Genomic DNA, 54,283 nt, shown 5'->3' with positions numbered 1-54,283 from the left:
GTCTATTCCAGACGATCCTGTCCTGGATCGTGCCCGCACTGATGTTCTATCTGATCTGGGTATTCCTGGGCCGCCGCATCATGGAGCGACAAGGCCTCGGGGGCATGATGTCGATCGGCAAGTCGCGCGCCAAGGTCTATGTCGAGACCGATACCAAGGTCACCTTCGCCGACGTCGCCGGGGTCGAGGAGGCGAAGTTCGAGCTACAGGAGGTGGTTTCCTTCCTGAAAGATCCGAAGAGCTACGGCCGATTAGGTGCCCATGTGCCGAAGGGTATCCTGCTGGTCGGGCCGCCCGGCACCGGCAAAACGCTGCTCGCGCGGGCGGTCGCCGGCGAGGCCGGGGTGCCGTTCTTCTCGATCTCGGGCTCCGAAGTCGTTGAAATGTTCGTCGGCGTTGGTGCCGCACGCGTGCGCGACCTGTTCGAGCAGGCGCGCCAGGCCGCGCCGTGCATCATCTTCATCGACGAGCTCGATGCGCTCGGTCGCAGCCGCATGCCCGGCGCTTTCGGCGGTTATGCCGAAAAGGAGCAGACGCTGAACCAGCTGCTTGCCGAGCTCGATGGTTTCGACCCGAGCACCGGCGTCATCCTGCTTGCGGCGACCAACCGGCCGGAAGTGCTCGATCCGGCGCTGCTGCGCGCTGGCCGCTTCGACCGCCAGGTGCTGGTCGATCGCCCGGACAAGAGCGGCCGCGTCGCGATCCTGAAGGTGCACGCGCGAAAGATCAGGATCGGCAAGGACGTCGATCTCGACAAGATCGCGGGCCTTACCGCCGGCTTCACCGGCGCCGACATCGCCAATCTCATCAACGAGGCGGCGATTGCCGCAACCCGGCGCAGGGCCGAAGAAGTCTCCTTCGACGACTTCACGTCGGCGATCGAGCGGATCGTGGCCGGCATCGAGAAGAAGAGCAGGGTGCTGAGCCGGAACGAACGTCGGCGTGTCGCCTACCATGAAATGGGCCATGCGCTGGTCGCCGCCAACCTGCCGGGTGTCGACCCGGTGCAGAAGGTGTCGATCATTCCGCGCGGCATCGGCGCGCTCGGTTACACCATGCAGCGTCCGACCGAGGACAGGTTCCTGCTCACGGTCGGCGAACTCAAGAACCGCATTGCGGTGTTGATGGGCGGCCGCGCCGCCGAACGCCTGATCTTCGATGGCGATGTGTCGACCGGGGCCGCCGACGATCTGCAGCGCGCCACCGAGATCGCGATCGAGATGGTGACGAAATACGGCATGGATTCAACGGTCGGCCAGAGAACGTATGCGCCGAAGCCCCAGACCTTCATTCCGGCGGCGCAGGATATGGTCGTCAGCGCCGCGGAAGCAACCGGACGCGAGATCGATCTCGCGGTCCGCAATCTGGTCGAGGCGGCTGATGCTGCGGCACGTCAGATCCTGCAGGAGCGCCGGGCCGAGCTCGAAGCCGGCGTCGAGCTGTTGATCGCCAACGAGAGCCTGACCGCGGAGCAGTTTGCGCCCTTGCGGGGCAAGAGCTCAGGCGTGAGCAGCGAAGCGGCCTGACACAGCTTTCGAGAGATTTGCCGAAGGTCCCGAAGTCCCGCGCTGCGGGCCTTCTTCATTTGGGGGTCAGCGCGATCGCGCCGGGCATCCGGGTGAGCCTGGACGTGATGCGAGCACAACCTCGGCCCTGGTGGCCTCGACCCATCAGAACACAAAACAAGAGAGGCGGCCGCGAGACCGCCTCTCTGGTTAGCTGCCACCTGCCGATTGTTTATCGGCAAAGACGGCGCAGACCATCTGGCCCGATGAACGTCGTACCTGGCACGCACCGGTAGCCGTAGTATCCGTCATTGTAGGCGTACCGGTCATAGCCGAAGGGCGCGGCGGCGATGGCGCCGGCGGTTCCGATGGCACCGCCGACGATACTGGCGGCTACGTCACCGGGCCAGAATCCGTTGCCGTGATGATACACATGGCCCCTGTGTTGTTTCACGCTGGGCGATCTCGCAACGGGATCCTGCGCGAGAGCCGGGGCGGCGACAGCGGTTGTCAGGACTGCGGCTGCGGTCAAGAGTTTCAGGTTCATTCGCTTTCTCCGTTGTCGTCTTGCGGAGGGCTAACGACGGCCGCATGCGGGCGTTTCGGGAACGGTGCGGGTTTCACCTCAAAGAGTTTTGAGTGCGAGTTCCATTTGCCCCTGCTTCCACCGGCTCAGCTCAGCTCAACTCGGATGTGAATCAGAGGCGCTCCATTTCTCCAGCTCGTCGATGAGCGTGGATAGATATTGCGTCGGCGTGCCTTTGCTCGCCATCAGGTCGCGGCGGAGTTTCAGGCGGCCAAGAAGCAACGCTTTGCGTTCTGGCGTCATCGCTCCGGCGCGGCAAAGCTCCGAAACCACCACGCGCATGCCTTCGACCATGTCGTCCCACTGACGAAGAAGGCGCAGCAGGTTTTCCGCGGTGTCCTTGAGGAGCTGGCGCTCTTCATCGGTCATTGCTGACGGGATCTCCCCAGCATCATTCTGGAGTGGAGGAACTTAGGCCGAGCCCGCCGATTGAACGCCTGACAGCTCGCGGGAGTTCATCATGCTCGATTATCCGAAGCCGCCCTATCCAGAACAGCGACAGCAAATGCCGGGACTGACGTCGAAGATGAATCCACGCCCGGACCATGGCGAAAAGACCTACAAGGGCTCCGGCCGGCTTTCCGGCATGAAAGCGGTGATCACGGGCGGCGACAGCGGGATCGGGCGCGCCGTGGCGATTGCCTATGCTCGCGAGGGTGCAGACGTGCTGATCTCCTATCTTGAAGAGACGGACGACGCTCAGGAAGTGAAGGCGCTGGTCGAGGCCGAACAACGGAAGGCGGTGCTCGTGCCCGGCGATCTGCGCAATCCCGAGCATTGCCGCCTGGTCATCAGGCGCGCTGTCGACGAACTCGGCGGCATCGATATCCTGGTCAATAATGCCGCGCACCAGGCAACGTTCAGGGATATTGCCGAGATCAGCGACGAAGAATGGGAGATGACCTTTGAGGTAAACATCCACGCGATGTTCTACCTTACAAAAGCAGCCGTGCCGCATATGAAGCCGGGCAGCGCGATCATCAACACCGCTTCGGTCAACTCGGATATGCCGAACCCGATACTGCTCGCTTATGCGACGACCAAAGGCGCAATCCAGAACTTTAGCGGCGGTCTTGCCCAGATGCTTGCGGAGAAGGGCATTCGCGTCAATGCCGTCGCCCCCGGTCCGATCTGGACGCCGCTCATTCCCTCCACCATGCCCGAGGACTCGGTGAAGAACTTCGGCAAGCAGGTTCCGATGAAGCGGGCAGGCCAGCCGGCCGAGCTGGCGACGGCTTACGTCATGCTGGCTGACCCGCTCTCAAGCTACACGTCGGGAACAACCGTCGCGGTTACCGGCGGCAAGCCCTTTATTTGAGGCTTCGCGCCGTTCTTCGCCTTGATCGGTGTTGCTTCGGCATATCTGCATTTGCGCGGTTCCAATCCACAGAACCGATAACAATCTCGTTACGCGCTGGACGCGCAAGGCGAATCGAGCGGAGAATATCTGCGCGCTCGAGATGATCGGGCGAGGCAACGCACCTCGCACCTGTTCTCTCAGTAAGGCTCGGTAGCATCACTGGAACTACAATGGTCCGACCGGTTTGTGAAACCGGACCCATGTTCAACATTGCTCGGTGCCGACAATGGATCCAATTAAAGCCCTGATCAGGACCGTGCTGATCATCGTGCCGCTCGGGCTATGCACCCAGAGTGCGATGGGCCGTGACGACGGGCGTTATGCTAACTCGCCGCTCAAATCGTGGTTCGACAGCCTGCGCAGTCAGCTCGGTCCATGCTGCTCGGATGCGGACGGCGTTGCCGTTGCCGATCCCGATTGGGAATCCCAGAATGGGCGGTACCGCGTGCGTCTTGAGGGCCAGTGGATCATCGTGCCCGACGAGGCCGTGATCAAGGAGCCGAATCGCGCCGGCCGAACCATGGTGTGGCCGATCAAGGGATCGCTCGGAATATCAATTCGCTGCTTCATGCCCGGCAGCATGACTTGATACTCTCGATTACTTTGTTCGCAGCGGGTTGACCATGGACCGGCGGCGGGCGAGAGCATCGCCGCGTGGTCAGTGTTACGACTTGCGGCCGCGCTTCTTCGCCGTTCTCTTCTTGGTCGTTCTTTTTGTCGCTCTCTTTTTTGACGTCTTCTTCGGCGGGACTTTCTTTCCCTTCTTGCGCGCCTTTGACAGGCCGATCGCGATGGCCTGCTTGCGACTCTTTACCTTGCCACCCCTTCCTCCCCGACCGCTCTTGGCCGTGCCCTTCTTGTAGCGGCGCATCTCGTTTCCGACTTCGTTACCGGCGCTGGGTGAGTATCTTCGCTTCTTTGCTTTGCGTGCCATAAGTCTTCCCCGGAAAATCAGTAGAACCCGCGGGAACGCACAAGGGTTCCACGCGGTTCCGCACGCACGAGACACGGTAGGTCGATTTGCGCGGGCTCGCGTGGTTCCGCTGACGCGTTCAGCCTATGCGACGCGCGGGCGGCGGGCGGCCCTTCGACCTCTCGCCGGCGGCGTGTGCGCGTTTACGGCCCGTTTGAGCCGCGGCGACCTGCCGATCGAATAGACGTTATCGTTAATAGGAGTCGGCGAGCGCGATCTCTGCTTCGAGCGCTTCAATGCGCTGGGCCGCCTCCGTAGAGCTTAAGCTTCGGCAATATTGCCCGGGCTGGTAGGCCTCCTCGCTCAGGCTCTTCAGCCGCATCGCCTGGGCACGGGTCATCTGCTCGGCCAAGCGGACCTGCACGTTGAATTTACCGTTTGCTCTTATTTCGGGCTCCCTCCGGAAAACGTGACTTGACTATATGTTCTTATTTTGTTCTAAACAGCCATGGACAACAGAATTAATGAAACTCGACGCAAGATCAGTGCCTTAAGGTCGGAGATGCCGCACCTGGAGGCGGACATTCGCGGCTTGGTCAATCGCGGTCTCGACTGCACCGAAAACTCGTTGCGGCTGCTCGGCGCGCGCAAGGAATTGGCGCGCCTCATCGGCGAATGGCAGGCGGCCGGCGGACGCGATCTGTCGCTGCAATCGCAGCAGTCCGGGTCCCGCGCGGCGAAACGGGAAGTCAGGCTGACGCGACCGACGCGTCGCTGAACGTTCGGGTTAGACGAGAGAAGACTACCATGGGACCGAGAGTTCGGATGCTGCGGCTGCATGGCCGCTCGCTCCGCGGTTCGGTTCCGTCCGCATCGAGCGCATTAAGATTGCGTCATGGCGGTTGCGGCTTGGCATTTTCTCACCACGTATTTTTCATGAAGCAATCCGAGATATTCCGCGAAAACGCTGAGAACTGCCTGCATCTTGCCGAGCGCTCAAAGGGGCAGCCGGCCTTCAGGCGCTATCGCCGAATGGCGGAGGCGTGGACGGCGCTCGCGGACGAGCAGGACTGGCTCGACGGAGAAGTTCCGCCGGTGGAGAAGGCCACCGTCCCGGAGGGCCGGCGGGTGTCGTGAGAAGAGCCTTGTGAGCAAGCTCACCGAAGGCGCGCGAGAGTTCGCCGATACTCCGTTGGAGGCTTTCGCTTTCGTTTGATCACGGAGGTCTGCATGAGAGCGCGTCTGGCTCTTCTTTCCCTCATCATTGCGTTCGGTTTTGCCGCCGCGTTTGCGACGTTGACGACGGTGCGGCAGATCAATCTGGCGAACTCCTCGATGTCCTCGCACGCGGCGAAGATCTAGCGGCGAGTCTTCGGCTGCGTCGAAGGCTCGCCCCATCGGAGACATTTGCGCGTGACTACGCAGCTGCCGCGGTTTGCGGCTGTAGATCCCGATCGCATCGATCATTCGTCCGATCGATGTTGGTGCGCCGTCGCAAGCGCACTGACGGGCCTGCCCGGACCCGGATGAACGTGGACTTCTTTTGCCGCAAGCACCTCGCCGCATTCCGAGCACACCATCACCGGATCGAACAGTTTGCCGCACTTCTTGTGCTCATGGAGCAGGGGCCGGCCGCGCTCGTCGGCCATGTGAATGTCGCCCCAGCGTACCATGGCCATGATGATCGGATAGAGATCGAGGCCCTTTTGCGTGAGGATGTATTCGTAGCGTTTCGGCGAGTCCTGATAGGGAACGCGGCGAAGAATGCCGAAGCGGACCAGCTTCTTCAGCCGCTCGGACAGAAGATGTCGCGTGATCTGCAGCGAGGATTGAAAAGCCTCGAAGCGGCGCGTCCGCAGGAAACATTCGCGCAGGATCAACAGGGTCCAGCGGTCGCCGATCACCGCAATCGTGCGGGCCAGCGAGCAGGCTTCATCTTCCAGCGCGCCCCATTTCATGATCCGATCTCCAGCGCACACGATCGTTCTAAAAAAGAACTAAGACGAAGATTCGTGTGCTTAATGAACAAAAGGAATATCATGTGAGCGCCGAATTTGACAGTTCAATTTTAGAACTATAGGCTACGTGCAAATCGCCGCCAGTCGATCGCATCCATTAGCGCGTCGCGACCAGTGCGGCATCGGGAGATCGATCCGGGAGGCTCGCATGTCGAAGAGAAACGCCACCGCCGCGGTGATCGGAGCCGGCGATTACATCGGTGCCGAGATCGCCAAGAAGTTCGCTGCAGAAGGTTTCTCGGTCTTCGCCGGCCGCCGCAACGGCGCCAAGCTCGAGCCGCTGGTGAGGGAGATCGAATCCGCCGGCGGCGAGATCCATGCCCGCTCGCTCGACGCGCGCAACGAAGAGGAGATCATCTCCTTCCTCGACGACGCCGAAGCGCGCGCGCCACTGGAAGTGTGCATCTTCAATGTCGGCGCCAACGTCAACTTCCCGATCCTGGAGACCACCGAACGGGTGTTCCGCAAGGTTTGGGAGATGGCCTGCTATTCCGGCTTTCTGGCCGGGCGCGAGGCGGCGAGGCTGATGCTGCCGCGCGGCCAGGGAAACATCTTCTTCACCGGCGCAACCGCGAGCCTGCGCGGCGGCATCGGCTATGCCGCCTTTGCCAGCGCCAAGTTCGGCTTGCGCGCCGTCGCGCAATCCATGGCGCGCGAGCTCGGGCCAATGAACATCCACGTCGCCCATCTCATCATCGACTCCGGCGTCGATACCGAATGGGTGAGGCAACGGCGGCTCGAAGCGCTCGGGCCGAGCGCGCTCGACAATCCCGACCTCCTGATGCCGCCGGCTTCAGTTGCGAACGCCTACTGGCAACTTTACCAGCAGCCGAAGAGCGCCTGGACATTCGAGATGGAAATCCGGCCCTTCGGAGAGAAATGGTGACCGCGCCCGCAAGCTGCGCTTAAACTGGCTACATCGACAACGCGACCTGGGAGGCTTTCGTGAAAACCGCGATCACCGAATTGTTCGGCATTGAACACCCGATCATCCAGGGTGGCATGCATTACGTCGGCTTTGCCGAACTCGCCGCAGCCGTTTCCAACGCCGGCGGGCTGGGGATCATCACCGGCCTGACCCAGAAGACGCCGGAATTGCTCGCCAAGGAGATCGCGCGCTGCCGCGACATGACCGACAAGCCGTTCGGCGTGAACCTGACCTTTCTGCCGACGTTCGCGGCGCCGCCTTATCCGGAATACATCGCCGCCATCGTGGAAGGTGGCGTCAAGGCCGTCGAAACCGCCGGCCGCAGCCCGGAGCAGTACATGCCGGCGCTCAAGGCTGCTGGTATCAAGGTCATTCACAAGTGCACCTCGGTCAGGCACTCGCTGAAGGCCGAGCGGATCGGCTGCGATGCCGTCAGCGTCGACGGCTTCGAGTGCGGCGGCCATCCCGGCGAGGACGACATTCCGAACATGATCCTGTTGCCGCGCGCCGCCGAGGAACTGAAGATTCCGTTCGTCGCTTCGGGCGGCATGGCCGATGGCCGGAGTCTTGTTGCGGCGCTGGCGCTCGGCGCCGCGGGCATGAACATGGGCACGCGCTTCATCGCGACGAAGGAGGCGCCGGTGCACCAGAACGTCAAGGAGGCGCTGGTGGCGGCAAGCGAGCTCGACACGCGGCTGATCATGCGCACCCTGCGAAACACCGAGCGCGTGCTGATGAACTCGAGCGTCGAGCGGCTGCTCAAGGTCGAGCACGAAAAGGGCGACAAGCTCAAGATCGACGACATCTTTGCCGAAGTTGCGGGCGTCTATCCCAAGGTCATGACCGAAGGTCTGATGGATGCCGGCGCCTGGAGCTGCGGCATGGTGGCCGGCCTCATTCACGATATTCCGACGGTTAAGGAGCTGATCGACCGCATCATGGCCCAGGCGGAGGACATCATCCGCAACCGCCTCATGGGTTTCCTCGAGGGCACCAGCACGCGCAAGGTCGCCTGAGCGGGGTGTTGGTTAACGGCTTGGCGGTCCGGTAACCCTGCCGGAAGGAGTCGCTGGAATTGTCGGGCAGGCCTCCTAGATAAGGGGAAGCAGTCCCTTTAGTGGTATTTCAGGAGGCCTGCGATGGTCCTGAAAAGCGCTTCCGCCGCCATTGTCTTCGCCGTGCTCGCTTGGGGCGGCGTGGCGGCTGCGGCCGACTACCGTCCCGACGAGTACCTCGGCCTTGACCTCTCGAAGGCCCTGTTGTCGCCCAAGCGGCTCGGGCCGCCAGCCCAATTCGCACCCGTTCCGGTCGAGGCCAGGGCTGATTCCAGGGTCACGACCGACGCCCAGCCACGCGTCGAACCGAAGGATGCGCCCAGGAAGATGGTCAACGAGCGGGTGAGGGGTGCCGATGGACTGAAGATGGCTCGACCGGAAAGTCGGCGCGGGAGCGCCCGGACCAAGCTTGCACATCGGCACAGCAATCCGCTGGACGCCCGGGCGATGGATACGCGCGTCCAGGTCTGGCCGTGCAGGTCGGGCGGCATCTGCAGCTGGAAACGATAAGCCCGCCGGCATGAGGCGGCGCCTAACGCGCTACGGCGCCCTCAGTCCGATTCCCGCCGCGCACCTGGCTGTCGTGGCCATGCACGCGTGCTATCCCACGTGACGAAGACCGATGCGGCTACCGCGATCTTGAATGGCCGTCACCGCAGGAAGCCATCCCCGCCGTCCTTTCTTATCTCATCACCCAAGAACCAGTTCGCACGGTCCTGCCAGTGCGCATCGGCGGATCGAAGCGCCAAGAGGAGTTACCCATGGAGAATCTGCAGACCCAGGGCATCAGCCTGCCGCGGCTCGGGCTTGGTACATTTCGCCTGCAGGGCGATGCCTGCCGCGCCGCCGTCGAAAGCGCGCTTTCTCTCGGCTATCGCCACATCGACACTGCGGAGATGTATGGCAACGAGGAATCGATCGGTGCGGCTGTCGCCGCGTCCCGTCTGCCACGCAAGGATCTCCACGTCACGACCAAGGTTTGGCATGAGAACCTTGCACCCGATGCCATCCGCCGCGCCTTCGATGCCAGCCTGAAGAAAATCGGGCTCGATCATGTCGATCTTTATCTCGTGCACTGGCCGTCGCCGAACATGACCCTGCCGGCGATCTTCGAGACCTTGATGAAGCTGAAGGAGGAGGGACGCACCCGCGCCATCGGGGTCGCCAACTTCACCACCGCGCTGCTCAAGACGGTGGTCGAGGACATCCGGGCGCCGATCGCCTGCAACCAGATCGAGTATCACGTGATGCTCGATCAATCGAAGGTCATCGAATATCTCGCGGCAAAATCGATTCCGCTCGTGGCCTATTGCCCGCTGGCCCAGGGGCGCGTGGCGTCCGACGAGACGCTGATCGCGATTGGTCGCAGGCACAATGCCAGCCCGGCGCAGGTGGCGTTGAAATGGCTGCTGGATCAGCCGGGTGTCGCCGCCATTCCGAAGGCCTCCCTGCGGGAGAGCCAGCAGGCCAACCTGGATGCGGTGAAGCTTGCACTCGATGACGAAGACAGAAAGAAAATCGCGGCCTTGCCCAAGCACATGCGTTGCGTGAATCCCGGCTTTGCGCCGACCTGGGATTGATCGCGGCACACGCTTGCAGCAAACGCGAAGCGTTTGCGAGAAGGCTTGCCGAATTGGCTGGGCGCAAAGGAGGATTAACCCGCGCTTTCAGGTGCTGGCGCCGCTGCATCGATGCTGGATCGGTGCCGGCTGGCCGGAGCTCACGAATTTGCCGTTCTTGATCGAGTATTCGCCATTCTTGTTGTGATTGTAGATCGCCCGCATGGAGCCGTCGGGCTGCTTGACCAGTCCGAACTCGCGCGTCTGGTGAAATGACGGAAAGAACACGAGCAGATTGAGAACGCCCTCGGAGGTGGTTGAAGCGCCGACCACCTCGTTCTCGTCGGCAGTGTCGCCGAAGTCGCGCCGGTACATCACCCGACCGTCCTGCCTGATCTCGTAGCTGAGCACCGCACCTTTTTCACGGTCGGGCGGCAGTGAGCAATCGCGCGACCATGAGCCGATAAGACCCCAGCCGAGTACCGTCTTCACCAATGTCTTGGTGTGGGCAGGGGGCACCAGCCCCAAGCAAAGCAGCATGGCCATCGTCAGTGTGTGCAATGGCCGTTTCATTCTTCTTCATCCTTAACAGTCCTTGCAGCACTATGGCATTTCGCACTGCACAGCCATCTTAGAAGCGGCCTCAACGGGCCATTTGATCCGCATCAATGCGGAGGTGTGACGGCTAGCGACGATGGTAATGTTGGGAGGCTGAAGTGATGGACAGAACTGAATCTAGGCTCGACGAGGTTGCTGCCTTTGCGGCGGGAGCTATGCCGGGGAGCGACTTTGCGCTGCCCTATTCGGAGAGCGAATTCCTTAACCAGCTCGGCGAGCGGGTACGCGCATCGCGCATGCGTTGCGACATGTCGCGCCGGGAGCTCGCCCGCAAGTCGGGGATTTCCGAACGCTACATCGCGCAGATCGAGGCCGGCAAAGGTAACGTATCGATCGTTCTTCTGCTGCGGCTTGCTTTTGCCATCCGCGGCGGCCAGCCACACGCCGCCTGAAATCCAGTCATTGAAGGAAATCGCCTTGGGGCGGGTGCTTGCCGCCAAGGTCCCCGTGCGCCTTCCGAAATTCCGGTTCCAGAATTGGCGCGTGGCGCGAGCCTCAGGTGGTCGCGCGCGGGGCCTCTACGTTCGCAATTCGCGTCGGCACGCCGAACTCCCTGCGGCAGACTTCGGCGAGCGCGGCAACGCCTTCCCGGATCTCCTGGTGTGAGGGGCTGGCAAAGCACAGCCGCAACCGGCTGTGGGAATAACTACGGTTTGTCGACCATTCCGGGCCCGGATTAATCGAGACGCCGGCCGCGAGCGCGGCCTGATAGAGTTTTTGCGTGTCGACATTGTCGGGTAATTTCACCCAAAGGAAAATGCCGCCCTTGGGCTCGTCGAACTCTGCAGCTGTTCCGAATTGCTCGTTGAGCGCTTCCATCAGGGTATCTAGCTTCGTGCGCAGCGCGCGCGTCAGCGCCGGAACGTGGGTGGCGAAATGTGCGTCGCAGTATTCGGCGAGCACCATCTGCTCGAGCGCGCCCGAGCCGGCATCGGTCTTCAGCGCGAGCATCCGCGACATCACCTCCCAGGGCGCGACGATGAAGCCGACGCGAAGGGCAGGGGCGATCGACTTGGAGAACGAGCCGATGTGAATGACGCCGCCGGTCCTGCTCATGGCGTAGATCGCAGGCGGCCGCTTTGCGTCCCACACGAGATCGGCGTAGCAATCGTCCTCGAAGATCGGCACCTCGTGTTGCGCCGAGAGGCGGAGCATCTCCTCGCGGCGGCTCTCCGGCATGATGGTCCCGGTCGGGTTCTGCACCGTCGGAATCGTGTAGATGTATTTCGGCCGGATGCCGCGGCTCTTGAGGTCGGACAACGCTGCTGCCAGCGCGTCCATGCGCATGCCATCGCGATCGAGGGGAATGCCGATCGCGTTCACGCCGAGCCGGGTCAGGCGGTTCAGGGAGCCCTGATAGGTCTCCTGCTCGATCAGCACGGTATCGCCGCGTGAAAGCAGCGTGTGATTGACGAGATCGAGCGCCTGCAAGGAGCCCGAGACGAGCAGGAGATCGTCGGCCGAGCTTTCAATGCCGGCGTCGCGCTTCAGCTTCTTCGTCAGGAATTCGCGCAGCGGGCGGTAGCCCTGCGGACCATGGGCGAGATTGTACGTCGCCAGCGCCTTGCCCTCGCGCCGCAGCACGGCGGTCACCGCGTCGATCAGGCCGTCGACCGGCACCTCGTCGGGATCGTTGTTGCCGCCGACGAAGCTGTATTTTGCAAGCCCGGTCCAGCGCGCGGCCGCGGCGGGCAGGTCTGGCGGCAAGAGCTTCGTGAAATCGAACGCTGCGGAAGTCATTGGGCCGTGTCCCTCAATTTTGTTATGGTTGCGCAGCTCGGTGCTTGGCGCCGCCGTGCTAGTTCTTGCCGATTGACCTCGTCGGCCGGCCCTGGCTGATGAAGGCATAATGGGCATTGGCGACGCCGCCCACCATCAGCGCCTCGACCACCGGCTCGGCGATCTCTCCAGTAGCGCCCCAGTCGACGATGAAGTTCGCGCCGGTGCCGCCACGCACGTCGTCCGTGGGAATGAAGATCTCGATGGTCGCGAACGGCTTCAGCGCCACTGGCGCTTTCAGATAGCTGTCCACCATCTTGCCTGCGGTGTCGAAATAGGCGATCCGCTTCACGACCAGCGGCCTGGTTTCCGAGGCATTGTGCACGCTGAGCGTCACCGAGAAGTCGACGCGCAGCTTGCCATGACTCATCGACACGCTGGAATAGGCCGGCACGTAGAACCCGCCTGTAACGGTCAGATTCTCGCTCGGCATGGCGGTCAGGGAATTGGCGAATTTCTGCTCGATCGGGCCCGTGCCCTGCGCGAGCGCCGGCTGGGCGAGTGTTGTGGACAACAGGCTTGCAGCCAAGATGGCGATTCGGATGTGACACATTGCTCGTTTGCCTCCTAGCGCCCCGCCGTTACGGTGCAACCAGGGGATTGGTCGGACATGCATGAGCTCATTGGCAATATCACCCTCTCTATCCTGTTTGCCTGGCTGCTCGGGCTGTTGGCCCATTTCTCGCGGCAGCCGCTGATCCTCGCCTACCTTATCGCCGGCTTTTGTATAGGTCCATTCGGCACCGGCTGGGTCAAGTCGCAGGAATCGATCAACGTCATCTCCGAGCTCGGCCTGATCTTCATGCTGTTCATGATCGGGCTCGAGATCGACCTGAAGAAAATCGTGCGCGCCGGTCCGGTGATCCTGTTTGCGGCGGGCGGCCAGCTCCTCGGCGGCTCCGTGCTTGGCATTCTGTTCTTCGTCGCCCTCGGGCTGTCGCTCGGCGGCGGCGCCTTTGACGCGCTCTATCTCTGCGTCGCCTGCGCGCTGTCGAGCACCGTCATCATCGTCAAGGTGCTCTACGAGAAGCGCGAACTGGACACGCTGCCCGGTCGCGTCACGCTCGGCATTCTGGTGCTGCAGGATGTCTTCGCCATCCTGTTCCTGGCCGTGCAGCCGAGCCTGGCCGACCTCAAGCTCACCGTGATCCTGTTCTCGATCGCTCGCGTCGGCGTCCTGGTTGCTACCGCTCTGGTGATCAGCCGCTACATCCTTCCGTGGCTGTTTCACCACATCGCGCGCCGCCCTGAACTTGTGCTGCTGGGGGCGCTGGCCTGGTGCTTCCTGATCGGGGAGGTCGCCGAAAGGCTGTCGCTGTCGCGCGAGATGGGCTCGCTGGTCGCCGGAGTATCGCTCTCGACCTTCCCTTACGCGCTCGACGTCACCGCCAAGCTCACAACCCTGCGCGACTTCTTCATCACGCTGTTCTTCGTCGCGCTCGGCATGACGATCCCGGTGCCCAACATGTCGGTGATCGGGCTCGCGCTCACGATCGCCCTGTTCACGGTGGTGAGCCGCGTCCTGACCACCTTCACGCCGCTCTACCTGATGAAGCAGGGCCTGCGCGCCAGCCTTCTGCCGGCAATCAACCTCGCCCAGATCAGCGAGTTTTCGCTGGTCGTTATCCAGACCGGCGCCATCGCCGGGCACATCAAGCCCGAGACCGCGAGCGCGGCTTCCTTCGCGTTCGTCGTGCTCGCCGTCTTGAGCACCTTCGTGATGGTGCGCAGCGACGAACTCACCAGGCGAGCGATCGGCCCCTTGAAGCGGCTCGGCCTGCGTGATCTCGATCACCGCCATGGTGAGGGGGAGGAGGGCCACGGCGGAGGGCATGGCGAGGTGCGCCGGATCGTCGTTCTCGGCTTTTTCCGTGCGGCGAGCGCCCTGCTGGCGGAAATCGAGCGGCAGAATCCGCTCCTGCTTGACCAGATCACGGTGGTTGATTTCAACCCGCAAGTATACCAGACCCTGCTTTCGCGCGGTCAGCATGTGATTTACGGCGATATCAGCAATGTCGACACCTTGCTCCACGCCGGCGTCGGCAAGGCCGAGATCGTAATCCTGAGCGTTCCGGACGCGCTCCTGAAAGGGGCCACCAACGAGAAGCTGGTCCGGCATATCCGCGCCCTGAACTCCAGCGCCAGGATCGTCGCCACCGCCGATCTTCTGTCCGACGTCCCCGAGCTCTACGCGGCCGGCGCCGACTACGTCACGGTTACGCGACTGAGCGACGCCCATGAGCTTTTTGCGGTGATCGAAGCGGCCGATGCGGGGCTCCTCGAGGACAAGCGCGCCGAGCTGGACGCCGTTCTCAGCGAACGGCGCGAGGTGTTGCCTTGAGCCGAGCGCCTCGAGCAACTCGACCTTGACGCGTTTGTCCGCGCGATGCAGCATGCGGGAGTTCTCAGGGCAGGGTGAAACTCCCTACCGGCGGTATGCAGCCGATGCTGCGAGCCCGCGAGCGCCTTCCACTGGAAGGGTCTAGCAGATCAGGTGCGATGCCTGAGCCGACGGTTAAAGTCCGGATGAAAGAGAACGCGCGAGCCGGCCCGCTGATGCGGCGTCGGCGCGCACGTGATCGCCTTGGGTGACGTGTCGTTTACCGGAAAGGAGATCACCGTGACACACACCCGCTACGCGTTCGTCAAAGCCAACCGGAATGCTGATATTGCCAGCAGTTCCTTGGACGGCTTTTCGCAGTTGATCCCGGTGCAGCAGGTCGACGTGTTCGATGCGTCAGGCGCCGATGTTCTTGCCCGCGACCGCGACAAGCACAGGCTTGTCGCCATGGCGACGGCAGGCTGCCAATCCATCAACCTGACCGGGACGGGCTGACCAGGTACCACTCTGGCACGCCTTCCAATGCTGCCCTGCAGCCGACGAAGGCGAACGGGGCCACGTTCGTTTTCTCCCGCCCGTCGTGTCGATGCCGGCATATCCGCTTCTTACGCCCCTCATTGGAGGCCGGGCGGACATGGCCAATTCACAACCGCACGGACTAGCGCGCAGTGCGAAGTCCGGCTAATCCTCCCCTCAACAAGTGAGATCTGGAAATGCCCAATACCGTTCAGGAAGTACTTCAAGCCTTTGCCAAGGGCGAACTCGTGGTCGTCACCGACGACGAGGACCGTGAAGGCGAGGGCGATCTGATCGTCGCGGCCTCGCTCTGCACCGCCGAGAAGATGGCGTTCATCATCCGGCACACCTCGGGCATCGTCTGCGCGCCGATCAGCACCGAGGATGCGCGTCGGCTGCGACTGGACCCCATGGTCGCCCACAACGAGTCGGCGCATACCACGGCGTTTACCGTATCGATCGACTACAAGCCGGACGGCGGCACCGGCATCTCGGCGGAGGAGCGCGCGTCCTGCTGCCGCGCGCTTGCCAACCCCAATGTCGGCGCCGCCGATTTCGCGCGGCCGGGCCACGTGTTCCCGCTGATCGCCAAGGACGGCGGCGTGCTTCTGCGCTCGGGTCATACCGAGGCGGCGGTCGATCTGTGCAAGCTGGCCGGCCTTCCCCCCGTCGGCGTGATCAGCGAGCTCATGAACGACGACGGCTCGGTGATGAAGGGCGAGCAGGTAGCGCGGTTCGCCAAGCAGCACAATCTCAAGCACGTCACCATCGCCGACATGATCGCTTATCGCCAGGCTCGCGAGAAGCTGATCGAGCGGGTCGCAACGTTCACCACCGACAGCCCGATCGGGCCGCTCCAGGGATATGCCTATCGCTCTCCGTTCGACTCCATCGCCCATGTCGCCTTCGTCTATAACGGCGTGGGCGACGGCAAGAACGTGCTGACGCGGTTTCACAAGCCCAACATCGTTAAGGAGATATTCTCCGGGCCGAAGCGCATCCAGGCCGTGCTCGGTCATTTCAAGAAGGAAGGGCGCGGCGTATTGGTTTATCTGCGCGACGGCGCAGCCGGCGTTCCGGTTGAACCGTTGCCGAACGAAGGAACGGCGGAAGCCGACCGCCACAGGCAGTGGCGCGAGGTCGGCGTCGGCGCCCAGATCCTGCGTGATCTCGGCATCACCTCGATCCGACATCTCACCTCGTCGGTGCACGAGTACAAGGGCCTGTCCGGGTTCGGCATCGAGATCGTGGCGACCGAAAACCTTGAAATCTAGCGTCGTGGTTTGACGGACGGCGCGGGGCTGCGCCGAAGTTGCGCAATTGCGCTTCGGGCTGCAGCGCCTTAATTTGTCGGAAGATTGTCGGAACAGATTGAAAGGATCCATTATGAGCGCGCGCCCTCAGGCCAAGGACAAGCCATCCGCGGCTCCATTCAAGTGGGACGATCCGTTCCTGCTCGATGAGCAACTCACCGAAGACGAGCGCATGGTGCGCGATACCGCGCGCGCCTACGCCCAGGACAAGCTGCTGCCGCGCATCACCAAGGCCTATCTCGAGGAGAAGACCGACCGGGAGATCTTCACCGAGATGGGTGAGCTCGGGCTGATCGGCATCACGCTGCCGGAGGAATATGGCTGCGCCAATGCGAGCTATGTCGCCTATGGCCTCGTCGCGCGCGAGATCGAGCGGGTGGATTCAGGCTACCGCTCGATGAACTCGGTGCAGTCCTCGCTGGTGATGTATCCGATCTACGCCTATGGCGACGAGAACCAGCGCAAGAAATATCTGCCGAAGCTCGCCACCGGCGAGTGGGTCGGCTGCTTCGGACTTACCGAGCCCGATGCCGGCTCGGACCCGGGAGGGATGAAGACCCGTGCCGAGAAGGTGTCCGACGGTTATCGGCTCAACGGCAGCAAAACGTGGATTTCGAACGCTCCGATCGCCGACGTGTTCGTGGTGTGGGCGAAGTCCGCCGCGCACGACAACCAGATCCGCGGCTTCGTCCTCGAAAAGGGCATGAAGGGCCTCTCGGCGCCCAAGATCAACGGCAAGCTTTCCCTTCGCGCCTCCATCACCGGCGAGGTCGTGATGGACGGCGTCGTGGTTCCCGAAAGCGCCCTCCTGCCCAACGTCTCCGGGCTGAAGGGGCCGTTCGGCTGTCTCAACCGGGCCCGTTACGGCATCTCCTGGGGGGCGATGGGGGCGGCGGAGGACTGCATGCACCGCGCGCGGCAATACACGCTCGACCGCAAGCAGTTCGGCCGGCCGCTGGCCGCGACCCAACTGGTGCAGAAGAAGCTTGCGGACATGGAGACCGAGATCGCGCTGGGACTCCAGGCCTCGCTGCGCGTCGGCCGCCTGATGGATGAAGGCAAAATGGCGCCGGAGATGATCTCGATCGTCAAGCGCAATAATTGCGGCAAGTCGCTCGACATCGCCCGCATGGCGCGCGACATGCACGGCGGCAACGGCATCTCCAGTGAGTACCACGTGATGCGGCACGTGCATAACCTCGAGACGGTCAACACCTATGAGGGTACCCACGACGTTCACGCCCTGATCCTGGGCCGCGCCATTACCGGCATCCAGGCCTTCTCGTGAGGGCTGGGAACGCCGCCGTGACTGTCAGGTTCTGCTGTCATCGTCCGCGAAAGCGGACGATCCAGTATTCCAGAGACCTCGCCTTCGTCTCGACCGTCGGTGTTTACTGGATGCCCCGCCTTCGCGGGGCATGACGATCAAGACTGCGACGCCACTTTACAGGAAAACTCATGGCCGATAACGACGACGTCCCGTTCAACCGCCACTTTCCGCTCAAGCCGGGTATCGTGGAAGAAGTCCGTCCGGGCCTGCGCCGCATCCTGTGCGACAATCCGGGCCCGTTCACCATGAGCGGCACGGTGACCTACATCGTAGGGCAGGGCAACGTCGCCATCATCGACCCCGGCCCCGACAACGAGGCTCATGCGGCGGCGGTGCTCGATGCGGTGCGCGGCGAAACCGTCACGCACATCCTGGTCACCCACACCCATCGCGATCATTCGCCCAATACTCCGCGGATCAAGGCGGCGACCGGCGCGGTCGTCTATGCGGAGGGGCCGCACCGTGCTTCGCGGCCGCGCTTCGAGAGCGAGAAGCACAATCCGGAATCGGGCGCCGACCGCGATTTCGCGCCCGACGTTGCCCTCGGCCATGGCGATGTGGTCGAAGGCTCAGGCTGGAGGCTGGAAGCGGTGGCCACGCCGGGCCACACCGCCAATCATCTCGTCTTCGCCTGGCCGGAGCACAAGATCTCGTTCGTCGGTGACCATGTCATGGGCTGGTCGACCTCGATCGTGGCGCCGCCGGACGGATCCATGATCGACTACATGGATTCGCTCGAGCGCCTCACGCAGCGCGAGGAGGATCTGTACTTCTCCGGCCATGGCCCGGAGATTCCGGAAGGGCCGCGCTATGTCCGTTTCCTGATCCGCCATCGCAAGGCGCGGGAAACCTCCATCCTGCACCGCCTCGGGAAAGGCGAGACCGATATCCCGACGATGGTGCGGGCGATCTATATCGGAATCGACCCACGCCTCACGACCGCGGCCGGCTATTCGGTGCTGGCGCATCTGGAGGATCTCGTCGCGCGGGGCGTGGTCGTGACCGACGGCGATCCGGTGATCACGGGAACGTACCGGCTGGCGAACGCTTGAGGTCATTCCGGGGCGCGCGCAGCGCAAACCACGGTACGCAATCGCGCACCGGGGAATCTGGAGACCATGGCGCGAGATTCCGGTTCGCTCGTTACGGCAGGGCACTTACTTCTTCACTGTCTTTGCCGACGGCTTGGTCGGCACGACCGGCGCCTTCTTTACCGGCTTCAGCGCGACGGTCTCGGCCGCGGTGTTGAGATCCTCGATGAACTTGCTGATGCGCGCGGCATTGCTGCCGAGATCGCTTTCGAAATAGCGCGACGATGAGCGAATATCGACCCGGGAATCCTCGCCGTCGGCAATGACCCGGATCGAAACGTCCTCACGGAAGCCCATGATCGGCGTGCGCGCCACCGCCTCGATGCGTCCGACCCGGCGGGAGGGCTGCGGCGCGCGCTCGTCGATGACCAGCCATTTGCGCTTGTTGACCAGTTGGAGCGCGACCGCATAGGCGCGCTCGACCGGGATTTCGAGCTCGACCGGCTCGATCTCCGGATAGAACTGGCGCTGCTGTTCGGCGGAGTAGAGGCCGGCATAGACGGCCGTGTTGGCCCCGTCACCGGTGCGCAGGCGCGCCAGGGCTTCGAAGCGCGGCGGATCGATGGGGTCGGTGGTGATGTCATGGATCTGCGGCAGTCGCCGGTATTGCAGGCCGAGATAGGCGGGATAGGCGAGCACCAGCGCGTCAATCAGAAACGCGAGCAGGATCCGGCTCATGCCGCGCGTGCCGTTCTGCCAGATCGCGGCAAAGCCGGCCAATCCCACCAGGATCGAGAGCGCGGCCATGGCAAGCGCGCCCAAGAAGGTCGCAAGCGCCGGCTTGATCTCCAGAAAGCCGAAGCGGACGATGATGATCGAGACCAGCACCGCCACGACCGCGAACACGGCGAGATTGCGCGCCCAGTTGGCGAGGCTGGACACGGGCTCCTGCTGGTAGGGAGCGGAAAACCTGCGGGCCATCGGTCGGGTTCTGCCGGAGTTTAAGCACTGCCGCCGGAGCGGGGGCCTGATGGTCCGTTGAGACCATGCCGCGGCGATAAATTCAAGGGAGTTTGGAGGCGCGCACAGCGGCGTCATCATCATTCCGGGCCGGCGCCTGAGCGCCAGCCCGGAAATCACACGGTGCGAGATATGGCGATGCCCCGGACTAGCCGGGCATCATGGCTAAGCTGCTGCGTTGGGGAACCGGTAGTCCTTGAACTGGTCGCGCAATGTCGTCTTCATGATCTTGCCGGTCGCGGTGTGCGGAATGCCCTCGACGAAGGCGACGTCATCGGGCATCCACCACTTGGCGATCTTGCCTTCCATGAACTTCAGAATGTCATCGCGAGTGGCCTTCTGGCCCTGCTTGAGCTGCACGATCAGCAGCGGCCGCTCGTCCCACTTCGGATGATGCACGCCGATGACGGCCGCTTCCGCCACGGCCGGATGACCGACCGCGAGGTTCTCCAGGTCGATGGAGGAAATCCACTCGCCGCCGGACTTGATCACGTCCTTGGAGCGATCGGTAATGCGCATGTAGCCATCCTCGTCGATGGTCGAGACGTCACCGGTATCGAAGAAGCCTTCCTCGTCGAGGATATTGCTGTCGACGCGGTAATAGGCCTTGGCGACAGCAGGTCCCGCGACCTTCAGCCGGCCGAATGTCTTGGCGTCCCACGGCAGCTCTTTTCCGGCGTCGTCGGTGATCTTCATCTGCACGCCGAATGGCGGATAGCCCTGGGTCTGCAGCACATCGAGCCGCGCCTCGCCGGTCAGTTCGGTGAAGGGAGGCTTGAGCGCGGCGACGGTGCCGATCGGACTCATTTCGGTCATGCCCCAGGCGTGGCGCACGCCGATGCCCATGTCGACGAAGGTCTTGATCATCGAACGCGGCATCGCCGAGCCGCCGCACACCACCATCTTCAGGTGAGGCAGTTTCAGGTTGTTGGCGGCCATGTGCTGGAGCAGCATCAGCCACACCGTCGGCACGCCCGCGGTATGCGTCACCTTCTCGGTGGAAAGCAATTCGTAGACCGACGCGCCGTCGAGCTTGGCGCCCGGCATCACCAGCTTGGTGCCCATGGTGGGCGCGGAGAAGGCGATGCCCCAGCTGTTGGCATGGAACAGGGGGACTACCGGCAGCATTGTCTCGGAGGCGCTGGTGCCGAGGGCGTCGACGTTGTTGGCCATGAGCGCATGCAGCACGTTCGAGCGATGCGAATACAACACGCCCTTGGGATCGCCGGTCGTGCCCGAGGTGTAGCACATCGCGGCCGCAGTGTTCTCGTCGAAGCTCTTCCACTTGAAATCGCCGTCCGCCTGCGCGATCCACTCTTCATAGGCGACCGCGTTCTTCAGCGAGGTCTCCGGCATGTGCGCCTTGTCGGTGAGGACGATGTAGCGCTCGACGCTCGGGAGCTTGTCGGCAAGCTTTTCCAGGACCGGTACAAAGGTAAGGTCGGTGATGATGATGCGGTCCTGGGCGTGATTGACAATCCAGGCGATCTGGTCGGGGAACAGCCGCGGATTGACCGTGTGGCAGATCGCGCCGATGCCCATGATGCCGTACCAGACTTCAAGATGGCGCCAGGTATTCCAGGCAATCGTGGCCACGCGGTCGCCGAGCTTGATGCCTTGGCGGTCCAGCATCTGCGAGACCTTGAGCGACCGGGCGTGGATTTGGGCATAGTTGGTGCGATGAATCGGGCCTTCGACCGATCGTGTCACGACCTCCTGTGTGCCGTGGAATCTTGCGGCGTGCTCGATGATCCGGTGGCAAAGCAGCGGCCAATCTTGCATCAAACCAAGCATACAGACGTCCCTCCAACTGTGGCGCCGAACGCGCCGGGTCTAAATGTTGCCATGAATTTTAGCGTGCGGAACGTGTGCCGCAAATGGTCTTCTCGCGACTTGGTGTCCGCCGTCGAGGCAATGGTTACCGGCACTCTCTGCGCCCTCATCCTTTCGTCGCACACGGCTGCCGCACAACAGCACGCACCGAGCGGCGCTCAGTTCCGGGCCGATCCACCCAGGCTGCGCGGCACCGTTAGCGCAACAATGGTGCCCCTGCCTAGGCCGCGGCCGGCGGACGCGCCGCCGCGGGCCCAGCCGGTGGCTAAGCAGGGGGCGTCTGCAACCGAAAAGCAGGTCGGGCAGGGCGAGCCGGCCGAGCCTCAGCCCTCAGCCTGTCGGGTCGCGCTTACCGAAGAGATCGCGATTGCGCCGAGCATCCCCGACATTCGTGGTCCCGGTGGTTGCGGCGGCGAGGATCTGGTGCGGCTGGAGGCGATCGTGCTGGCGGACAAGAGCCGGGTCGCGGTCAAGCCTGCCGCGACCCTCCGCTGCAGCATGGCTTCGGCGCTTGCCGACTGGGTGCGGTCGGACGTGGCGCGGTTGGCGGAAAGCCTCGGCAGCCGGGTCACCGACCTCGACAATTTCGATGCTTACGAATGTCGCGGCCGCAATCGCGTCGCCGGCGCCATGCTGTCGGAACATGGCCGTGCCAACGCGCTCGACGTGCGCGCCTTCAAGCTCGCGAACGGTCAATCGGTAGGGCTGACCGACCGCACCGTTCCGCGCGAGGTGCGCGAACGCGTGCTGCATTCGGTTTGCGGTCGGTTCACCACCGTGCTCGGTCCAGGGTCGGACTGGTATCACGAGGACCACATCCATCTTGATCTCGCGCAGCGGCGCAACGGCTACCGAATCTGCCAGTGGGACGTGTGGGATCCGCTGCCGCAGATCGCGCCCTTGCTGCCGGCCGAGCGTCCGGAGCAAGCCCCTCCGCGCGAGGTAGCGACCAGATCCGATCAGGAGGGACCGGAGGCGGGCAACTCCGCAGAGCGGAAGTCCGGCAATCCAGAAGCGCCCCCAGCCGGCGAGACTGCGCCGACTTCCGGCGAAACGCGTCCTTCAAAAGAAAAGCGCCGGCCAAGCCGGCGCTTTTAAATCCCGAAAGGAGCGCTTCCTACGGTGTCGCGTTGGAGTTGCCGCCGCCTTGCAGCGCAAGGTGCGACTTGTAGGGCGAGTCACCGTGATTCTTCTCAAGCACCACCACGATGGTACCGACCTTCACGCGGTTATACAGATCGATTGCGTCCTCGTTGGTCAGGCGGATGCAGCCCGAGGAGATCGAGGCGCCGATATATTCAGGCTGGTTGGTGCCGTGGAGACGGAACAGCGTGTCCTTGCCGCCCGAATACAGATACATCGCGCGCGAACCCATCGGATTGTCGGGGCCGGGCGCCACGTAGGTCGGCACGCCGAGGCGCGAGATTTCACTGGGAGTCGGATGCCACGCCGGCCACTCGGTCATGCTGCCGATCTTGGCGATGCCGGACCACGCCATGGCTTCTTCGCCGACGGTGATGCCGTAGCGGATCGCCTTGCCGCCTTCGAGCACGTAATAGAGATAGTGGTTGTCGGAATCCACCACGATGGAACCGGGAGACTCCTTGCGGTGGTACTCGACGATCGCCCTGCGGAAGGGCTCTGAAACCGGCGTGTTGGTGTACTTAATCTTGGACAGATATTCCTTGTCGCGCGGCTTGAAGTTCGACGTGTTTGTCGCCTCGTAGGTCGTGGCCTGCATGCAGCCCGACAGCATCAGGCCGGCGGCCAAAATCCCCAGTTTCAGCTTCAGCGACATGGGCATATTTCCGATCGAAAAATATTCATCGCGGCGCCGAGGCTGACCCCGGAACTCCACGACTCCATTAGGCCGATATTATCTTCGAATTCTGCCACAGTTCCAGAGCCGCGGCCATCTTCCTGCACTGCGGGAGGTCAGTTGTGGCTTTTTTGCCGCAAGTTTTGGAGTTTTGGGTCAATCCGCGGTTGATTCTTGGGCAAACCGCGCCGGCGGGCCGAATTCATGCCACGGTATTGCCCATCTGGCGCCACAAATCACCCACCCAGCTTGTCATCAGGCGCTTGCCAGAATCGCGGTAAGTCCTTTCCGGTTGTCGGCCGCCCTTCCTGGAGGTGCTCATGTTTTCGGTCTTCGTTCCCTCCGAGTCCTCGCTGAAGAAGGTCACCATCGACGACGGGTCGAACCTGCCGGAAAACGCGGTCTGGATCGACCTGGTCAAACCGACCTCTGCCGAGGACAGGGCCGTGGAGCGGCTCGCCGGCATTGCAGTACCGACGCGCGAGGACATGCAGGAAATCGAGATTTCCAGCCGGCTCTATATCGAGAACGGCGCGCGCTACATGACCGCGACATTGATGTGCCATTCCGACACCGACATGCCGCGGACCGCCGCCGTGACCTTCATCCTGGCGGGACATCGCCTGGTCACGGTGCGCTACGACACGCCGAGGCCATTTGCCCTGGTCGAGAACAAGCTGGCGCGGTCATGTGCAGCCGGCATCACCGGCGAGATGGTCCTGATGGAACTGCTCGACGCGGTGATCGATCGCTGCGCGGACATTCTGGAGCGCGTGGGTGCGGAAGTCGATGAGGTGTCGCACGCCATCTTCGAACCCGAGAGCCAGCGTCACGGTCACGCCAAGGCCTACGCCCAGATCCTGATCGCGATCGGCCGCAAGGGGGACCTGGCGTCGAAGATTCGTGAGAGCCTGGTCTCGATCGGACGACTGGTGACGTTCCTCTCGGCGGCTGTGGAAGGAGTGAAGTGGTCGAAGGACATGCGCGAGCAACTGAAGACGATGCAGCGCGACGTCGCGTCGCTGACCGATCACGTCTCCTATCTGTCCAACAAGATCACTTTCGTGCTGGACGCCATGCTCGGCGTCGTCAACCTCGAGCAGAACAACATCATCAAGCTGTTTTCGGTGATGGCGGTGGTGTTAATGCCGCCGACGCTGGTCGCCTCGATCTACGGCATGAACTTCAGGCTGATGCCGGAACTCGAATGGGTTCACGGTTATCCGATGGCGCTGGTGCTGATGCTGATCGTGGCGGTCGTGCCCTACTACTTATTCAAGTGGAAGAAGTGGCTTTAACGTTCGTGGCACGTTGTGGAATTCGCCGCCTCAATTCCTCACCTAAAATTTGAGCGGTGGACTGAACGTTTGGGCGAAACTTGTCTGCGATAAATGGCAAGCAAGCCCGCGAGGACACCATGGTTGAAGAAAACATAACATCACCCCGGAAGGTCATCGATTTCGCGCGCTATCATCAGGACCGTGCGTGCGGCAAGGCGCCGGCGTTTGCCAGGCGGCTTTGCCGTCATTGCGGAGCACCATTGCTCGACGGCGAGAACGAGGAAGAATGCTCGAGCGCGTTCAACGTGTCGGTGCGCGTTCAACGAAGCGCGCCACGACGGTTCGTTGCTGACTGATTAACGCCTGGTCGGAATGATGGGCATCCGACCACTGCTTGCGAGACGATCCGGTGCCGGGGTGCCGTGATCCAGGAATGCGCACCGGTTTTCATACTTAATCAGAAACCTTAAGCGCAACGGCTCTTCGCCGATCCCATCGGTCTTCAGACGTGCTGACCGCCGTTGATATGGATCTCGGCGCCGTTCACGTAGGACGATGTCTCGGTGCACAGCACATAGATGATCTTCGCCACCTCGTCGGGCGTGCCGAGCCGGTGCATCGGGATCTGCTGTTCCACGATCTTCTCGGTTCCCGGCGACAGGATCGAGGTGTCGATCTCGCCGGGCGCGATCGAGTTGACGCGAACGCCGATGCGGCCGAAGTCGGAAGCCATCTCGCGCGTCAATGAGGCGAGCGCCGCTTTGGACGTCGCATAGGCGGCGCCGGCGAAGGGATGCACGCGCGAGCCAGCGATCGAGGTGACGTTCACCACCGAGCCCTTCGCCTTCTTCAGTTCCGCGATAAGCCCGCGCGCCATCATGATCGGCGCGAAGAAGTTGACGTTGAAGACGTGAGTCCAGATGTCGAGGTCGGTGTCGACCGTACCCAGCCGGGCGCCGCCGGGCGCCTTCGGCGAGATGGCCGCATTGTTGACCAGCGCGTGCAGTTCGCCCCCTTCCAGGCGCCTGCGGATCTCGGCGATGGCCCGCACGGTGTCGGCGTGGTCGCCAAGGTCGACCTGGATGTGGTCCTCGGGCCCGGCGCCCCACGGACATTCCTCCGGAAAAGGGTGCCGCGAGCAGGTGATCACGCGCCAGCCGGCGCTGGAGAACCTAATCACCGTGGCGTGGCCGATGCCCCGACTGGCGCCGGTTAGAAGCAGGGTGCGGCGCTGCTGCGAGTTTGAAGATGTCGGCATGGATCGGGCTCTTCTCGTTCACGGATAAAGGCGCGTCTTGGACCAGGGCTGGTCGGTCGCGGCGCGGCGGAATTCGATGCGGTCATGCAGGCGGAACGGACGATCGTGCCAGAACTCGATTCGCAACGGGCTGATGCGCCAGCCGCTCCAGCCGGGCGGCCGCGGCACCTCTCCGATCATGTATTTCGCGGCGACTTTGGCGATGGCCTGCTCGAAGGCGAAGCGGCTCTCCAGCGGCTGCGATTGCTTGCTGGCCCAGGCGCCGAGCTGGGCCTGCTTCGGCCGCGTTGCGAAATAAGCGTCGGCTTCGGCATCGCTTACCGGCGACACGTTGCCGCGGATACGGACCTGCCGACGCAGCGACTTCCAGTGAAAAAGTAACGCGGCCTTAGGATTTGCGGCGAGTTCGCGGCCCTTTTGACTGGCGATATGGCTGTAGAAGACAAAGCCGTTGGTATCAAAGCCCTTCATCAGCACCATTCGCACGTCCGGCAGGCCGTCGGGGTCGACCGTTGCCAACGCCATCGCGTTCGGATCGTTCAATTCGCTCTTCTCGGCTTCGGCGAGCCAGTCGGCGAACAGCGCGAACGGCTCATCGGCGGCGGTAAAATCACCGGATGTTAATGGTGTCGGGTGTTTGATCGAGGTCGTGTCGGTCATGTCAGGAGTCCGAATTGCGTCCGCCCGCGGCCCAAAGCGTGGTGTCAACCCACGACAACTTCATCCTATATAGGCCATGGGGACGCATTGGCCTATCGGTGATCCGGCCGGCCGGGGCCGTGATGACAGCAATTCTGGTCGGGATGGCCGCAGCGGGCTGCAGCTTCTCCCGCACCGACGGGCCGTTTGCCAAGTTGGATGGTGAGGAAGTCACGGGGACGATTACGCCCCCGGCCAAAGATCCCCAGCCGACCGACACCGATCTTGCCTTCGCTCGCAATGCCGCTGCCGACGTGCTGAGCAAGGGCGACAAGGATTTCAGCCAGCACTGGGAAAATCCGCAGACGGGAGCCCGTGGCTCGGTGACCCCTTTGGCTCAAGCCTATTCGTCGGAGGATGGGCGCAGATGCCGCGATTTTCTCGCAAGCTACGTCAACGGCCGCACGGAAACCTGGCTCCAGGGCAACGGATGCCAGGCAGGCCATGGCCGCTGGGAGATTCATACGCTAAAGCCTTGGCGAAGCTAGAATCGTCCCGTGGAATAGTTGCAGAAATGCCACGGGCACCCCAGATGAAGCCGAAAGCGGGGGCGGGGAGCCCTTGGGTAACCAACATCCGACTTCCGTGAAGGAGACGTGACGTATGCGCGACCCCTATGAGGTCTTGGGGGTGCCGCGGGGCGCCAACGCTGCGGCGATCAAGAGCGCTTTTCGCAAGCTCGCCAAGAAGCATCATCCTGACAGCAACAAGAACGATCCCAAGGCGGCGGAACGCTTTGCCGAGATCAACACGGCCAACGAGATCCTCAGCGACGAGGAGAAACGCAAGCAGTTCGACCGCGGCGAAATCGATGCCGAGGGCAAGCCACGCTTCCAGGGCTTTCCGGGCAGCGGCGGCGCGCGCGGCCGCGCCGGACCGGGCGGCTTCGAGAGCCATACGTTTCGCAGTGGCGGGGCGGGGGCGGGCGCGGGCGCGTTCGAGGACATTCTCAACAGCATGTTCGGCGGCGGCATGCGCGGCGGGCGCGCCGCGGGCGGTACCCCCTTTGAATTCGAGACCGGCGGGATCGGCCTTGATCTAGACCTCAACGTCGCCATGACGGTGTCGCTGGAGGAGGCGGTGAAGGGCGGCGAGAAGCGCGTCCGGCTGCCGACCGGCAAGGAACTCAACGTCAAGATTCCGGCCGGCGTGACCGCGGGCCAGCAGATCCGGGTAAAGGGCCAGGGCGAGACCGCGCACGGTCATCCGCCCGGCGACCTCTTGATCACGGTCAGCATCGCCCCGCATCCTTTCTTCAAGATCGAGGGTGCCGATTTGAGGATCGACCTGCCGATCACCCTCTATGAGGCCGTGCTGGGTGGCAAGGTCCGCGTGCCCACGCTCGGCAACGCGGTCGAATTGTCGATCCCCAGGAATACCTCCAGCGGCCGAACCTTCCGCTTAAAAGGCAAGGGTCTGCCCAAGGCCGGCGGCAGCGGTGACCTGTTCGTCACCACCCGCATCGTGCTGCCCGACGGGAACGACGCGGAGCTCGAGACGTTGATGGAGAAGTGGAGGGGTACTCATCCCTACAATCCGCGCAGTGGCCTTGGTTGAACCAGTGCGGGCGCCGTCTCGACCAACCCTGGCCGGGTAGAATTAAAAGAGCGGCGGCCTCGAAAGGGGGACCAGCGCGGTACCAACAAACCCCAATCGAGGCCGCCTTCGTGTCGATCGGCGGATCGAACACGGCATCATTTTCGCGTGATCACCTGGTGCTATATTGAGACGCGTCCATGGCTTGATTCCAGATTTTCGATGACGGAATCTTGGCGCGCGCTTCTTGGCGGTGTCTAGCTCCCGTTCTTCTCGGATTGGTCGTAGACGGCCTGCGCGACCTGTGACAGCCGTTCGCGATCCCTGCCGCCGCTGACGACATAGCCGACGCCGCGGTCGGCCCAGAACAGCGCCCCGTCATTGTCCAACATCGTGTATCGCATCTGTGTCGAGCCGCCCGGGGTCTTGGAGGCGTAGACGGTAAAGCGCTCGCCCGAGGGGCTCTCATACATCAGGAAGGATGCCGGGCCGTTCGGGCCGGGCAGAAGCCGGCCGCCGACCAGCTTCAGGCCGGTGGCGTCAAGGTCCGGCGCGCGCACGGTCCAGCCGCAGCGCTTAGTCAGCCACGCCTGCAGATGGGCGAGTTCATTGCCGGGCACTTCCACCGGATGGCGCACCTCGACGACATAGAGCCGGTGCGCGTCGAGCGCATCCAGCGTGAAGCTCTGGAAGGCGGGCGGCGAGGCGGCCGCGCCATGCGCGATCCAGCCGATGCCGCCGCCGGCGATGAAGGCGAGCAGCGCCGCGGCGGCCGCACCAATCATCCATTTCCGCGGCTGACGCACCAGGCGATCGATTTCCAGCCGTTTCGGTACCGGTTCGTTGGCGACGCGGTCGTAGCGGGCATGCAGCATCTCGGCCATCGCGCGCCATGACTGCACTCGCTCGGCATCCTCGGGATGCGCCGCAAGGTAGGCCTCGACGTCGGCGCGGCGCTCGGCCGGCAGCTCGCCGTCGATGTACGCGTGAAGTTCGTCTTCGGTGATGGAAATCTTCCGGTCGGTCATGGTTGTGGTCTCAGGCTAATCTGTCGAAAACATCGTTCGCCGCTCGAACCCGTCTCGCACATGGCATCACTTCACGCGCCGTAGGGCAGGGCGCTCGCCGTCGAGCGCGGCCCTGACATGGGCCCGCGCGCGCGCCAGGCGCGACATCACCGTGCCGATCGGCACCCCCTGGATGTCGGCGACCTCGCGGTAGCTCAGGCCTTCGAGCATCACCAGCAGCAGCACCGAACGCTGCTCCTCGACGAGCGTGGACAACGCCTTCTCGATGTCGCGGCCTTCGGCCTCGGTGCCGCTGGCGTCCGGGTTATTGTCCGACAGCGGCATCAATTGCGGCCGGCGGGCGAGCGACCGCCGCCGGTTCTTGTTGAGGTTGGTCAGGATCGTATAGAGCCAGCTCCTGATGTCGCCGCCGAGGAACAGCCGCTCCGAACGCAGCGCCCTCACCAGGGTGTCCTGCACCAGGTCGTCGGCCACGTCCGCGTCACGCGCCAGCGCCCGGGCGTAGCGGCGCAGGCTCGGGATCATGGCTTCCACGCTCTGGCGAAAGGCGCTCATGTCAGCTCGTACAAGTTGGCTCGGCGCGGACGCCCTATGCAAGCCATAACACCCGAACAAAGCAGCTATTCCGGTCCTTTTGATGGGCATGATCTTTCGCGCAATTTGCCGCGTGGAAGACCGGCGTCCACTTGTGCGGATCATGCCTCAGGAAACGGCCTTGACCCGGCCGATTGGGGCTGTACCGGGCAGGAGGGCTGGTGTACCTGACGAATCCCAAACCAGCTGGATTGGAAAGCGGATGGCGCAAACTTCGGGTCTGATGCAGGGCAAGCGCGGGGTTGTCCTCGGCGTCGCCAACAACCGGTCGATCGCCTGGGGCATTGCCAGGGCCTGCCACGCGGCAGGAGCCGAGATCGCCTTGACCTTCCAGGGAGACGCGCTGAAGAAACGGGTCGAGCCGCTCGCGGCCGAGATCGGCGGCCTGTTGCTCGGACATTGTGACGTCACCGATCCGACAACGATCGATGCGGTTTTCGACGTGCTCAGGGAGAAGTGGGGCAAGATCGATTTCGTGGTGCATGCGATCGCCTTCTCCGACAAGGACCAGCTCGACGGCCGCTACATCGAGACCACGGCGGACAATTTCTCGAAAACCATGCTGATCAGCTGCTACTCGCTGACGGCGATCGCCCAGCGCGCCGAGAAGCTGCTCGTCGACGGCGGCTCGATCGTGACTCTGACCTATTTCGGCGCCGAGAAGTGGATGCCGCACTACAACGTCATGGGCGTCGCCAAGGCCGCGCTGGAAGCGAGCGTGCGTTACCTTGCCGCCGACCTCGGCGAGAAGAACATCCGCGTCAACGCGATCTCGGCGGGACCGATCAAGACGCTCGCCGCGTCCGGCATCGGCGATTTCCGCTATATCCTGAAGTGGAACGAATACAACGCGCCGCTGCGCCGCACGGTCACCATCGAGGAGGTCGGCGCCAGTGCGCTCTACCTGCTCTCGGACCTGTCGCGCGGCGTCACCGGCGAGGTTCATCACGTCGATTCCGGTTACCACGTCGTCGGCATGAAGCGGCCGGACGCGCCCGACATCTCGCTGGCGAAGGACTGATTGCCACCGCAAATGTCGCCGCCCATGATCTACTACCTTCGCCACGGCGAGACCGAGTGGAATGTGCTGGGCCGGCTGCAGGGCGCGCAGGACGTTCCCCTGAACGAGCGCGGCCGGCGGCAGGCGGTCCAGGCGGCGCATATCCTGACGGGTCTCTTCAGGCGCAACGGGCGCGAGCCGCTCTCGTTGCCCTTCGTGTCGAGCCCGCTCGGACGGGCACGATCGACGATGGAGCTGGTGCGCGCCGAACTGCAATTGCCGGTGAATGAATACGGACTCGACGACCGGCTGCGCGAGATCGGCTACGGCGTGTGGGAAGGCTGTACGCTGGCGGAGAGCGAAGCCTCCCATCCCGAGCTCTATGCGCAGCGGCTTGCCGACAAATGGTCGGTGTGCCCGCCGGGTGGCGAGACCTATGCCGAGGTGCAGCAGCGCATGCGCGACTGGTACAATTCGCTGCGTTCGGACACCGTTGCGGTTGCGCATGGCGGTACCGCGCGGGCCCTGATGGTGGCGCTCGGCATCGAGACGCCGGCAAGCGCCGCCGACCTCTATATCGAGCAGGGTGCCGTCTATGTGTTCCGCGGCGGCGCCCTGACGAAGTATAGTTAACCTCTCGCACCGTCATTCCGGGCGATGCGAAGCATCGAACTACGGTGCACAATTGGGCAGGGTTCGCCCTTCGGGCGCCCCGAAATGACGGTCTGCCAGTTTGACCGCCGGGCTTATGCGCGTTACCACGTCGACAACAGGTGCTGACAGTCAGCGCGAGCCGAGCAACGGATGTCCTTCAACACTTTCGGTCACATGTTCCGCGTCACGACCTTCGGCGAAAGCCACGGGGTTGCGATCGGCTGCGTGGTCGACGGTTGCCCGCCCCTGATCGAACTTGGTGCCGAGGACATCCAGCGCGACCTCGATCGTCGCCGTCCGGGCCAGTCCCGCTTCACCACCCAGCGCCAGGAGGCGGACGCGGTCAAGATCCTGTCGGGCGTAATGGCGCATCCCGAGACTGGCGTGCAGGTGACGACGGGAACGCCGATCGGGCTCCTGATCGAGAACACCGATCAGCGCTCGAAGGACTATTCCGAGATCAAGGACAAGTTTCGCCCGGGCCACGCCGATTTCACCTACGAGGCCAAATACGGCCTGCGCGACTATCGGGGCGGCGGGCGCTCGTCGGCGCGCGAGACGGCGATGCGGGTGGCGGCCGGCGCGATCGCGCGCAAGGTCGTGCCCGACATCCGCGTGCGCGGTGCGCTGGTGCAGATGGGGCCGTACAAGATCGATCGCGACAAGTGGGACTGGGACGAGGTCGCGCGCAATCCGTTTTTTTGTCCCGACAGGGACAAGGCGGCCTTCTTCGAGGAATATCTCGACGGCATCCGCAAGAAGGGCTCCTCGATCGGCGCGGTGATCGAGGTCGTCGCCGAGGGCGTCCCGGCGGGACTGGGCGCGCCGATCTACGGCAAGCTCGATTCCGATCTCGCCGGCGCCATGATGAGCATCAATGCGGTCAAGGGTGTCGAGGTCGGCGCCGGTTTTGGCGCGGCCGAGCTCAGCGGGGAAGAAAACGCCGACGAGATGCGGACCGGCAACAACGGCACGCGTTTTCTGTCCAACCACGCCGGCGGCATTCTGGGCGGCATCTCGACCGGGCAGCCGGTGGTGGTGCGCTTTGCGGTGAAGCCGACGTCCTCGATCCTGACGCCGCGGCGCACGGTCGATCGCAGCGGCGCCGAGACCGAGATCCTGACCAAGGGACGTCACGATCCTTGCGTCGGCATTCGTGCGGTTCCCGTCGGCGAAGCCATGATGGCCTGCGTGCTGGCCGATCACTTCCTGCGCCATCGCGGCCAGGTGGGAGCCAGGTAGCACCCCGGAAGCGACCGCGAGGTATCGGGAACCCGCAGTGCTTCTTGACGGGTGCAAAACTTCGCCCGCAAGATTGCGTGGCCATGAATGTCACAGACCTCAAGACCGTTAACGACTGGCTGATCGCTGGTGCGCGCTCGGCGCCGACACCGAGCGCGATGATGGCCGAGTGCTGCGAACGCCTGGTTGCGGCCGGACTGCCACTGTGGCGGGTCGGCGTTTTCGTTCGCACCCTGCATCCGGAAATCTATGGCCGCAACTTCATCTGGAAGCCGGGCGCCGCGGTCGAAGTCGGAACGGTTGATTTCGACATTCAGAATACGCCGGAGTTTATGGCGAGCCCGCTTGCCATCGTCTTCCGAGAAGGCGTCGAGGTCAGGGGCGATCCCAACGGCCCGGAGATCGAGCGCTTCCCGATTCTTGCCGACCTGCGCAACGAAGGCGCCACCGATTATTTCGCGCTGCCGCTTCGCTTCATGGACGATACGATCCACGCCGCGACCTGGACCACCAAACAGCGCGGCGGATTCACCGACGAACAGCTCCGTGCAATCCGGTCGTTCATGCCGGTGCTGGCGCGCTATGTCGAGATTATCGATCTCCGTCGCACCGCTTCGCTCCTGCTCGATACCTACGTCGGCAACCGCGCCGGCGAGCGCATCATGGGCGGCCAGATTCGCCGCGGCCATACCGACAGCATGCAGGCGGCAATCTGGCTGTCGGACCTGCGCGGCTTCACCACGCTGTCGGACCGGCTGCCGGCCGAGACGGTCGTGGAGATTCTTAACCGCTATTTCGATTGCCAGGTGGCCTCGATCAGGGCCCAGGGCGGCGAAGTGCTGAAATTCATGGGCGACGGGCTGCTCGCCGTCTTTCCCGTTGCCGAACAGGAAGACGACATTCACCAGGTCTGTGCGCGCGTCGTCGACGCGGCAAAGGAATCACGCGCCAATGTCGAGGCCATGCAGTACCCGATCGGAGACGCAGTCGAGAGCTTCCGCTTCGGCGTCGCGCTGCACGTCGGCAAGATCCTCTACGGCAATATCGGCGGCGGCAACCGGCTCGATTTCACCTGCATCGGACCGGCCGTCAATCTCGCGGCGCGTCTGGAGAAGATCGCGGGCGGGCTCAATCGCGCGGTGGTGTCGTCGCAGGCCTTTGCTTCCGTGTGCGGGACCGGGTGGACCGATCTCGGTGAATTCCCGATTGCGGGCTTCGCGAAGGCCGAGCGGGTATATGGATTGGCCGACGAAGGTGCCGCGCTCGGCGCTTGAGTTGTCGCGCCGCCTTTGCCGATGTGCGCGGCTCTTTCAAAGACGCCTATTCCTCCGGCTCGGTCGTGAACAGGAGCGGGTAGCCTTTCGCACGGCCGGCGTCGGTGGCGCGCGTCGCCTTGGTCTCCGCTACGTCCTTGGTGAACACGGCGACCACGCAGGAGCCCTTCTTGTGCGCGGTGATCATGACCTTGTAGGCCTGGTCCTCGGTCATGCGAAACTCTCCCTTCAGCACCGTGACGACGAATTCGCGCGGAGTGAAGTCGTCGTTGACCAGGATGACCTTGTGCAGCCGCGGGCGCTGGACCTTGGTCCTGGTGCGCGTCTTCGGCTTGGTGACGGCGTTGTTCATTCAGCCTCCATCACAGTCCGACCATCCCTCTTATATAGGCGGACTTGGGTTCAGCTGGCAGCCTTCGCGCCATATTGCAGGACCTGCACCTTCTCCAGCGTGACGAGGCCGCTCGTCATCATCCCGTCCAGCATGGGCAGGAATTTGTTGATGTTTTCCTCGCTGTCGACGATCTCGAGGATCAAAGGCAGGTCCTCGGAAAGGCGCAGGATCTTGGACGTGTGCAGCCGGCTCGACTTGCCGAAGCCCATGGGCCCGCGCAGCACGGTCGCACCGGCCAGATGCTGCTCGCGCGCTTTCAGCACGATCGCTTCATACAGCGGCGTGCCCTGGAACTCGTCTTCCTCGCCGATGAAGATCCGGAGCAGGAGTGCCTGACCTGGAATTTGCATGTTCAGCTCCTTTTCAAACGATTGAAGCGGCTGGCCAGAAAGTGGCCGAGCCATACCGCCGACAGCCAGCAAATGACGGATGCAGCCATATAGGCGAGCGCCGTGTATTTCGTGCTGCCGTGAAACAGCCTGAACGTCTCGAGGCTGAAGGCGGAGAACGTGGTGTAGCCGCCGCAAAAGCCGGTCATCACGAACTGGCGCTGCCGCGGGCTGGCCATCAGCCGGCCGTCGGGCCCGGTGAGCGTGGCGTAGAAGCCGATGATGAGCGAGCCGGTGACGTTGATGAACAGCGTCGCCCAGGGAAAGCCGGGCCCGGTGTCGAGCGCGAGCGAGACGAGATAGCGCGTGAGCCCGCCCAAGATGCTTCCCGCCGCGACCCAGGCGTAGAGGACCGCGGTATGCCATCTTGCGCTGGCGGAAATCCCCTTCGTCATCGCGCTTCAGGTCCCCAGAGATCGGCGAGCCAGAAGCCGCAAGCCACTGCGGCGAGACAAAGCGACACCGAGAGCACGACATTGCCGATCGCGCGGCTGGTCTCCCCGCTACGGGCAAGGGTCAGCGTTTGCAGGCTGAACGAGGAGACCGTGGTGTAGCAGCCGAGAAAGCCGGTGACCGCGAACAGCCACGGATTTGGCGTTGCGAACAGTGCATCGTCGCGGGCCGCCAGCGCGCCGAAGATTCCGATCAGGAAGGCACCGCTGACGTTGATGGTCATGGTGCCCCAGGGAAAGGTCTCCCCCAGGCGGCGCGCGATCACGCCGGAGACGAAATAGCGCGCGCAGCCGCCGAGCACGCTGCCGATCACGATGCTTGTCAATCCGCTGAGCACGTCCGATGAACTCCTTTCGCCTCGCTTGCTGCCTCGTTGCGGGCAAGTGCCGGACGAGGCCGGCGATTTGCATGCATCAATGCAGCCGTCATGATGATATCCCCGGCTTTCCCGTCGGTCCTCCGATCGCCAGAAGTCCCACGAGCGACAGCAGCGCAAAGCCGAGACCGACGAGGAAGGTGGCCGCCGGGCCGAACGCGTCCCACAGCGCGCCGGCCAAGATGCTGGCCGCCAGCATGGCAAGGCCCGTGAACAGGTTGAAGTAGCCGTAGGCGGTCCCGCGCAGCGCCGGTGGGGCAGTGTCGGCAACAAGCGTCGCGAACAGGCCCTGCGTGAAACCCATGTGCAGGCCCCAAAGGATCACTCCCAGCGCGACGCCGACAAGATTAGGCATCAGGGCGAGCGCCAGGTCGGCGGCAGCAAGGAAGAACAGCCCCACCGGCAACAGCCCCTTGCGATTGAAGCGGTCCGACAGCACGCCGGCCGGATACGCCGACATCGAGTAGACGATGTTCATCAGCACCAGGACGGCCGGCACCCACATCGTGTGCAGTCCGACATTCTGTGCGCGAAGGATGAGAAAGGCTTCGCTGAAGCGCGCCAGCGTGAAGACGATGCCGACAATGACGACGCGCCAATAGGCCTGCCCGAGCTGCCGGATGGCGGCAAGCGCCAACGGGTTTGTCACCTCGCGGCCGTCTTGCCGGTGTTCCGGTTCTCTGACCGCGAACACGATCAGGGCGAACGAGAGAAAGGCCGGCAGCACCGCGACCCAGAATACGGCCCTGAAATCGTCCGAGGTCCACCACATCAGCACGATCGCGAGCAGGGGGCCGAGGAACGCGCCCACCGTATCGAGCGACTGGCGCAGGCCGAAGCTCGCCCCCCGCAGCTCGGCCGGCGCGATGTCGGCGACCAGCGCGTCGCGCGGCGCGCCGCGAATACCCTTGCCGACGCGGTCGATGAAGCGGGCCGCCACCAGCCAGGATGCGGAGGGGGCGAGCGGAAACATCGGCTTGGTGCAGGCCGCAAGGCCATAGCCGATCGCGGCCAGAAGCTTGCGTCTTCCGAGCCAGTCCGACAGCGCCCCCGAGAAGATCTTGGTGATGGATGCGGTCGCTTCCGCAGTACCTTCGATGAAACCAACGGTGATCGTGGAGGTGCCGAGCACGGTCACGAGGTACACCGGCAGCAGCGCGTGGATCATCTCGGAGGAGACATCCATCAACAGCGACACGAAACCGAGCACCCAGACTCCGCCTGGAATCCGCACCCGGGAAGAACCTGGTTCCGTTGTCGTCACGTCTTGCCTCGACCACGCTTCGGGCAACAAAAAACCCGCCACTGGCGGGTTGATCATACTCCCGCCGCAGCGGAGCCATCTGATTGCCCCACCTCAGCAGGAGTCATCAGCCCATACGAACACATCGCCGGGCGGTTATCGGGGGACTCCATCCCCATCTTCGGAACCAAACTAGCATGGAAATCGCGCGGCACAATAGGGGGCCGAGAACGCGCGTCCGGTTTGGCGCTCGTGCGAATTCCAGTGCTGATGAAAGGGCGCGGGCAACGTGTCCGCGCGTCGCGCAGCCTCATGCAGCGAGCTGCTAACCTGAATGTGAATGAGGTTCGACATTCTCGCTTTGCGTCACGCAGTTTGCATGTCACCATCTTTGCCTACGACGGGAGGGCGCGATGCGCTGGTGGTTCTCGATCGGGGCTGTATTCGTCGCGGGAGCGATAGTCGGAGGCCAAGCGGCGGGTATCGCTGCGCCGCAGCCGGAACGTCAACCGATTGAGCAGGCGGCCGACCGGGAAGGCCAGGCAGTCGATGTCGAGCTGATTATTGCCGTCGACGTTTCCTATTCCATGGACATGGACGAGCTCGCGGTTCAGCGCGAGGGCTACGCGCAGGCGATCGTGTCCAAGGATTTCCTGCAGGCGTTGAAAGCCGGTCCCAACGGTCGCATCGCCGTGACCTATTTCGAATGGGCGGCCTCCAATGACCAGAAGATCATCATCCCCTGGCGGCTGATCGACGGGCCCGAGACGGCGGATGCGGTAGCCGCGGAGATCACGAAGACGCCGATCCGTCGCGCCTCGCGCACTTCGATCTCGGGCGCGATCAATTTCGCGATGCCGCTGTTCGACGAGAGTCCCTGGCGCGGGCTGCGCCGCGTGATCGACATTTCCGGCGACGGCCCCAACAACAACGGCGTCCCCGTCACCATGGCGCGCGATGCCGCGCTGGAGAAGGGGATCATCATCAACGGCCTGCCGATCATGGTGAAGGAGCCGTCCTTCTCGACCATGGATATCGAGAACCTCGACTACTATTACGAGGATTGCGTGATCGGTGGTCCGGGCTCGTTCGTGGTCTCGATCAAGGAACGCGACAGGTTCAAGGAAGCCATCCGCACCAAGCTCCTGATGGAAGTCGCCGGCCGCACGCCGGAGCGCCCGATCGTGCGCGTCGCCGCCAAGGAGCCGCGCGTGAACTGCTTGATCGGGGAGAAGATCTGGCAGGATCGCTGGGGCAGGTGAGGGGGAGAAGGCTCGATCTGCTCTCTATCTCGGGTTTCGGTTGGCGAGCGAGGGCATGACCGCGAACAGGATGAGCAACGCCGCATAGACTGCCCCTTCCGCGCTTGCAAATTGCGCGAGCTGATCGCGAAGGGCCAAATCCCGGAGCGCCAGGCCAACCGTCACATCGGCTGTTTGCTGCATCGCGAGCGCGGCAGTCCCGACCGCGAGCAGCATGTCCGTGCGCGGCTCGATGCGCACGGCTCGCGGAGCCAGGCGCGAACCGACGAAGATAGCTGCAAGCAGGAACGGCGCTTCACAGAGCACGGCCGCGAGCGTACCGATGCGCGGCTCCAGCCATAGAACGCGGATGGGCCCCAGCAGGAACCCGGTGCCGAAGACGATGAGGAAGTAGAGGCCGGCTGCTTTGATGATCTTCGCGATCATGAGCGCATCACCTGTTCGGGGGGCCGCCGCAGCGAGACTGGCAAAGCGCACGAGCTCACGATTTCTTGGCGCGTCCTGCAGCGGCGCACGTGCCGAACGCACTGCTTCTTCATAGGTCATTGATGCCGCTGCCGATGATGAGAATGGGATCGCGGCGGACCCAAGCCCGAGCGCGACACCGAGCATTTGTCTTCTGTCGATCACCACGATCGGCTCCACCCAATCCGCGGAGCTTCTCTAGCGCCGTCGGGGAGACAGCCTGTTGACCGAGGTCAAAGCCTCTGTCTTCGCGATGAACTGAAGTGCAGACTGAGCGGGGAGGCGCTGCGAACAATTCACATGGGAGCCGCCCCTGTTTCACTTTTGCATGCAGATGGGCCGAAGCGTCTCTTCATAGCCACGGGCCTTGGCGTACTCGATCAGCGCCAGCCGGGCTGCTTCGCATCGCTCTGCGCTGGTAAATTCCTGTGTCGATATTGCGGCGCCATTCATACCCCCGCCAAGCCAGCTGATGACGATTAGAACATGGGCCATAACATCCTCCTCACCGTCTTAAACCAACCATCGGGCGAGTTCCGACAGTCGAAGTAGATTCGACATGCCCCGTTCTTGTCTCGACACATCCCAAGGTCCGGGTCTGACCCGCAACATACATCGGCGGGACTTACGCCGATAATCCGGATCGACGGTTCCGCCGTCCTCGGCGTTTACATTCTCGAGACCCCGGGAGGTAGGGCGCCCGACCCGGCAACTTAGATGGAAACGGTTGGCTACAGCTCCCCGCGATCCCGCGGGATTTGCACTCTTTGGCGACGCAGTTGGTCAATCCGGGCCAATGACATTCAGAGGGTCGGGAGGGCAACGCACTGCGGCAATTCCTGCTGTCAGCCTGTCTCACTGAAAGCTCCGTCGCAAGCATCGTCGCCTGGTGTGAATCGATGTGGTCCCCTACGCCGCCGCGGGTGGGCCGCTCCAGTGGCGGTGAAAACGTTCATGGGTCAGCCAAAAAAGACTGTTCAGCGCAGTACCGGCGGTTATCACCATGCTTGATTCAAATCAAACATGGTCGGAAGATGCGTTGCTCTTAAGAACGCGCTCCAACTAACGTCCTATTGTCCTGAAAGGAACGGGATATGGTCGAAGCAGCTTTGGGCAATGCAAGGTTCTTTCGCCGAAGTGGGCCGTATCCACTTTCGGTTGTTGCGGGCGCGGCACGCGGGACTGCCGAGGAACGCGATCTGCTCTTCGAAGGGGTGGCGCCTCTGCAAACAGCGGGCCCCAACGAAGTGAGCTTTCTTGACAACCGACGCTATGCATCGGCACTCGATCAGACGTTGGCCGGTGCTGTGATTGTGCATCCTGATATGGCAGCGCGCGTGTCTGCCAGGACGGTGGCGATCGTAACGACAGAACCATACGCTGCTTGGGCGCGTGTCGCTGCACTGTTCTATCCCGTGCCACCGGTTTCTCCCGGTATCCACCCGTCGGCAATCGTGGCGGAGGGAGCTATCGTCGATCCGTCGGCGGAGGTCGGACCGCTGTCCGTGATTGAGGTCGGAGCAGAAATAGGACCCGGCTCTCGGATCGGTCCTTGCGCGGTTATCGGCAGCGGCGTGATGGTTGGGCGAGACTGTCGGATTGGCGCGCATGCGAGCCTGGGCTATGCGATTTTGGGAGCACGGGTCTACGTCTATCCCGGCGCGCGGATCGGGCAAGAAGGGTTTGGATTCGCCTCCACCAGCGAGGGGTTTCTATCGGTCCCCCAGCTTGGTCGGGCAATTCTGGAAGACGATGTTGAGGTTGGTGCCAATACGACGATTGATCGAGGGTCATCACGAGATACGGTGATCGGCGCGGGCTCCCGTCTCGATAACTTGGTGCAGATAGGCCACAACGTGATCCTCGGCCGGTGTTGTGTCATTGTCGCCCAGGTCGGCATTTCGGGTTCAACCGTGCTTGAGGATTTCGTCCGCGTCGGCGGGCAGGCGGCTATGGCCGGGCATCTGCGGATCGGTCAAGGTGCGGAGATCGGAGCGCAAGCGGGCGTCATTTCGGACATCGCTCCAGCCGCAAGAGTGCTTGGAAGTCCTGCTCAGCCAAGAATGGACTTCTTCCGACAAACTGCCACCCTCAAGAAGATGACAAGGGGAGAAGGATAGGACGGCTTGTATCTCGCGATTGGTTTTGCGTAGTACAAGCCAATATCCGCTTGCGACTTCCATTGTTGGCAGCCCAAATGGGCATGCCGCCGCATGTACCCCGCATGTCGGCTGTTGAAGGAGGAGAGACGCGACCAAAGCTCTTGATCGCCCGAAACGGACCCAGATGATGCGAAGTTCGATTCCGTGAAATCGTTCAGCGCTATTTCGTTGGGCGCCGTGTGATCTCTTTCGGGAGATTGCCTGAAGGACTTGCAGCGACCACGGAGGATCGCCACGTGCGTTTGTTGTCCAATCTGCTTCGACGCTTCATCCGCCAGGGCACCCTGCGAGTCCGCGATGCCGAGGGGACGATTCATGTCTTCGGCGAACGCCTGCCCGGGCCAGACGTCTCCATCCACTTCCACGATCGCAAGCTCTACACAACGCTGTTTATCAATCCGGAGCTATACGCCGCCGAAGCCTATATGGACGGCACGCTGACGCTTGAGGAAGGTGCCGCGATCCATGATTTTCTGCTGCTGTTCTCGGTCAACCGCGCCGGGCTCTATTCGTACGGCTCACAGAAGCTGATGCGGCGGATGTGGCGCGGCCTGCGCCGCTGGCACCAGGCCAATCCGATCGGGCTTGCCGCCGCTCATGCACGCCACCACTACGACATCTCTACCGAACTTTACCGTCTGTTCCTCGACGATCAGATGCAATATTCCTGCGCTTATTTTCGAGACCCGGCGCATGAGACGCTCGAACAGGCGCAACGCAACAAGCTGGTCCACGCCACCAGCAAGCTGCAACTGGAGCCCGGTATGACGGTCGCCGAGATTGGCTCCGGCTGGGGCGGCTTCGCCATCCATCTGGCGCGCGAAACAGGCGCCCACGTCACCGCGGTCAATGTTTCGCCCGAGCAGATCAAGGCAGCCCGCGTTCATGCCGAAGCCGCCGGCGTTTCCGATCTCGTCGCGTTTCGCGAGTTGGACTATCGCCAACTCACCGGCCAGTTTGACCGGGTGGTTTCGGTCGGCATGATGGAGCATGTCGGGATCGGTCATTTTGACGAATATTTCCGCAAGATCCGCGAACTCCTGACGCCTGAGGGCTATGCCTTCATCCATTGCATCGGCCGGATGTCGCAGCCCGGCACCACCGGCCCATTCATCCGCAAGTATATCTTTCCCGGCGCCTATGTGCCGGCGCTATCTGAGACCTTCGCTGCCATTGAGCGCTGCGGTCTGTGGTGCGACGACATGGAAGTGCTGCGGCTGCACTATCGCTACACGGTGAAACACTGGCGCGAGCGCTTCGCCAAAAATAGAGCCCGGGCTGCCGCGATCTACGACGAACGGTTCTGCCGGATGTGGGAATTCTATCTCGCCGCCGTTGAGCTCGAATTCCTGCATGGCTCTCACATGGTGTTTCAAATGCTGCTGTCGACCAAACGCGATGCGGTGCCGATCACGCGCGATTTTATGATCGACTACGAGCGGGCGGCCTGGGCGAAGATGGCCGGCTGAACCACGCCGACCCGGCATGCTGCCAGCCGAGGCGACCTGATGCCCTGGTGGTGGCAGCTGTCAGGATCAAGAAAATTGCGGCCGGCGGCTATCGTGTGGCGATCGTCGTTTCTTGAAGGTCCGGGCCTGCTTCGCGGAACGACACCAGGCGGTGCTGCGCCTCGTCCCACAGCACAAGGCGTACGCACTGAAAGCTTTGCAGGAGCGTTATGCGACCGACCTCGCGCAGTTCCGGGTGGTCGCGCAGCACGCGCCCCAGCCGGTAACAGGGAATACGGCTGCAGAGATGGTGCACGTGGTGGATACCGATATTAGCCGTGAACCAGCGCAGCACTGCCGGTAGATCGTAATGTGAACTGCCGTGCATAGCAGCTTCATGCAGGGTCCAGCGCTCGTCATGCTCCCACGCGGTTTGCTCGAATTGATGTTGCACATAGAACAGCCAGACGCCGGCTGTGGCGGCGAGCAGCATGATCGGAAGATGCACGAGCAGGAACGCCTGAATACCGATGAACCACGCGAGCGCACCGACGATCAGGGCAATCGCGAGATTAGTCGCCATTGTGCTGGCCCACGGCCGCCAGCCGTCGCGCATGCGGCCGACCGGGAGGCGGTGTTGCAGGAGAAACAGGTAGGCTGGTCCGATCCCGAATATGATCAGCGGGTGACGGTAAAGACGGTATTTCAGACGGCCCCACCGTGAGAGCGCCTGATATTCGCGCACTGTCAGCGTATCGATGTCGCCGATGCCGCGGCGGTCGAGATTGCCGCAGGTGGCATGATGGATCGCATGCGAGCGGCGCCAATAGTCGTAAGGCGTCAGCGTGAGTACGCCAATTATGCGGCCGACCCAGTCGTTCGCCTGACGGTGGGCGAAAAAGGTGCCATGGCCGCAGTCGTGCTGGATCATGAACAGACGCACTAGAAAACCAGCAGCTGGAATCGCGATGAGCAACGAAGCCCAGGAATAGCCGAGGGAGAACGTGAACCAAGCCGCGGTCCATAACGTCACGAGCGGCAACACCGTGATCGCCAATTCAACGACGCTGCGCACCTGGTTTGGGGTGCAATAGCTGCGCAGAATGCGTGTCCAACGCCGAGCGTCGAGCGCCGCCGGGTCTGAGTTATGTCCCGTGGTCAAGACGATTTGTAGCTTGTTGTTCTGCAACGTCGTCATCGCAACTCCCTTTATCGCGATCGCGGCCAAATAGAAATCCCGCGTGCCGACGGATCGGCCGCGGGACTCAGAACCCGCAGGCTCTGCCAGTACATCCGTGGTCAGAGCTGAATGGCCCTTCGCGCGGTCGCTCAGGCGGCGCGCAGATTTTCGGCGGCAGACTTGCCGCTGCGGCGGTCTGCGACGATATCGAAGCTGACATTTTGTCCCTCATTGAGGGTGCTCATGCCGGCGCGTTCAACTGCGCTGATATGAACAAAGACGTCGTTGCCGCCGTTGGTGGGCTGAATGAAGCCGAAGCCCTTTTGGCTGTTAAACCACTTCACAGTTCCCTTATTCATGGAAGATGTCCTTTCACTGACAACGTACACGTGAGACTTGGGCTCCGAGGGATCGGAACCTTCGTCGGTTGGTCGATTTTTGGAGAAGGGGTCTGAAACGTGCGCGCCGTCAGTAACGAGGCGAAGCGGCCCAGTCGTTCGGCCAAGTGTCGATTGGGCCTATATGGACCCGAATGGGGGGAAGATCAAGGCCTGCAGCCTCGGCGTGGCCGATGTCCGCTGTTTGCCCAATAGTCGCATTACGGATCTCGCGTTGGGCATCAGCTTGCTGACAGCTTGGGAACTATGTTCGGAAGGCGCCAGTTGGGACCTGGAGACGTATGCCAGGCTCAGGTGGGCAGGCCGCTGCCGCGTCAGGAGAACGCCCAGCCAATTCCGACGCATGTTTGGCGGTGCGCCATCCCGCCGGTCCAGCCAAGAATGAAGTTTACATCGCGACCTTTCATCCCACCCGAGGGCTTGTGGCGCATTGCGAAATGGCGCCGATATATTCTTACATTCCGCGCTGGTCGCAGAATAATTCTACGACGCGCTTCACCGCGCCGACCTGCTGCGACCGCGCCGCTATAGGCCAAGCCGCCGCCCAACCAAATAGCGAGATGACGTCTCGTGTCCTCATCGGCCCGCCAAGTGAGGACGCTCATTGCGGTACGGCGACGAGACTGTCTGCCGGCTGGAGCACCCTGATCAACGACTAGCCTGTAGCCGGCAGTCGGCGTATAAGTATCTCCCATGAGTTGGGATGCGAAAGACGTAGCACTGCTCAAGAAACTCTGGGCCGGTGGCCAAAGTGCCGGCCAGATCGCAAGTCGGCTCGGCTACAGCCGCAACGCCGTGAGCGCGAAGTTGAAGCGCATGGGCCAGAAGCGCGGTCACAAGCCGCCAACCGCCAACCCCAGGATCGTGTCGGTGCCGAAGCGAAGGCCAGCGCCGTTGGCGGCCTGTGCCCGCCCGGTGGATAGGGTTGTGTCTGCGCGCAAGCCGATGGCGGGGCAGCCTAAGGAATTCACCAAGCGCCAGCTTTACGCCATGCTGGCTGATGCGGTCAGGAATACGGGCTGAGGCTTGCTGCCGCCCGGTCGAAAAGGATCGGATGATTGATCGCTACTGACGGGAGCAGAAAATGGCTCTTCTAAGACGCGAATTGTGTCGCCATATCAAGGGCCCCGAGATCACCCACGCGGATCGGTGCACGCTTGTGTTCGATACTGACGCGAAAAATTTGTACGTCGAGCGCGAAGTGGCCCATCTGGATGTGGGTATCGATGGCACGCTGGAGATCCAAACAGCGACAATGGATATTGCCGATTACCTGAAACAAGGCGGCCAAACTGCCGGGCATCGAGAACTGTGGCGGTTGCTGCGAACAATCTTCAAGGAGGACGGAAGGACGGAAGAGGTGATGGAGTAGCCAATTCCAAGATGTGGCGGCTCGGCGAACCCTGAAAAGGCCGATTCCCGCCTATCGTCCTTCCAAGGTTCCGCTGGCAAGTTCGCACCGCTCGCGATGGGTTGCAGGATGTCCCCTAGCGGCGCGTGTTCGATTTCTCCACTTATCGGACGTGCCGGTGTGCGCATCCAATGTCGCCTGCGACGGTGGAGCGGACACCGCTATCACTTAGGCTGCAGGACGGATTTATGAATACACGCCCTACAGGCAGAAAGCACCCCGTCATCGCCGCCCTTACCGCATCCGTGGGATGCGGCATGTCGGCAACGCAAGTCTTTAGGCGGCCCTGCCCGGCTTGGCGCGAGCGCGATCGTAGTCGGCCTGCATCTCGGTATTGAGCGCATCCAGGCAGGAGACGACCTTGACCGAGAGTTGCTCGAGTTCGGCGAGTCTCTTCTGGGCGAGTTCATGATCGCCGACCTGCAGCGCCGACAGTACCGCCGCTCCGGTATCGTGTACTTGGGCGTGGGGCTGCATCAGCGCCTTGAAGGAATCGCTCTTCATCATCGTTTCGTCAGCCACAGTGTCGTACCAGCGTCCGAGACGACACGTGTGGTGCGTCGCCAGATTGCCGGCCACCAGCTCGATCTCGCCCTTAACCGCGCTTGCAACCTTGGCAACGAAAGCGCGGTGATCCGACTTCGTCAGGTCGATCAGACGAGCGAGATACTTCTGTCCCACCTTGTCCGCGACTTCGCTCGGCACGGGCTTGTCGGATTTGACGTGATACAGTCCGCTGCCGCAGGCGACGACCACGCCGTCGAAGTGAACGTCGTCCCCGGGAAGGGTGACGGAAACGCGCGAGCCGGCGGGCCAGTTGGAGCTTGAGGAAATCAGGACGCCATACTCGGAGATGTCGAACATCTGCGCCTTTTCGCGAGATCCGCCAGCGACCACGTCGACGTCGGCCAGCATCGAGCGCCGCCGGAAGTGACGGCGCTGCACGCTTTCAGAGGAGGTCCTGACCGCGCGCGTCAGCAGGCGGCCCAGAGCGCTCAGCGCTTCGTCGAGATTGCGGCTGCCGTGCGAGACGGACTCCGATGCCAGATGTGCATCGCTGGCTCGCGTCGACACCTCGGTCATCAACTCGTTGACGTGCCTGGCCTGGTCGGCAGTTTCTCCGACCGTCTTTGCGATTTCGCTGGTCGCAACCGTCTGCTCTTCGACCGCCGCCGAAATCGACACTGCTATGTCGCCGAACTTGCCGATCGTCGACGAAACGTCGCCGATGGAAGCGGCCGTGTTCTTGGCGACGTCCTGGATGTGAGCGATCTGTTCGGAGATCTGCTGGGCCGACTTGCCGGATTGCATCGCCAGCGCCTTGACCTCCTGCGCGACCACGGCAAATCCCCTGCCGGCTTCGCCGGCCCGGGCCGACTCGATGGTGGCATTGAGTGCCAAAAGATTGGTCTGCGCCGCGATATCGCCGATCAGCTTGACCACCTGGCCGATTTCCGCCGCCGCCTTGGCGAGCTCGTCGACGACGCCCTGGGTTTCCGCCATCCGGTTTACAGCCGCCTGCGCTGTTTCGGCAGAACGGGAGACCTGCTGGGAGATTTCCCGGATCGAGGCGTGAAGCTCCTCGGACGCTGCCGCGACGGCCTGGGCCGAACCCAGCGTTGATCCGGCAGCGTTTGTCGCATCCTTGGCGTTGCGTCCGACCGCTGCGCTGACCGTGGCCATCGATTGGGCGCTGTCCAGCATCGACTGGGTGTACTGGGAGACGCTGCCGACGGTATCGCGAACCTGACGATCGATCTCGCTGATCATGCCTTCGACATCGTGCGTCTTGCTGGCGTCGACCTCCTCGCAATAGGCGGCGATACTCAAACTGACGTCGAACATCAGGGCCTTGCAGATGGCCTGAAGCACCTCTCCAGAATGGGCACGTTGTCCTTTGGTCTGCATCAGGCTTTCGTGCGCCCTGACGCAGGCCAGCATATCGCCCAGAACGAGGGAATACGCGCAGACGTACCAGCTCGGATCGAACCCAGCGTGAAAGTGGGCATGGCCGATGGTCACGGCCTCCTCGACAAAGGCATCGTCCAGATGTCCGTCAAAGAGCCTGATCCAGTGACGTTGCTGTGCCTGCTTGACGGATTGAAGGCGCTCTGCACTCGGAAACTTCGCGGCCAGTTCAGGGACGCGCTGGGTCCTGTCGTAGAGGTGGTCCAGGATTCCTGGGATGGCGGCGAGAACGAAGGGCTTGATCTGCCGCAGCGGCGCAAGGACGCTTTCGTCCAAGCCACAATAATCGATGCGAAGCGAGCTGGGACGGTCCATGGTTTTGTCCTTGTCGCGCACGAACGTCGTGCACTGATCGTGGTTGTTGGCCGAGTGGATTCGGGAGAATCCTTATTCCGCAAAAAGTGTAAATTTTCGGGGTTAAATTTCTATTTGCTGCGCACGCCGTTGCTTAAGCGCGAGGCATCTTGCTGGGTGGCGCGTGCCGCTCGCCTCATCAAAGGTATCGCGGTGGTTGCCCGCAGAGCCAGGGAATACAAGAGAACGGCCTCGTGGCGACTGTTGCGGTTGCTCTTGCTATTCATCAACAACTGGAACGGCAAGAAAGCGGCGCAATGAGCACTACCGCGTTCACGGCATGCTGGTCATCGTCGGGCTGATGGTGTTCAAGCCGGAACAACGACGTGGAGAAGGATGATGACGCCTTTCCAACACATCCTGGGAGCCGCCTTGAATTCGCTGCCGGTCCCGGTGCGGGCACTGCATGCATTGGATTCCTGCATTCACACCTCGGGCCGCGCCGAGATCACCGTCTCCGCCAATCCGGTCGCCCGGCTATTGTGCCGGGTCGCCGGCTTGCCCAAACCGGGCCGCGACGTGCCGGTGAGTGTTTCGTTCCACCCCGACGGCCGCGGCACCGAATTCTGGGACCGCCGCTTCGCCTCCCGGCGCTATGCCAGCGTCATGGAGGCTGGGCGGCGGGACGACGAAGGCTTGTTGATCGAGCATTTTGGCCCGTTCGAACTGCTGTTCCGCCTCGAACCCGGCGACAAGGGTCTCAACTGGTCGCTGGCTGGCTGGCGTCTGCTGGGTCTGCCTCTGCCGGGGTGGAGCCGCCCGACCATCGAATGCAGCGAAACCGGCGATGCGGAGCGCTTCGTCTTCGATATCCATGTGGCCTTTCCGCTGGTCGGTCATGTGGTGCACTACCGCGGCTGGCTGGTACCGACAGAGAAGACCAACACCGGCCCCTGAGGTGCGCGCTGTTTCGCGTCGCGGAATTCTATCGCGCAAACCGCGCCACCAGCTCGACATGCGGGGTGTGGCGAAACTGGTCGACCGGCGTCACGGTCTCGATCTTGTAGCCGCCATCGACAAGCAGTCGCGCATCGCGCGCGAAGGTCGACGGATTGCAGGAGACGGCGACCACCACCGGTACCTTGCTCGCCGCAAGCTTGAGCGCCTGCGCCTGCGCGCCCTGGCGCGGAGGGTCGAACACGACCGCGTCGAAGTCGCGCAGCTCCTGCGGCACGAGAGGACGTCGGAACAGATCGCGCGCCTCGGCTTTGACCGGCTTCAATCCGGGTGTTGCGGCGGCGGCCTTGCGCAGCGCTTCGATTGCGCCGGCGTCGCTGTCGAAGGCAAATACGCGCGTCCTGGCAGCGAGGCGCAGCGCGAACGGACCAACGCCGCAGAACAGATCGGCGGTCTCCTTCGCACGTCCGATGCGTTCGAGGACGAGCTCGGCGAGCGTTTCTTCACCGGCGGTCGTGGCCTGCAGGAACGAGCCCGCCGGCAGCGTTACCTGCGCGGCGCCCATCCGCACCGTCGGAGGTTTTCGCAGCAGCACCAGTTCGCCGTGGCGCGTCAGTCGTGCCAGGCCATGCTGCTCGGCAACGCGCGACAGGCTGGCGATCATGGTCGCGGGCAGGGGACCCGAACCGCGCACGTCGACGTCGAGGCCGTTGTCGGTCGCGCTGACCTGGATGTCGAGTGGCTTGCCCATCGATATCTTCGACAGCAGCGGCTCGGCGAGCGCCCAGCCGGCCTCGATCGCACCATGGAGTGCCGGATCGAGGATGGGGCAGTGATCGATCGGGACGACCTCGTGGGAGTTGGTGGCGGCAAAGCCGACCTTGAGCACCTCATGGGTGCCGAGCCGCGCGTGCAGCGTAATGCGCCTGCGGCCTTTGCCATGGGCATCGACGAGCGGCGCGACGTCGCAGTCGAGCCTGGCCTGCGCCAGCGTCTCAGCCACGATGCTGCGTTTCCAGGCGCGATAGGCCTCAGTCTCCCAGTGCTGGATCGCACAGCCGCCGCACACGCCGAAATGCGGGCAGAACGGGGTGATGCGCTCGGGGCTCGCGCGCTCCACGGCCAAGAGGTGCCGGCGGTCCGGATGATGGCCGGGGACCGGCCCCACGTCGACCGTTTCGCCGGGCAGCGTGTAAGGCACGTAGATGGCTTCGCCGCCTTCGATGGAGACGCCGTCGCCGCGATGGCCGAGATGATCGATCAGGAGTCGCTCAGCCACGGCGCGCGCCGAGGAAGAATTCGATGTTGCCGTCGCCGCCCTTGATCGGCGACGGAAACACCTCGATGTTGGTGCAGCCGAGGGAAGCCGCGAACGCGGCGATGTCGTCGCAGATCTCCTGATGCACCATGGCGTTGCGGATGATGCCGTGCTTGGAGTGCTTTCGATCCGCTTCGAATTGCGGCTTGATCAGCGCGAGCAGGTGCATCGGCGCCGCTGCGAGCCCCAAGGCCGCCGGCAGCACCGCCTTGAGCGAGATGAAGCTGACGTCGATGACCACGACATCCGGCCGCGCCGCCAGGCGCTTGCCCTCGAGCTTGCGGATGTCGGTCTCCTCCATGGAGACGATCTTGGGATGCCCGCGCAGCGAGGGATGCAACTGGCCGCGGCCGACATCGACCGCAAAGACGAGGCTTGCGCCATTGGCGAGCAGCACTTCGGTGAAGCCGCCGGTGGAGGCGCCGACGTCGAGGCAGACGCGGTCCTCGAGGTCGACCGGATACTGCTCCAGCGCGCCGGCAAGCTTCACCCCGCCGCGCGAGACATAGGGGTGGGCGGGCTGAGCCGCAATGACGGCGTCGACGTCGACGATATCGGAAGGTTTCGTGACCGGCTTGTCGTTGGCGGTAACGAGCCCCGCTTCGATCGCCGCGCGCGCCCGCGCCCGGCTCTCGAACAGGCCGCGTTCGACCAGCAGGCTGTCGGCGCGTTTGCGGGCAGATGACATCGTGCGCTCGTGTCGTTTCAGACCAGGCTAGAGCATGATCAGGAAAAGCGGGCACCGGTTTTCGCGACAAGCGCAAAGCGTTTGCGCGCAGATCATGCTCAATCAAAACCTAGAGCACGATGGTGATTCCACCTAATCCCATCGCGCTCTACCTTCTATTTAGTGGCAAGCCGCTCGGCCGCCATGCGGACGCAGGCTTCGAACGCGGAAAGATCATCCCAGACGTTTGCAGGCGCATGGGGCGGGACAATGAGCGCGCCGCCGTGAAGGTCAAGGGCGTGGACCATCATCAGATTGTCGGTGAGGCCGAAATCCTCCACCGTCAGCCCGTGGGCGTCGACCAGGCGCCCTTGTTCAGGACTTACATCGATGAAGCGCGCGACGCGGTCAGCGTAGGGGGAGGGATCGTTGGAATAGCCGAGGCATAGCTTGCCGGAACCTGCCATGTAACCGAGTTCGTAGACGGTTCCGGGATCGGCGCCCGGCCCCCGAAACGGCGTGAGATTGGCGATGACGGCGCTGGCCTCGTCCATCATCGCCTTGTTGGCGTGAAAGATCCTTAGCGAGGCGTCCTCGGCCGCGGGATCGATCGCGTTGTCCAGCGGATAAAGGGAGGTGAGGCCATGGCTCGCGCAGATCGCCGCCTTGCGGCGGCCGATCTCGACCGCCACCGGCAGGAACACGTCGGGACCCGCCAGGTAGATTTTCATCGGCTCACCAATCCTGCGCGAACAGAGATCCTGCTGAGGCTTCGGTCTAAACCTCTCCCACAGGGAGAGGTCGGCGCGAAGCGCCAGGTGAGGGGCGCCGTCTCTCGTGGGACCTTACCCCCTCACCCGGATCGCTGGCGCGATCCGACCTCTCCCCAGGGGAGAGGTGAAGGCGAACCCGTTTCGAAATCTCAAATCCACGTTCTCACCTATCGAATAATGGCAATACGCGCCTGGAGGCGACGGACGCCGTATGAGGCAAAACAGGAGATGGTGAAATAGACCAGGGCCGCAAACAGGTACATTTCGACCAGTCGGCCGTCCCGCTGCGCGACCTTGCTGGCCGCGCCGAGGAAATCCGGGATCGAAAGCACGTAGACCAGAGAAGTGTCCTGGAACAGCACGATGGTCTGGGTCAGCAGCACCGGCAGCATGTTGCGGAACGCTTGCGGCAACACGATGTAGCGCATGGTCTGGGCGTAGGTGAGACCGAGCGCCTGCGCTGCGGCGGGCTGGCCGCGCGAAATCGACTGGATGCCGGCGCGCATGATCTCGGAAAAATACGCCGCCTCGAACATGATGAAGGTGATCAGCGAGGAAGAAAATGCACCGACCTTGATGGGGCGCGAAGAGCCGGTCACCCACTGGCCGATATAGGGCACGAGGAAATAGAACCAGAAGATGACGAGCACCAGCGGCAGCGAGCGCATGAAGTCGACATAGACCCCGGCAATGCGCGCGAGCAGCCTGAACCCGGACAGCCGCATCAACGCGATCATCGTGCCGAAGGCAAGCCCGCCGGCCGCGGCAAGCGCCGTCAGGGTGAGCGTGAACGTCATGCCCTCGTAGAAGAGGTAGAAGAGCGAGCGCTGGATGACGTCGAAATCGAAACTGCCGAGCATCGCGCTATTTCCCCGTTATATAGCCGGGAATCGCGACGTAGCGCTCGAGGAAGCGCATCGCGGTCACGACGATGGCGTTGATCAGAAGATAGAGGAGCGTCGCGGCGGTAAAGGCCTCGAAGACCTGGAAGGAGAATTCCTGCATCGAACGCGCCTGGCCTGTCAGTTCAAGTAGGCCGATGGTAATGGCGACAGCGGTGTTCTTGATGGTGTTGAGGAATTCGGACGTCAGCGGCGGCAGGATGATGCGGAAGCCCATCGGCAGCAACACGTAGCGATAGACCTGTACCGTGGTCAGCCCCAGCGCGGTCGCGGCCTGCCTTTGCCCGCGTGGCAGCGAGGATATGCCGGCCTGCAATTGCACCGCCACGCGTGCCGACATGAACAGGCCAACTCCGATCGCGGCCGTCCAGAACGGCGCATTGGGCAACTGCTTCAGCCACAGCCCGGCGGCGGGCGGCAATACCTCCGGCAGCACGAAGAACCACAGGAACAGCTGCACCAGAAGCGGCATGTTGCGGAAGAATTCGACGTAACCGAACCCGATCCAGGACGCCGCCTTCGACGGCAGCGTGCGCACCACGCCGATGATCGAGCCGAAGATGAGCGCGATGACCCAGGCCAGCAGCGCTGTCTTGATGGTGAGCACCAGTCCCGACAGCAGCATGTCGAGATAGGTACCGGTCCCCATCGGATTCGGCTCGAAGAAGATGTGCCAGTTCCAGTTGTAGTTCACGAGTCCCCTTCCGCAAACATCTTGGCAAAGCTGGATGAAACCAGATCGAATGCAGCCGCTCGGCAGGTGCAATCCCTCTCCCCGCGTGCGGGGAGAGGTGAACCGACTTCAGCGAACAACACGCTTGTTGGACGATCGTCGCCTTCGGCGCCCAAGCAATGACCGGGCCATTGCAGGGGCCGGACGGCAAGGATCGAACTCAATTCGCCTTGTAGGAGTCGGGATCCGGCGAATCCGACGGCTTGGCGAACTCCGCCTTCAATTCCGGCGCGATCGGCGTGTTGAGGTTCAGGCCCTTGGGCGGAATCTTCTGCATGAACCACTTGTCGTAGATCTTCTGGCCTTCGCCGCTGGTGTAGAGCGCGGCGGTGGCCGCATCGACCACCTTCTTGAAGGCCGGATCGTCCTTGCGCAGCATGATGCCGTAGGGCTCGGGCTTGGAGAACGCATCCTTGGAGATCACGTAGGCGCTCGGATCCTTCGATCCGGCAACCAGGCTTGCGAGCAGGATGTCGTCCATCACGAAGGCAACCGCACGGTCGGTCTCGACCATCAGGAAGGCCTCGGCGTGGTCCTTGGCCGGGATGATGTTGATGTTCAGCCCGCGCGCGGCGTTGGCTTCGGTCAGCTGCTTGATGTTGGTGGTACCGGCGGTCGAGACCACGGACTTGCCCTTGAGGTCGTCGATCGCATTGATCTTGCTCGACTTCTTCGAGACGTATCGGCTCGCGGTCAGGAAATGGGTGTTGGTGAAGGTGATCTGCTTCTGGCGCTCGGCATTGTTCGTGGTCGAGCCGCATTCGAGATCGATCGTGCCGTTCGCCATCAACGGAATGCGGGTCGCCGACGTCACCGGATTGAGCTTGACCTCGAGCTTGTCGAGCTTGAGCTCCTTCTTCACCGCCTCGACGATTTTGTAGCAGATGTCCATGGCGTAGCCGATCGGCTTCTGGCTGTCGTCGAGATAGGAGAACGGGATCGAGGAGTCGCGGTGCCCGAGCGTGATGGCGCCGGTCTCCTTGATGTTCTTCAACGTGCCGGTCAGTTCTTGGGCGTCCGCCTGGGCGGCAAAGGTGGCGGCGACCGCCACGGCGATGATACGAAGATGTTTCACTATACTCTCTCCCCCTTCAGGTTGATCGGCCGCATGCTTGCATAAATCGGGCCGGAATAGAATGTGCCTTTCGGCGGCGGAATTCCCTTGACGCCCAAAACCCCGCCTAGACCGGCCGTTCCAGTTCGCCCAGATCCCAGAACAGGCCGGCCATCACGGCGAGGGCCTCCTCGGTGACCGGCAGCAGGATATGCTCGTCGGGGGCATGCTGGGAGCACCCCGGATAGGAATGCGGTACCCAGATCGTCGGCAGGCCGAGGATCTCCGAAAATACCTCATTGGGCAGCGAGCCGCCGAAATTCGGCAGGATCGCCGGCGATTTACCG

Annotated in this window: 60 protein-coding genes, 2 pseudogenes and 2 riboswitches (1 of these 64 cut by a window edge); of the genes and pseudogenes, 30 read left to right on the top strand and 32 right to left on the bottom strand. The window is 62.9% G+C overall.

Features of this window, described 5'->3' with window-relative positions; translation table 11 throughout:
- Nucleotides 1–1,526, top strand: partial view of an ATP-dependent zinc metalloprotease FtsH gene (gene ftsH / locus HY852_RS02140; RefSeq protein ID WP_291602247.1) — the 3' portion only. It extends 322 nt beyond the left edge of the window; only the last 1,526 of its 1,848 coding nucleotides appear in the window; its start codon lies off the left edge, out of view; it ends in the stop codon at nt 1,524–1,526.
- A 211-nt stretch (nt 1,527–1,737) separates the two neighbouring features.
- On the opposite strand, the gene HY852_RS02135 is transcribed toward ftsH, so the two are convergent.
- Both HY852_RS02135 and HY852_RS02130 read right to left on the bottom strand, forming a co-directional pair.
- A complete protein-coding gene (locus HY852_RS02135) occupies nt 1,738–2,052 on the bottom strand; it encodes a hypothetical protein (RefSeq protein WP_291602244.1) in 315 nt (104 codons plus the stop codon).
- Nucleotides 2,053–2,187: 135 nt separating this feature from the next.
- Complete coding sequence (locus HY852_RS02130; RefSeq protein WP_291602242.1) at nt 2,188–2,460, bottom strand: hypothetical protein; 273 nt, start codon at nt 2,458–2,460, stop codon at nt 2,188–2,190.
- A 91-nt stretch (nt 2,461–2,551) separates the two neighbouring features.
- Between HY852_RS02130 and HY852_RS02125 the strand changes: the two genes are divergently transcribed.
- Together HY852_RS02125 and HY852_RS02120 are read left to right on the top strand one after the other, a co-directional pair.
- The gene (locus HY852_RS02125) at nt 2,552–3,409 is read left to right on the top strand and encodes an SDR family oxidoreductase (RefSeq protein WP_291602240.1); all 858 of its coding nucleotides are present in this window, start codon (nt 2,552–2,554) and stop codon (nt 3,407–3,409) included.
- A gap of 268 nt (nt 3,410–3,677) precedes the next feature.
- Nucleotides 3,678–4,040: a hypothetical protein gene (locus HY852_RS02120; RefSeq protein ID WP_291602239.1), complete on the top strand. Its 363-nt coding sequence runs from the start codon at nt 3,678–3,680 to the stop codon at nt 4,038–4,040.
- A 75-nt stretch (nt 4,041–4,115) separates the two neighbouring features.
- Here HY852_RS02120 and HY852_RS02115 read toward each other — a convergent pair whose 3' ends face one another.
- Both HY852_RS02115 and HY852_RS02110 read right to left on the bottom strand, forming a co-directional pair.
- On the bottom strand, nt 4,116–4,385 hold the full coding sequence (locus HY852_RS02115) for a DUF6496 domain-containing protein (protein WP_291602237.1): 270 nt from the start codon (nt 4,383–4,385) through the stop codon (nt 4,116–4,118).
- 232 nt (nt 4,386–4,617) lie between these two features.
- Nucleotides 4,618–4,788: a DUF3072 domain-containing protein gene (locus HY852_RS02110; protein ID WP_291602234.1), complete on the bottom strand. Its 171-nt coding sequence runs from the start codon at nt 4,786–4,788 to the stop codon at nt 4,618–4,620.
- A gap of 138 nt (nt 4,789–4,926) precedes the next feature.
- Between HY852_RS02110 and HY852_RS02105 the strand changes: the two genes are divergently transcribed.
- From HY852_RS02105 to HY852_RS02095, 3 genes are all read left to right on the top strand, one after another.
- Nucleotides 4,927–5,142 (top strand): hypothetical protein, encoded by a 216-nt coding sequence (locus HY852_RS02105; RefSeq protein ID WP_291602232.1) that lies wholly within the window; start codon nt 4,927–4,929, stop codon nt 5,140–5,142.
- A gap of 158 nt (nt 5,143–5,300) precedes the next feature.
- Nucleotides 5,301–5,501, top strand: coding sequence for a hypothetical protein (locus HY852_RS02100; RefSeq protein WP_291602401.1), 201 nt, complete (start codon nt 5,301–5,303; stop codon nt 5,499–5,501).
- Nucleotides 5,502–5,594: 93 nt separating this feature from the next.
- Nucleotides 5,595–5,726 carry a hypothetical protein gene (locus HY852_RS02095; RefSeq protein WP_291602230.1) on the top strand — a complete coding sequence of 44 codons (132 nt, stop codon included), beginning with the start codon at nt 5,595–5,597 and terminating at the stop codon, nt 5,724–5,726.
- A gap of 101 nt (nt 5,727–5,827) precedes the next feature.
- Here HY852_RS02095 and HY852_RS02090 read toward each other — a convergent pair whose 3' ends face one another.
- A complete protein-coding gene (locus HY852_RS02090; protein ID WP_291602229.1) occupies nt 5,828–6,322 on the bottom strand; it encodes a helix-turn-helix domain-containing protein in 495 nt (164 codons plus the stop codon).
- A 208-nt stretch (nt 6,323–6,530) separates the two neighbouring features.
- Here HY852_RS02090 and HY852_RS02085 point away from each other — a divergent pair, with 208 nt between their 5' ends.
- The 4 genes from HY852_RS02085 (at nt 6,531) to HY852_RS02070 (ending at nt 9,945) form a co-directional block, all read left to right on the top strand.
- The gene (locus HY852_RS02085) at nt 6,531–7,268 is read left to right on the top strand and encodes an SDR family oxidoreductase (protein ID WP_291602226.1); all 738 of its coding nucleotides are present in this window, start codon (nt 6,531–6,533) and stop codon (nt 7,266–7,268) included.
- A gap of 59 nt (nt 7,269–7,327) precedes the next feature.
- Nucleotides 7,328–8,326: a nitronate monooxygenase family protein gene (locus HY852_RS02080; protein ID WP_291602225.1), complete on the top strand. Its 999-nt coding sequence runs from the start codon at nt 7,328–7,330 to the stop codon at nt 8,324–8,326.
- A 123-nt stretch (nt 8,327–8,449) separates the two neighbouring features.
- Nucleotides 8,450–8,875 carry a hypothetical protein gene (locus HY852_RS02075; protein WP_291602223.1) on the top strand — a complete coding sequence of 142 codons (426 nt, stop codon included), beginning with the start codon at nt 8,450–8,452 and terminating at the stop codon, nt 8,873–8,875.
- Nucleotides 8,876–9,126: 251 nt separating this feature from the next.
- A complete protein-coding gene (locus tag HY852_RS02070; RefSeq protein ID WP_291602221.1) occupies nt 9,127–9,945 on the top strand; it encodes an aldo/keto reductase in 819 nt (272 codons plus the stop codon).
- An 87-nt stretch (nt 9,946–10,032) separates the two neighbouring features.
- Here the strand turns inward: HY852_RS02070 and HY852_RS02065 are convergent, their stop codons facing one another.
- Nucleotides 10,033–10,497, bottom strand: coding sequence for a hypothetical protein (locus HY852_RS02065; RefSeq protein ID WP_291602218.1), 465 nt, complete (start codon nt 10,495–10,497; stop codon nt 10,033–10,035).
- Between the two features lie 146 nt (nt 10,498–10,643).
- On the opposite strand from HY852_RS02065, the gene HY852_RS02060 reads away from it, so the two are divergent.
- A complete protein-coding gene (locus tag HY852_RS02060; RefSeq protein WP_291602216.1) occupies nt 10,644–10,934 on the top strand; it encodes a helix-turn-helix domain-containing protein in 291 nt (96 codons plus the stop codon).
- A gap of 103 nt (nt 10,935–11,037) precedes the next feature.
- Here the strand turns inward: HY852_RS02060 and HY852_RS02055 are convergent, their stop codons facing one another.
- Together HY852_RS02055 and HY852_RS02050 are read right to left on the bottom strand one after the other, a co-directional pair.
- On the bottom strand, nt 11,038–12,282 hold the full coding sequence (locus HY852_RS02055) for a PLP-dependent aminotransferase family protein (protein ID WP_291602214.1): 1,245 nt from the start codon (nt 12,280–12,282) through the stop codon (nt 11,038–11,040).
- Nucleotides 12,283–12,340: 58 nt separating this feature from the next.
- The gene (locus HY852_RS02050; protein ID WP_291602211.1) at nt 12,341–12,874 is read right to left on the bottom strand and encodes a DUF3124 domain-containing protein; all 534 of its coding nucleotides are present in this window, start codon (nt 12,872–12,874) and stop codon (nt 12,341–12,343) included.
- A 57-nt stretch (nt 12,875–12,931) separates the two neighbouring features.
- Between HY852_RS02050 and HY852_RS02045 the strand changes: the two genes are divergently transcribed.
- The 5 genes and pseudogenes from HY852_RS02045 (at nt 12,932) to HY852_RS02025 (ending at nt 18,873) form a co-directional block, all read left to right on the top strand.
- Nucleotides 12,932–14,662, top strand: a complete 1,731-nt coding sequence (locus tag HY852_RS02045) for a cation:proton antiporter (protein ID WP_291602210.1) — start codon at nt 12,932–12,934, stop codon at nt 14,660–14,662.
- Between the two features lie 56 nt (nt 14,663–14,718).
- Nucleotides 14,719–14,863, top strand: a riboswitch (FMN riboswitch).
- 78 nt (nt 14,864–14,941) lie between these two features.
- Nucleotides 14,942–15,085 (top strand): annotated as a pseudogene (locus HY852_RS02040) (6,7-dimethyl-8-ribityllumazine synthase); the annotation flags it as partial.
- 290 nt (nt 15,086–15,375) lie between these two features.
- Nucleotides 15,376–16,452, top strand: a complete 1,077-nt coding sequence (gene ribB / locus HY852_RS02035; RefSeq protein WP_291602207.1) for a 3,4-dihydroxy-2-butanone-4-phosphate synthase — start codon at nt 15,376–15,378, stop codon at nt 16,450–16,452.
- A 112-nt stretch (nt 16,453–16,564) separates the two neighbouring features.
- Nucleotides 16,565–17,779, top strand: a complete 1,215-nt coding sequence (locus HY852_RS02030; RefSeq protein ID WP_291602205.1) for an acyl-CoA dehydrogenase — start codon at nt 16,565–16,567, stop codon at nt 17,777–17,779.
- Nucleotides 17,780–17,949: 170 nt separating this feature from the next.
- The gene (locus HY852_RS02025) at nt 17,950–18,873 is read left to right on the top strand and encodes an MBL fold metallo-hydrolase (protein ID WP_291602203.1); all 924 of its coding nucleotides are present in this window, start codon (nt 17,950–17,952) and stop codon (nt 18,871–18,873) included.
- A gap of 105 nt (nt 18,874–18,978) precedes the next feature.
- Here HY852_RS02025 and HY852_RS02020 read toward each other — a convergent pair whose 3' ends face one another.
- Nucleotides 18,979–19,833: a DUF1499 domain-containing protein gene (locus HY852_RS02020; protein WP_291602201.1), complete on the bottom strand. Its 855-nt coding sequence runs from the start codon at nt 19,831–19,833 to the stop codon at nt 18,979–18,981.
- Nucleotides 19,834–20,037: 204 nt separating this feature from the next.
- A complete protein-coding gene (locus HY852_RS02015) occupies nt 20,038–21,666 on the bottom strand; it encodes a fatty-acid--CoA ligase (RefSeq protein ID WP_291602199.1) in 1,629 nt (542 codons plus the stop codon).
- Nucleotides 21,667–21,717: 51 nt separating this feature from the next.
- Between HY852_RS02015 and HY852_RS02010 the strand changes: the two genes are divergently transcribed.
- A complete protein-coding gene (locus HY852_RS02010; RefSeq protein WP_291602198.1) occupies nt 21,718–22,803 on the top strand; it encodes an extensin family protein in 1,086 nt (361 codons plus the stop codon).
- Between the two features lie 19 nt (nt 22,804–22,822).
- Here the strand turns inward: HY852_RS02010 and HY852_RS02005 are convergent, their stop codons facing one another.
- Nucleotides 22,823–23,503, bottom strand: a complete 681-nt coding sequence (locus HY852_RS02005) for a L,D-transpeptidase (protein WP_291602196.1) — start codon at nt 23,501–23,503, stop codon at nt 22,823–22,825.
- Nucleotides 23,504–23,844: 341 nt separating this feature from the next.
- Between HY852_RS02005 and HY852_RS02000 the strand changes: the two genes are divergently transcribed.
- Nucleotides 23,845–24,822 (top strand): magnesium transporter CorA family protein, encoded by a 978-nt coding sequence (locus HY852_RS02000; protein WP_291602194.1) that lies wholly within the window; start codon nt 23,845–23,847, stop codon nt 24,820–24,822.
- 484 nt (nt 24,823–25,306) lie between these two features.
- Here HY852_RS02000 and HY852_RS01995 read toward each other — a convergent pair whose 3' ends face one another.
- Both HY852_RS01995 and pdxH read right to left on the bottom strand, forming a co-directional pair.
- Nucleotides 25,307–26,062, bottom strand: a complete 756-nt coding sequence (locus HY852_RS01995; protein WP_291602193.1) for an SDR family NAD(P)-dependent oxidoreductase — start codon at nt 26,060–26,062, stop codon at nt 25,307–25,309.
- An 18-nt stretch (nt 26,063–26,080) separates the two neighbouring features.
- Nucleotides 26,081–26,722 carry a pyridoxamine 5'-phosphate oxidase gene (pdxH, locus tag HY852_RS01990; RefSeq protein WP_291602190.1) on the bottom strand — a complete coding sequence of 214 codons (642 nt, stop codon included), beginning with the start codon at nt 26,720–26,722 and terminating at the stop codon, nt 26,081–26,083.
- A gap of 14 nt (nt 26,723–26,736) precedes the next feature.
- Between pdxH and HY852_RS01985 the strand changes: the two genes are divergently transcribed.
- Together HY852_RS01985 and HY852_RS01980 are read left to right on the top strand one after the other, a co-directional pair.
- Nucleotides 26,737–27,249, top strand: a complete 513-nt coding sequence (locus HY852_RS01985; RefSeq protein WP_291602188.1) for an RT0821/Lpp0805 family surface protein — start codon at nt 26,737–26,739, stop codon at nt 27,247–27,249.
- A 115-nt stretch (nt 27,250–27,364) separates the two neighbouring features.
- On the top strand, nt 27,365–28,318 hold the full coding sequence (locus HY852_RS01980) for a J domain-containing protein (protein ID WP_291602184.1): 954 nt from the start codon (nt 27,365–27,367) through the stop codon (nt 28,316–28,318).
- Between the two features lie 236 nt (nt 28,319–28,554).
- On the opposite strand, the gene HY852_RS01975 is transcribed toward HY852_RS01980, so the two are convergent.
- Entirely contained in the window at nt 28,555–29,325 is a 771-nt protein-coding gene (locus HY852_RS01975) for an anti-sigma factor (RefSeq protein ID WP_291602182.1), read from the bottom strand.
- Between the two features lie 66 nt (nt 29,326–29,391).
- A complete protein-coding gene (locus HY852_RS01970) occupies nt 29,392–29,880 on the bottom strand; it encodes an RNA polymerase sigma factor (RefSeq protein WP_291602180.1) in 489 nt (162 codons plus the stop codon).
- A gap of 241 nt (nt 29,881–30,121) precedes the next feature.
- Here HY852_RS01970 and fabI point away from each other — a divergent pair, with 241 nt between their 5' ends.
- The 4 genes from fabI to HY852_RS01950 all read left to right on the top strand — a co-directional run bounded on the left by fabI (nt 30,122) and on the right by HY852_RS01950 (nt 34,089).
- Nucleotides 30,122–30,940: an enoyl-ACP reductase FabI gene (gene fabI, locus HY852_RS01965; RefSeq protein ID WP_291602178.1), complete on the top strand. Its 819-nt coding sequence runs from the start codon at nt 30,122–30,124 to the stop codon at nt 30,938–30,940.
- A 12-nt stretch (nt 30,941–30,952) separates the two neighbouring features.
- Complete coding sequence (locus tag HY852_RS01960; RefSeq protein ID WP_291602177.1) at nt 30,953–31,552, top strand: histidine phosphatase family protein; 600 nt, start codon at nt 30,953–30,955, stop codon at nt 31,550–31,552.
- 171 nt (nt 31,553–31,723) lie between these two features.
- Entirely contained in the window at nt 31,724–32,815 is a 1,092-nt protein-coding gene (aroC, locus tag HY852_RS01955; protein ID WP_291602175.1) for a chorismate synthase, read from the top strand.
- 83 nt (nt 32,816–32,898) lie between these two features.
- Entirely contained in the window at nt 32,899–34,089 is a 1,191-nt protein-coding gene (locus tag HY852_RS01950) for an adenylate/guanylate cyclase domain-containing protein (protein ID WP_291602173.1), read from the top strand.
- Between the two features lie 46 nt (nt 34,090–34,135).
- On the opposite strand, the gene clpS is transcribed toward HY852_RS01950, so the two are convergent.
- The 5 genes from clpS to HY852_RS01925 all read right to left on the bottom strand — a co-directional run bounded on the left by clpS (nt 34,136) and on the right by HY852_RS01925 (nt 36,965).
- Nucleotides 34,136–34,441: an ATP-dependent Clp protease adapter ClpS gene (gene clpS, locus HY852_RS01945; RefSeq protein WP_291602171.1), complete on the bottom strand. Its 306-nt coding sequence runs from the start codon at nt 34,439–34,441 to the stop codon at nt 34,136–34,138.
- Nucleotides 34,442–34,491: 50 nt separating this feature from the next.
- Entirely contained in the window at nt 34,492–34,833 is a 342-nt protein-coding gene (locus HY852_RS01940) for a DUF190 domain-containing protein (RefSeq protein ID WP_291602169.1), read from the bottom strand.
- Between the two features lie 2 nt (nt 34,834–34,835).
- Nucleotides 34,836–35,267, bottom strand: coding sequence for a fluoride efflux transporter CrcB (crcB, locus tag HY852_RS01935; protein ID WP_291602167.1), 432 nt, complete (start codon nt 35,265–35,267; stop codon nt 34,836–34,838).
- Nucleotides 35,264–35,662, bottom strand: coding sequence for a fluoride efflux transporter CrcB (gene crcB / locus HY852_RS01930; RefSeq protein WP_291602165.1), 399 nt, complete (start codon nt 35,660–35,662; stop codon nt 35,264–35,266). The genes crcB (HY852_RS01935) and crcB (HY852_RS01930) overlap by 4 nt, the downstream gene beginning before the upstream one ends.
- Nucleotides 35,663–35,750: 88 nt before the next feature.
- Nucleotides 35,751–36,965, bottom strand: a complete 1,215-nt coding sequence (locus HY852_RS01925) for an MFS transporter (protein WP_367116308.1) — start codon at nt 36,963–36,965, stop codon at nt 35,751–35,753.
- A gap of 90 nt (nt 36,966–37,055) precedes the next feature.
- Nucleotides 37,056–37,130: riboswitch (Fluoride riboswitch) on the bottom strand.
- Between the two features lie 227 nt (nt 37,131–37,357).
- On the opposite strand from HY852_RS01925, the gene HY852_RS01920 reads away from it, so the two are divergent.
- Entirely contained in the window at nt 37,358–38,206 is an 849-nt protein-coding gene (locus HY852_RS01920) for a DUF1194 domain-containing protein (protein WP_291602161.1), read from the top strand.
- Nucleotides 38,207–38,230: 24 nt separating this feature from the next.
- On the opposite strand, the gene HY852_RS01915 is transcribed toward HY852_RS01920, so the two are convergent.
- Both HY852_RS01915 and HY852_RS01910 read right to left on the bottom strand, forming a co-directional pair.
- Nucleotides 38,231–38,752, bottom strand: coding sequence for a hypothetical protein (locus HY852_RS01915; protein ID WP_291602159.1), 522 nt, complete (start codon nt 38,750–38,752; stop codon nt 38,231–38,233).
- 237 nt (nt 38,753–38,989) lie between these two features.
- Entirely contained in the window at nt 38,990–39,166 is a 177-nt protein-coding gene (locus tag HY852_RS01910; RefSeq protein ID WP_291602157.1) for a hypothetical protein, read from the bottom strand.
- A gap of 599 nt (nt 39,167–39,765) precedes the next feature.
- Between HY852_RS01910 and lpxD the strand changes: the two genes are divergently transcribed.
- On the top strand, nt 39,766–40,791 hold the full coding sequence (gene lpxD / locus HY852_RS01905; protein ID WP_291602155.1) for a UDP-3-O-(3-hydroxymyristoyl)glucosamine N-acyltransferase: 1,026 nt from the start codon (nt 39,766–39,768) through the stop codon (nt 40,789–40,791).
- Nucleotides 40,792–41,069: 278 nt separating this feature from the next.
- Entirely contained in the window at nt 41,070–42,302 is a 1,233-nt protein-coding gene (locus HY852_RS01900) for a cyclopropane-fatty-acyl-phospholipid synthase family protein (RefSeq protein ID WP_291602153.1), read from the top strand.
- Nucleotides 42,303–42,390: 88 nt separating this feature from the next.
- On the opposite strand, the gene HY852_RS01895 is transcribed toward HY852_RS01900, so the two are convergent.
- On the bottom strand, nt 42,391–43,479 hold the full coding sequence (locus tag HY852_RS01895) for a fatty acid desaturase (protein WP_291602152.1): 1,089 nt from the start codon (nt 43,477–43,479) through the stop codon (nt 42,391–42,393).
- Between the two features lie 131 nt (nt 43,480–43,610).
- Nucleotides 43,611–43,820 (bottom strand): cold-shock protein, encoded by a 210-nt coding sequence (locus tag HY852_RS01890; RefSeq protein WP_291602150.1) that lies wholly within the window; start codon nt 43,818–43,820, stop codon nt 43,611–43,613.
- A 732-nt stretch (nt 43,821–44,552) separates the two neighbouring features.
- On the opposite strand from HY852_RS01890, the gene HY852_RS01885 reads away from it, so the two are divergent.
- Nucleotides 44,553–44,882, top strand: a complete 330-nt coding sequence (locus HY852_RS01885) for a GcrA family cell cycle regulator (RefSeq protein ID WP_291602147.1) — start codon at nt 44,553–44,555, stop codon at nt 44,880–44,882.
- Nucleotides 44,883–44,943: 61 nt separating this feature from the next.
- The gene (locus HY852_RS01880) at nt 44,944–45,231 is read left to right on the top strand and encodes a hypothetical protein (RefSeq protein ID WP_291602146.1); all 288 of its coding nucleotides are present in this window, start codon (nt 44,944–44,946) and stop codon (nt 45,229–45,231) included.
- A 315-nt stretch (nt 45,232–45,546) separates the two neighbouring features.
- Here the strand turns inward: HY852_RS01880 and HY852_RS01875 are convergent, their stop codons facing one another.
- Nucleotides 45,547–47,553: a methyl-accepting chemotaxis protein gene (locus tag HY852_RS01875; RefSeq protein WP_291602145.1), complete on the bottom strand. Its 2,007-nt coding sequence runs from the start codon at nt 47,551–47,553 to the stop codon at nt 45,547–45,549.
- A 411-nt stretch (nt 47,554–47,964) separates the two neighbouring features.
- Between HY852_RS01875 and HY852_RS01870 the strand changes: the two genes are divergently transcribed.
- Complete coding sequence (locus HY852_RS01870; RefSeq protein WP_291602144.1) at nt 47,965–48,489, top strand: DUF4166 domain-containing protein; 525 nt, start codon at nt 47,965–47,967, stop codon at nt 48,487–48,489.
- A gap of 28 nt (nt 48,490–48,517) precedes the next feature.
- Here HY852_RS01870 and HY852_RS01865 read toward each other — a convergent pair whose 3' ends face one another.
- The 7 genes and pseudogenes from HY852_RS01865 to HY852_RS01835 all read right to left on the bottom strand — a co-directional run.
- Nucleotides 48,518–49,768, bottom strand: coding sequence for a class I SAM-dependent RNA methyltransferase (locus HY852_RS01865; RefSeq protein ID WP_291602142.1), 1,251 nt, complete (start codon nt 49,766–49,768; stop codon nt 48,518–48,520).
- A complete protein-coding gene (locus HY852_RS01860) occupies nt 49,761–50,495 on the bottom strand; it encodes a TlyA family RNA methyltransferase (protein ID WP_291602139.1) in 735 nt (244 codons plus the stop codon). Before HY852_RS01860 ends, HY852_RS01865 begins: the two co-directional genes overlap by 8 nt.
- Nucleotides 50,496–50,650: 155 nt before the next feature.
- Nucleotides 50,651–51,205 (bottom strand): nucleoside 2-deoxyribosyltransferase, encoded by a 555-nt coding sequence (locus HY852_RS01855; protein ID WP_291602137.1) that lies wholly within the window; start codon nt 51,203–51,205, stop codon nt 50,651–50,653.
- Nucleotides 51,206–51,414: 209 nt separating this feature from the next.
- Nucleotides 51,415–52,107 (bottom strand): ABC transporter permease subunit, encoded by a 693-nt coding sequence (locus HY852_RS01850; RefSeq protein ID WP_291602136.1) that lies wholly within the window; start codon nt 52,105–52,107, stop codon nt 51,415–51,417.
- Nucleotides 52,108–52,111: 4 nt separating this feature from the next.
- Nucleotides 52,112–52,843 (bottom strand): amino acid ABC transporter permease, encoded by a 732-nt coding sequence (locus HY852_RS01845; RefSeq protein ID WP_291602134.1) that lies wholly within the window; start codon nt 52,841–52,843, stop codon nt 52,112–52,114.
- Between the two features lie 199 nt (nt 52,844–53,042).
- Nucleotides 53,043–53,957 carry an amino acid ABC transporter substrate-binding protein gene (locus tag HY852_RS01840; RefSeq protein WP_291602131.1) on the bottom strand — a complete coding sequence of 305 codons (915 nt, stop codon included), beginning with the start codon at nt 53,955–53,957 and terminating at the stop codon, nt 53,043–53,045.
- A gap of 106 nt (nt 53,958–54,063) precedes the next feature.
- Nucleotides 54,064–54,283: pseudogene (locus HY852_RS01835) on the bottom strand (M20 peptidase family dipeptidase); the annotation flags it as partial.

The organism is Bradyrhizobium sp., assembly GCF_016213215.1.
Lineage (GTDB): Bacteria > Pseudomonadota > Alphaproteobacteria > Rhizobiales > Xanthobacteraceae > Bradyrhizobium.
The sequence above is the reverse complement of the archived record's forward strand: the minus strand, read 5'-3'. Positions and strand labels throughout refer to the sequence as shown.

What these genes read in the sequence shown, in the direction of transcription:
- crcB (WP_291602167.1), bottom strand. Translation starts at nt 35,267, where the DNA reads ATGACGAAGGGGATTTCCGCCAGCGCAAGATGGCATACCGCGGTCCTC.
- HY852_RS02055 (WP_291602214.1), bottom strand. Translation starts at nt 12,282, where the DNA reads ATGACTTCCGCAGCGTTCGATTTCACGAAGCTCTTGCCGCCAGACCTG.
- HY852_RS02025 (WP_291602203.1), top strand. Translation starts at nt 17,950, where the DNA reads ATGGCCGATAACGACGACGTCCCGTTCAACCGCCACTTTCCGCTCAAG.
- HY852_RS02045 (WP_291602210.1), top strand. Translation starts at nt 12,932, where the DNA reads ATGCATGAGCTCATTGGCAATATCACCCTCTCTATCCTGTTTGCCTGG.
- HY852_RS01975 (WP_291602182.1), bottom strand. Translation starts at nt 29,325, where the DNA reads ATGACCGACCGGAAGATTTCCATCACCGAAGACGAACTTCACGCGTAC.
- clpS (WP_291602171.1), bottom strand. Translation starts at nt 34,441, where the DNA reads ATGAACAACGCCGTCACCAAGCCGAAGACGCGCACCAGGACCAAGGTC.
- HY852_RS02030 (WP_291602205.1), top strand. Translation starts at nt 16,565, where the DNA reads ATGAGCGCGCGCCCTCAGGCCAAGGACAAGCCATCCGCGGCTCCATTC.
- HY852_RS01850 (WP_291602136.1), bottom strand. Translation starts at nt 52,107, where the DNA reads ATGCTCGGCAGTTTCGATTTCGACGTCATCCAGCGCTCGCTCTTCTAC.
- ribB (WP_291602207.1), top strand. Translation starts at nt 15,376, where the DNA reads ATGCCCAATACCGTTCAGGAAGTACTTCAAGCCTTTGCCAAGGGCGAA.
- HY852_RS02000 (WP_291602194.1), top strand. Translation starts at nt 23,845, where the DNA reads ATGTTTTCGGTCTTCGTTCCCTCCGAGTCCTCGCTGAAGAAGGTCACC.
- HY852_RS01980 (WP_291602184.1), top strand. Translation starts at nt 27,365, where the DNA reads ATGCGCGACCCCTATGAGGTCTTGGGGGTGCCGCGGGGCGCCAACGCT.
- HY852_RS01895 (WP_291602152.1), bottom strand. Translation starts at nt 43,479, where the DNA reads ATGACGACGTTGCAGAACAACAAGCTACAAATCGTCTTGACCACGGGA.
- HY852_RS02020 (WP_291602201.1), bottom strand. Translation starts at nt 19,833, where the DNA reads ATGGCCCGCAGGTTTTCCGCTCCCTACCAGCAGGAGCCCGTGTCCAGC.
- HY852_RS01915 (WP_291602159.1), bottom strand. Translation starts at nt 38,752, where the DNA reads ATGACCTATGAAGAAGCAGTGCGTTCGGCACGTGCGCCGCTGCAGGAC.
- HY852_RS01960 (WP_291602177.1), top strand. Translation starts at nt 30,953, where the DNA reads ATGTCGCCGCCCATGATCTACTACCTTCGCCACGGCGAGACCGAGTGG.
- HY852_RS01950 (WP_291602173.1), top strand. Translation starts at nt 32,899, where the DNA reads ATGAATGTCACAGACCTCAAGACCGTTAACGACTGGCTGATCGCTGGT.
- lpxD (WP_291602155.1), top strand. Translation starts at nt 39,766, where the DNA reads ATGGTCGAAGCAGCTTTGGGCAATGCAAGGTTCTTTCGCCGAAGTGGG.
- HY852_RS02115 (WP_291602237.1), bottom strand. Translation starts at nt 4,385, where the DNA reads ATGGCACGCAAAGCAAAGAAGCGAAGATACTCACCCAGCGCCGGTAAC.
- HY852_RS01920 (WP_291602161.1), top strand. Translation starts at nt 37,358, where the DNA reads ATGCGCTGGTGGTTCTCGATCGGGGCTGTATTCGTCGCGGGAGCGATA.
- HY852_RS02135 (WP_291602244.1), bottom strand. Translation starts at nt 2,052, where the DNA reads ATGAACCTGAAACTCTTGACCGCAGCCGCAGTCCTGACAACCGCTGTC.
- HY852_RS01890 (WP_291602150.1), bottom strand. Translation starts at nt 43,820, where the DNA reads ATGAATAAGGGAACTGTGAAGTGGTTTAACAGCCAAAAGGGCTTCGGC.
- HY852_RS02075 (WP_291602223.1), top strand. Translation starts at nt 8,450, where the DNA reads ATGGTCCTGAAAAGCGCTTCCGCCGCCATTGTCTTCGCCGTGCTCGCT.
- HY852_RS02015 (WP_291602199.1), bottom strand. Translation starts at nt 21,666, where the DNA reads ATGCTTGGTTTGATGCAAGATTGGCCGCTGCTTTGCCACCGGATCATC.
- HY852_RS02060 (WP_291602216.1), top strand. Translation starts at nt 10,644, where the DNA reads ATGGACAGAACTGAATCTAGGCTCGACGAGGTTGCTGCCTTTGCGGCG.
- HY852_RS02050 (WP_291602211.1), bottom strand. Translation starts at nt 12,874, where the DNA reads ATGTGTCACATCCGAATCGCCATCTTGGCTGCAAGCCTGTTGTCCACA.
- HY852_RS02010 (WP_291602198.1), top strand. Translation starts at nt 21,718, where the DNA reads ATGAATTTTAGCGTGCGGAACGTGTGCCGCAAATGGTCTTCTCGCGAC.
- HY852_RS01995 (WP_291602193.1), bottom strand. Translation starts at nt 26,062, where the DNA reads ATGCCGACATCTTCAAACTCGCAGCAGCGCCGCACCCTGCTTCTAACC.
- HY852_RS01970 (WP_291602180.1), bottom strand. Translation starts at nt 29,880, where the DNA reads ATGAGCGCCTTTCGCCAGAGCGTGGAAGCCATGATCCCGAGCCTGCGC.
- HY852_RS01855 (WP_291602137.1), bottom strand. Translation starts at nt 51,205, where the DNA reads ATGAAAATCTACCTGGCGGGTCCCGACGTGTTCCTGCCGGTGGCGGTC.
- HY852_RS01875 (WP_291602145.1), bottom strand. Translation starts at nt 47,553, where the DNA reads ATGGACCGTCCCAGCTCGCTTCGCATCGATTATTGTGGCTTGGACGAA.
- HY852_RS02065 (WP_291602218.1), bottom strand. Translation starts at nt 10,497, where the DNA reads ATGAAACGGCCATTGCACACACTGACGATGGCCATGCTGCTTTGCTTG.
- HY852_RS01860 (WP_291602139.1), bottom strand. Translation starts at nt 50,495, where the DNA reads ATGTCATCTGCCCGCAAACGCGCCGACAGCCTGCTGGTCGAACGCGGC.
- HY852_RS01880 (WP_291602146.1), top strand. Translation starts at nt 44,944, where the DNA reads ATGGCTCTTCTAAGACGCGAATTGTGTCGCCATATCAAGGGCCCCGAG.
- HY852_RS01910 (WP_291602157.1), bottom strand. Translation starts at nt 39,166, where the DNA reads ATGGCCCATGTTCTAATCGTCATCAGCTGGCTTGGCGGGGGTATGAAT.
- HY852_RS02090 (WP_291602229.1), bottom strand. Translation starts at nt 6,322, where the DNA reads ATGAAATGGGGCGCGCTGGAAGATGAAGCCTGCTCGCTGGCCCGCACG.
- HY852_RS02125 (WP_291602240.1), top strand. Translation starts at nt 2,552, where the DNA reads ATGCTCGATTATCCGAAGCCGCCCTATCCAGAACAGCGACAGCAAATG.
- HY852_RS02085 (WP_291602226.1), top strand. Translation starts at nt 6,531, where the DNA reads ATGTCGAAGAGAAACGCCACCGCCGCGGTGATCGGAGCCGGCGATTAC.
- fabI (WP_291602178.1), top strand. Translation starts at nt 30,122, where the DNA reads ATGGCGCAAACTTCGGGTCTGATGCAGGGCAAGCGCGGGGTTGTCCTC.
- pdxH (WP_291602190.1), bottom strand. Translation starts at nt 26,722, where the DNA reads ATGACCGACACGACCTCGATCAAACACCCGACACCATTAACATCCGGT.
- HY852_RS02005 (WP_291602196.1), bottom strand. Translation starts at nt 23,503, where the DNA reads ATGTCGCTGAAGCTGAAACTGGGGATTTTGGCCGCCGGCCTGATGCTG.
- HY852_RS02100 (WP_291602401.1), top strand. Translation starts at nt 5,301, where the DNA reads ATGAAGCAATCCGAGATATTCCGCGAAAACGCTGAGAACTGCCTGCAT.
- HY852_RS02105 (WP_291602232.1), top strand. Translation starts at nt 4,927, where the DNA reads ATGCCGCACCTGGAGGCGGACATTCGCGGCTTGGTCAATCGCGGTCTC.
- HY852_RS01885 (WP_291602147.1), top strand. Translation starts at nt 44,553, where the DNA reads ATGAGTTGGGATGCGAAAGACGTAGCACTGCTCAAGAAACTCTGGGCC.
- HY852_RS02120 (WP_291602239.1), top strand. Translation starts at nt 3,678, where the DNA reads ATGGATCCAATTAAAGCCCTGATCAGGACCGTGCTGATCATCGTGCCG.
- HY852_RS02095 (WP_291602230.1), top strand. Translation starts at nt 5,595, where the DNA reads ATGAGAGCGCGTCTGGCTCTTCTTTCCCTCATCATTGCGTTCGGTTTT.
- HY852_RS02130 (WP_291602242.1), bottom strand. Translation starts at nt 2,460, where the DNA reads ATGACCGATGAAGAGCGCCAGCTCCTCAAGGACACCGCGGAAAACCTG.
- aroC (WP_291602175.1), top strand. Translation starts at nt 31,724, where the DNA reads ATGTCCTTCAACACTTTCGGTCACATGTTCCGCGTCACGACCTTCGGC.
- HY852_RS01940 (WP_291602169.1), bottom strand. Translation starts at nt 34,833, where the DNA reads ATGCAAATTCCAGGTCAGGCACTCCTGCTCCGGATCTTCATCGGCGAG.
- HY852_RS02070 (WP_291602221.1), top strand. Translation starts at nt 9,127, where the DNA reads ATGGAGAATCTGCAGACCCAGGGCATCAGCCTGCCGCGGCTCGGGCTT.